Here is a 57,671-nt window from a genome sequence, read left to right as displayed (position 1 = left end):
GTGGTCCAGGACGTAGACGAAGCCGCCGTCCGGCGAGAACGCCTCCGGCTCCAGGTTGCCCGGCAAGTCCAATTTGGTCGGTGCGGAACGGGTGGGGTGGACGACGATCCGGGTGTGTTCCCGGGGGATTTCGCCGGTGGCGAGGCCGACGAGCGAGCCGTCGGTGGAGAGGATGCGGGGTGAGTCCCGCCGGTGAGCCGGCGGGGAAAGCCTGGCCGGTACGGGTGTCGTAGACGGTCAACGCGCCGTCGCGGCTGGTGACGAGGCGCGTCCGGTCGGGGTTGAGGGTGCCGGGTGCGGGCGGCACCACGGTGCGCCCGGCGGCGTCCACGACGGCGAGGCCGCCGGCGACCTCCGCGAGCAGGCGGGCACCGTTCGGGTCGGGTGTGGACGGTGGCGTCGGGGTCGGCCGGGAGCGTGCGCAGCCGGCGGCCGCCGCGCCGAGCACGGCGGCCCCGGTCGCGGCGAGCAGGGCGCGTCGGGTCGTCATGCCGGTACCGAGTCGCGGCATCCCGGGCGGGTTCCCCGACCCGCGGCGGCTCAGGGGCCGGGGGCGGCGGGCAGCGCGAGGCTCACCTGGCCGCCGAGCCGGCGGAAACCGAGCGCGGCGGCGACCCGCTGGGAGGCGGCCGGGCGGGCGCGCCACTGGGGCAGCAGGCCGCGGTCGAGCGCGTGGGCGACGGCGGCGGAGGCGACCACCCGGGTCAGGCCCCGCCCTCGGTGGCGGGCGTCGGTCAGGACGCTCAGGTGGGCCGCCGTACCGAGCCAGCGGCGGTAACCGGAGGCGGCCACGATGCACCCCTCGTGGCGGTGCACGAACGCCGGGGACTGGATGTCGGCCAGGCCGCTCTCGCCGGCGTCCGCTTGGCCGGCGGCCTGCAGCAGGGCCGACAGGTCGGCCACGTCCGCGACCTCGACCGGGCCGGCCGCCGGGCGGAAGTCGCTTCGGTCCAGATAGGACAGGGCGGCTGGGCCGAGCACTTCGGCGGCCGGCAGACCGGCGCGCACCGCGTCGAGGTCGGCCGGCAACGCGGCGAACGGGTCGAGCCACGCCGGCGACGGCACCGTGGCGATGCCGGCGCCGTCGATGACCACCACGCCGGCCCAGCCGGGCGGGCACAGCAGCGATGCCGGCGACGCCACCGCGGCGATGCGCCCGGCGGGTGGGAACGAGACCGGGGCGCCGGCGAGCGCGGTCCACAGGCGGCGGGCGCGCCCGGTCAACGTGGTCACGTGGGCATGGTGCCGTACGGCCGGTCCCGTGTCGCGGGCATTCAGCGAGTGGGGACGCCCGAGCGGCCGCCGAGAATCCAGCCCGAGCGACCGTCGAGAAGCCGGCCGGGAACGACGAACCGCGGGTACGGGAACGGTACGGAGCGCGACGAGGGCCGACCGGGGGACGACGCGCGCTTGCCGCCGCCGGTACCGTGACGCCGGTAGACGGACCTGGGGACGGCGGCGGAGTGAATCGGACCTTCCAGGTCGACCTGCGTGGCGTGGTCGACCTGCTCAGCCATCATCTGTACGGCAGCCCGCGTGTGTACGTGCGGGAACTGCTCCAGAACGCGGTCGACGCGATCACCGCGCGGCGGTCCGCCGACCCGGACGCGCCGGCGGTGGTGCGGATCGAGCCGCCCGAGGCGACCGGGGACGGCACGCTGCGGGTGCGCGACACCGGTATCGGGCTGACCGAGGCGCAGGTGCACGAGTTACTGGCGACGATCGGCCGCAGCGCCAAGCGGGACGAACTCGGCTTCGCCCGGCACGAGTTCCTCGGGCAGTTCGGCATCGGCCTGCTGTCCTGCTTCATGGTGGCGGACGAGATCCGGGTCAGCACGACGGCGCGGGGCCACCCGACCGTCCGGTGGACCGGGTACTCCGACGGCCGCTACACGGTGGAGACACGCAGCGGCGCGGAGGCGGTCGGCACCACGGTCACGCTGACTCCCCGGCGCGGCGAGGAGCACTGGCTGGCCGGCCCGACCGTGGCCGAACTGGCCCGGTTGTACGGGTCGCTGCTGCCGGTGCCGGTGCTGGTCGCCGGGGAGCAGGTCACCGCCGGTCCGCCGGCGTGGTCGGCCGCCGCCGGCGCCACGCCCGCCGCTCGCCGGGCCGGGCTCATCCGGTACGCGCAGGAGGCGCTCGGCCTCGCGCCGTTCGACGTGATCGAACTGGACGTGCCCGAGGCCGGCCTGACCGGGGCGGCGTTCGTGCTGCCCGTGCCGGTCAACCCGGCGGCCCGCCCCGGGCACCGGGTCTACCTGAAGCGGATGCTGCTCGCCGAGGGCGCCGAGGGGCTGCTGCCGGAGTGGGCCTTCTTCGCCCGCTGCGTGGTGGACTCCACCGAGCTGCGCCCCACCGCCAGCCGCGAGGCGCTGTACGAGGACGGGCTGCTGGAGGCGACCCGGGAGGCGCTCGGCGACCAGTTGCGCGGCTGGCTGGTCCGGCTGGCCGGCAGCGACCCGCGCCGGCTGGCCGAGTTCATGAACATCCACCACCTCGGGGTGAAGGCGCTCGCCCTGCACGACGACGAGATGCTGCGCCTGGTCGAGCAGTGGTGGCCGATGGAGACCAACGTCGGGCAGCTGACGCTGGCCGAGTTCCGCGAGCGGCACGGGCTGGTCCGGTACGCCGCGACGATCGACGAGTTCCGGCAGCTCGCCGCGGTCGCCGCCGCGCAGGGGCTGGCCGTGGTGAACGGCGGGTACACGTACGACAGCGAGATCATCGAACGGCTGCCCGGGCTGAACCGGGGCAGCCTCATCGAGCGGCTCGAGCCCACCGACCTGACCACCCGGTTCGATGCCCTGGAGCCGGCCACCGAGTTGGCGCTGCGGCCGTTCCTCGCCGCCGCCCAGCGCGCCCTGGACCGGCTCGGCTGCGAGGTGGTGATCCGGGCGTTCGACCCGGCGGGCCTGCCGGCGCTGTACCTGGTGAGCCGCTCCGCCGCGTTCCATGGCGAGTTGCGGGCCACCCGGGAGCGGGTGGACGACGTGTGGGCCGGCGTGCTGGAGGCGATCGCCGCGTCCGGGCCGCCGGAGCGGCCCCAGTTGGTGCTCAACCACCGCAACCCGCTGGTCCGCCGGGTGACGACGCTGACCGACGAGCGGATGGCCGGGCTGGCGGTGGAGGCCCTGTACGGGCAGGCGCTGCTGCTCGGCTACCACCCGATCCGGCCGGCGGACGCGGCGCTGTTGAACAGCTCGTTTCTCGGCCTGCTGGAGCGGGCCGTCGGGCCGGCGGCCGGGACGATCGGGGAGGAGTGAGGCGTGTCGCACACCGAGGACGAGCTGTGGAACCTGCTCCAACAGGCCAACCGGATGCCGTACGGCGCCGGCAAGACGGCCCTCGTGGAGCAGGTGATCCGGCACGCGGACGCGGGCCGGCACGAGGAGTTGGCGTTCGTGGCCCGGATGCTCGGCACGAACGCGTACGTGTACGGCGGTGAGCCGGCCAAGTCGTTCGCCACGTTCTCGTGGTGCCTGGCCGAGTTCGACCAGCGCCCCCAGCCGTACCACGGCCGGCACGCGCACAACCTGCTGTGGCACTTCAAGACGATGGTCTCGGCGCTGACGAAGTTCCCCGAGGTGCCGCTGGAGCGCACGTACGCGGTGCTCGAGGACATGGAGCGGCGGTACCGGGACGGCGGGCACAGCATGCACGCGGTGTTCGCGAACCGGCACTCGGTCGCGGAGCACATCGGTGACGCGGCCGCCGCGGACGGCTGGTACGAGAAGTGGTGCGCCGCGCCCCGCGATGAGCTGTCGGACTGCGCCGGCTGCGACCCCACTAGCAAGGCGTGGCACCTGGTCAACCGGGCCCGGGACGGGGAGGCGGTGGCGCTGGCCGAGCCGGTGCTGGCCGGCAGGTTCACCTGCACCGAGCAGCCGCAGTCGATCCTGGCCACGCTGCTGCTGCCGTACCTGCGCACCGGCCGGCGGGACGAGGCCCGGGACGCGCACCGCCGCTCGTACCGGCTGATCCGGGGCGACCTGGCGAACCTGGCCGACATCGGCACGCACGTGTGGTTCTGCGCGGTGACCGGCAACGAGGCGCGTGGCCTGGAGATCGTCCAGCGGCACCTGGACTGGCTGGAGCGGGCGCCCTCGCCGTACGCGGCGATGGAGTTCGGGGCGTCGGCCGCGCTGCTGCTGCGCCGGCTGGCGGCGGGCGGGCACGGCGGGCTGACCGTGCACCGGCGCGCGAACGGGGACCGCCCGGCGGCGGATCTGCCGGTGGAGGCGCTGGCCGAGGAGTTGGCCGGTGCGGCGGCGGCGATCGCGGCGCGGTTCGACGCCCGCAACGGGACGGAGTACCAGAGTCGGCGTGTCACCGAGCGGCTCGGCGCCGAGCCGCTGGTGGATTACCTGCCGCTCTCCGCGGTGGCCCGGCGCCGGCCCGGGCCCGCTGCGTCCGGCGCCGGGCAGAACGACGGGCGGCCGGGGGTCGGGCCCGCCGAGTCGGCGGAGAAGCCGGCGGACGAGCCGGAGATCCCCGCCGGGGCGACCGCGCTCGAGCTGCTGGACCTGGCCGAGAAGTACGCCCGGACCAACCGGTCGCGGGCCGGCTGGGCGGTGCTGCGGGCGCTCGACGAGCGGTACCCGGAGTCGGCGCTGACCGGCTACGAGGCGGCCCGCCGGGCGGACGCGCGCGGCCACGAGCGGGCGGAGAGCAACGCCATGGCGGCCGCCGAGGAGCTGTGGCGCGCCGCCGCCGAGGGGTACCGGGCGGCCGGCGACGAGGTGCGGGCGCACGGCGCCCTGGGCAAGGTGGGCCTGGCGATGTGCCTGTCCGAACGGGCTGACGAGGGGCTGCCGATGGTCCGGGCGGCCGCCGCGTACGTGACCGAGCACGGTGACGCCGGCCGGCAGGCCAGCGCGTACGGGCGGCTCGGCATGGCGCTGCTGGCCACCGGCCGGGCCCCCGACGCACTGCCCGAACTGGACCGGGCCGTCGCCGAGGCGGCCCGCGCCGACGACCCGTACCTCTCCGCGGACCTGATGCTGCGCCGGGCGCACTGCCTCGCCGCGCTGGACCGGCCCGAGGAGTTGGCCGCCGCGGTCGCCGTGGCGCGCGAGGCCGCACGCCCGCTCGGCGGCGACGTCCACGTGGCGGCGGCGCTGCTCGCGGCGGCCACCGCGCCCGACGCCGGGCAGGCGGTCGTGATCTACGACGAGGCGGTGACCGCCGCCCGGGGCCGGCTGGAGCTGGACGCCCGCGCCGGCCGGGCCCGCGCGCTGCTTGCCGCCGGCCGGGCGGCCGAGGCGGTGGACGACCTGGTCGAGGTCGTCGCGGCCTGCACCGAGCAGGGGCTGGTCGAGGGCGCGGCGTTCACCCGGTTCGAGCTGGCGCAGGCGTACCGGCGGGCCGGCCGCCCGCTGGAGGCGGCCGAGGCGGGCGAGGAGGCGGTCGCGGCCCTGGACCGGCTCGGCGCGCAGGAGGGCGCCGACCGCTGCCGGTACCTGCTCGCCGGCGTCTACCAGGAGCTGGGTGAGGACGAGGCGGCGCTGGCCGGGTACGACCGGCTGATCGAGAACCTGAACGGCTTCGACAACCTGCCGACCCGCGGCCAGATGCTGGAGGAGTCCGGCGACCTGCTCTACCGCAAGGACCGCGACGCCGAGGCGGCCCGCCGGTTCGCCGGCGCGGCGCAGGCGTACGCCGCGGCCGGGTTGCCGTTGGACGTGCTGCGCGCCCGCCGCCGGGCGGCGATCGCGCTGCGCTGGGCGCAGGACGCGCCGGGCTCGCTGGCCGCGCTGGCCGAGGCCGATGCCGCGGCGGCCGCCCTGCCGGCCGACCAGGCCGCCGAGCCGGGCGCCGTGTGGGAGCTGGCCATGCTCGGGTACGAGGCGGCGCGGGTGCTGATCGGCGCGGAGCGGGTCGAGGACGCGCTGCCCCGGGTCCTGCCGGTGCCGCAGCGGTTCCGTTCGGTGGAGGCGTTCGCCGAGGCGATGCTCGCCGAGTTGCTGCTCGGGGAGGTTCTGCTGCGCCTGGAGCGCCCCGCGCAGGCCGAGCCGGTGCTGCGCGGGGCGCTGACCGGGCTGCCCCGGGACGCCGAGGCCCTGCCCCAGGCGGCGTGGCTGCTCGCCCAGTCGCTGGAGATGCAGGGGCGGGCCGAGGAGGCCCAGTCGGTCCGGGACGAGTACGGGCTCGAGGAACGCTGACGGGCACCCGACGGGGCTGGATAGTTAGGCTGGCGATGTGAGTGTGGATCAGACGCGTACCGAGGTCGCGCCGGGCCGGCGGCGGACCCGCAAGGAGGAGATCCTCGAGATCGCGGTGGGGCTGTTCGCCAGCCGCGGCTATCACGGCGTGTCCATGGACGACATCGGCTCGGCCGCCGGGGTCACCGGTCCCGCGCTCTATCACCATTTCGCCGGCAAGGAGGCGATGCTGGCGGCGGCGCTCATCCCGGTGAGCGAGGGGCTGCTGACCGGCGGCCGGGCCCGGGTCGCCGAGCGGCCGGCGGACGCGCGGGCCACCCTGGAGTCCCTGATCGACTTCCACGTGGACTTCGCGCTGGCGCACCCCGCGGTGATCGCGCTGCACCTGCACGAGCTGGACCGGCTGCCGGAGGAGCCCCGCCGGCAGATCCGCAAGCTCCAGCGCCTGTATGTGGAGGAGTGGGTGAGCGTGCTCACATCGCTGCGCGCGGACCTGGTCGCCGGTGAGGCCCGGGTGCTGGCGCACGCCGCGTTCGGCCTGATGAACTCGACCCCCTTCCTCGGCGGTGAGGTGGACCGCCACCGCCGTGCCGAGCTGCTGCGGGCGGCTACGCTCGCGGCATTGGTCGGCGACTGAACGAAGGTTAAGGGGAGGGCCCGGCGAAATGATCGAGTCGGTACTGGTCGCGAACCGGGGCGAGATCGCCCGGCGGATCATCCGGACGGCGAAGCGGCTGGGCGTGCGGGCCATCGCGGTGCACTCGGCGGCCGATGCCGGCCTGCCGTTCGTGGCCGAGGCGGACGAGGCGGTCTGCATCGGCCCGGCGAACCCGGCGCAGAGCTACCGCAACCCCGAGGCGATCCTGGCCGCCGCCAGGTCCACCGGCGCGCGGGCGATCCACCCGGGGTACGGGTTTCTGTCGGAGAACGCGGACTTCGCCCGCGCGGTGGCCGCCGCCGGGCTGGCCTGGGTGGGCCCCGGCGCCGAGGCGATCACCGCGATGGGCGACAAGATCAACGCGCGGAACCTGATGGCCGCGGCCGGGGTGCCGGTCGCGCCGGGCGCCACCGACCCCGCCAAGGACGCGGCCGGCGCGGTCGCCGCCGCCGGGCAGATCGGGTACCCGGTGATGGTGAAGGCCGCGGCGGGCGGCGGCGGCATGGGCATGGCCGTGGCCGCCGACGAGGCGGCGCTGCGCACCGAGTACGAGAAGGTGCGCGGCTTCGCCGAGCGGATGTTCGGCGACGGGGCGGTGCTGATCGAGCGGTTCTTCCCCCGGGTGCGCCACGTCGAGGTGCAGATCCTCGGCCTGGCCGACGGCCGGGTGGTCGCCCTGGGCGAGCGGGAGTGCTCGGTGCAGCGGCGCAACCAGAAGCTGCTGGAGGAGGCGCCCTCCCCGGCGGTCGGCCCCGAGCTGCGGGCCCGGCTGCTGGCGGCGGCCGTGCGGGCCGGCGAGGCGGTGAACTACCGCAACGCGGGCACGGTCGAGTGCCTGCTGGACCCGACCACCGGCGAGTTCTTCTTCCTGGAGATGAACACCCGGCTCCAGGTGGAGCACCCGGTCACCGAGCTGGTCTACGGCGTGGACCTGGTCGAGGAGCAGCTGCGGGTGGCGGCCGGCCTGCCGCCCACGTTCGACCCGGAGGCGCTGGCCCCGCGCGGCCACGCCATCGAGCTGCGGATCAACGCCGAGGACCCGAAGCGGTTCCTGCCCGGGCCGGGCGCGATCGCCGAGTGGGTGGAGCCGACCGGCCCGGGCGTCCGGGTGGATTCCGGCTACACCGCCGGGAACACGGTCACCCCGTTCTACGACTCGCTGATGGCGAAGCTGATCGTCCACGGCGCCGACCGGGCGGAGGCGATCGAGCGGGCGAGGCGGGCGGTGGCCGGGTTCACGGTGGTCGGTCCGAAGTGCAACCTGCCGTTCTTCGCCGAGCTGTTCGAGCGGGAACCGTTCCTGACCGGCGAGTACGACACCGCCATCGTGGCGCGGATGCGATGAGCGCGAGGAATGCCCGGAGCGTGCCGGGTACCGGTGGAGGCGGAGGAAGCACCGCGGTCGCGAACGAAAGGTTGGCACGGTGATGGCCATGCTGCCGAGCAGGGTCTCGATTCGTGAGGTGGGCCCCCGGGACGGGTTGCAGAACGAGGACCCGGTGCCGACCGAGGCCAAGGTGCGGCTGCTCGACGCGCTCTCCGGTACCGGGGTCGGGCGCATCGAGGCCGTCTCCTTCGTGCACCCCCGGGCGATACCGCAGATGGCGGACGCGGACGAGGTCTGGTCCGCCGCCCGCCGGGCCGAGGGCGTGCGCTACTCGGCGCTGGTGCCGAACTCGCGCGGGGCGCAGCGGGCGCTGGCCGCCGGGTTCACCGAGATCGAGGTGGTGGTCTCGGCCAGCGACACGCACAACCGGCGCAACGTGAACCGGTCCACGGCCGAGTCGCTGGACGACATCGCCGCGCTGATCGACCAGTTGCACGCGGCCGGGGCCACGGCCGAGGTGATCGTGGCCACGAGCTTCGGCTGCCCGTACGAGGGCGACATCGACCCGCTGCGGGTGGCCGGCATCGTGGACCGGGTGCTCGCCGACGGCGCGGACCGGGTCGCGTTCGGGGACACCACGGGCATGGGTACGCCGCCGCGGGTGCGCGCGGTGGTGTCGGCGGTCCGCGAGCGCCACCCGGACGTGCCGCTGCTGCTGCACTTCCACAACACCCGGGGTACGGCGCTGGCGAACCTGTTGACCGCGCTGGAGTTGGGCGTCACCGAGTTCGACGCCAGCGTGGGCGGCCTGGGCGGCTGCCCGTACGCGCCGGGCGCGAGCGGCAACGTGGCCACCGAGGAGGTGGTGCACATGCTGCACGACATGGGCATCGACACCGGTATCGATGTGGCGGCGCTGATCGAGGCTGCCCGGTTGGCGGAGCGGATCGTCGGCCGGGAACTGCCCTCGGGCGTGCTGCGCGCCGGCCCGCGGACCCAATTGACCAGATTCTCCGCCGATTAGCGTGTCTCCCCGGCCGACCCTTCGTTGAGCCATGTGGTGCTGATCTATACGGATTTGCCCGTATTGCACCAACTCGGTTCACCGGACGAAAGGCGGACATGCGGTCCACGCACGGAGCCCCGGCGCTCGAGCGGCCCGCCCACCGGGCGGCCTCCCGCGGTGGCGGTAGCGGCGCACCTGGGCGGTTCGCCCTCCGTGCCGGCGTCCGTGTGCTGGTCGTCACCGGCTTCGCCGCGGTGGCCTGGCTGCTCGGCACGGCGGCGGCGCAGGCCGACCGCGGTACGTCCACTCTGGATGACCTGGTGGTCGGCGCGCAGCCGGCCGTCTCGCTCGGTGCCGTCCTGCCCGAGGCCGACCGGCTGACCGGCGCGGATGCTCCCGTGGCCGGCCCGGTGCTGCGCGCGGTCGGCGCCGCGGTGGTCCCGATCGCGCAGACCGGCGCTGCCGGCTCGGCGGGGACCGCCACCCTCGTCGGGGATGTCGTGCGACCGGTCGGCCGCGCGGTCTCCGGCGCGGGCCGGGCCGTCGCGCCCGTGACCCGGCTGCTCGATCAGGCGGCGGCTCACGTCGCCCACTCTCTGCACGACGCGCCGACCGGGACCGGTACGAGTCCGGCCGGCGCGGTCCGGCGCGGCGCTCCCGCGTCGTTCGTCCCGGCTCCCACCAGTGGTACGACGCCGATGAGCGCGGCGCGGACCGCGCCGGCTGGCCCCCGGGCCGCCAACGCCGTCTACACCGGACGGACAGAGGGGCTCTCCACGCCCCGGTCCGGTGCCAGCCTGGTGGGTCACGTGCCGTGGCTCGACCCGGCGTCGGTGGCGGGCGACCGCACCGCGCCGGCCGGCGGCTCCGGCACGCCGTTCCTGCCCGACCGCCCGCTCGCGCCGATGCAGGCGCACCTCGGCGGCGGCGCCGCGGCACCCGGTACCGGCACGCACCACGACGGCGACCCGAACGCCATCGTGGGCGCCCCGTCCGCCGCCGGTACGGCGGACGCCCGGCGGCTGCGCGCCGGCGCCGAGGACGCCGCGGTGCGCCGGGAACCGGCACGGCCGGCCGTCTCACCCGACTGACCCCAGGGCGGACCTGCGCCACCCGGCTTGAGCGGTGGGCGGGATCCGCGGGTTCACCCGCGCTCCGGTAGCACGACCAGTCCCGGGCGCGACCTTCCACAGCAATCACTGGCCTGGGCGCACGTCGACAGGTCGGCCCCCGTCGCGGGACCGGCCGCGCCCACCGGCGGTTAACCGGGAAGGAAACCACAACTCCATAGGCAGTTCGCACAGATAATGTCCATTACTCGAAGGGTTTCCGCTTCACCATGAAGACGTGGGTTCGCAAGTCCCTCAGCGTCGGTGTGCTCGCCGCGGGCGCCGTGCTGGCCTCCGGCGGCGCGGCGATGGCCGACAGCTCCGCCACCACCAGTGACAACTACGGGATCGGCAACGGCGCGCAGGTCCAGCTTCCGATCCAGGCGCCGGTCAACCTGTGCGGCAACGCGGTCGCCGGCGCGGGTGGCGCGGCGTTCGCCGAGTGCACCGGTGGCGCCACCGCCACCGGCCTGGGTGGCGCCGCGCAGTCCAGCTCGGACAACTACGGGATCGGCAACGGCGCCCAGCTGTACGCGCCGATCCAGGTGCCGCTGAACGTGTGCGGCAACGGCGTGGCCGGCCTCGGTGGGGCCGCGTTCGCCAGCTGCGAGGGCGGCAGCGAGGCCGGCGGTGGCAACGACGGCGGCAACAACGGCGGCGGGTACGGCGAGGCGGCCCGGGCGAAGACCGAGGGTGCCGCGGCCGTCCGGCAGGCCACCTCCGGCAACTTCGGGATCGGCAACGGGGTGCAGGTGTACGCGCCGATCCAGGTGCCGATCGACGCCTGCGGCAACAGCGTGGCCGGCTTCGGCGCGGCCACGTTCGCCGGCTGCGAGGGCGGCGCCACCGCGAAGGGCGCCGGGTCCGGGTCCGTCTCGCAGGTCAGCTCGGACAACTACGGGATCGGCAACGGGGTGCAGGTGTACGCGCCGGTCCAGGTGCCGGTCGACATCAGCGGCAACGCGGTCGGGGGAGCCTTCGGCATCGCGTTCGCCCAGAGCAAGGGCGGCGCTTCGGCGACCCGGTCGGGGGCGGGCAACGCCACCGAGTCCCTGCCGGTCGTGTCCGGGCTGCCGGTCAACGATCTGCTGGGCGGGCTCATCGGCGGCAAGGCCCGGCACGCCACCGAGGGCAGCCGCGTCGCCTCCCAGAGCAGCGGCGGCAACTTCGGGATCGGCAACGGGGTCCAGATCCAGCTGCCGATCCAGGTGCCGATCAACCTCAGTGGCAACGCCGTCGCCGGCCTCGGCGGGTTGGCGAAGGCCGGCAGCACCGGCGGTGCGTCGGCCAGGTGATCTGACGATCACCCGTACTAAGGGCCCCCGCGCACTCCGCGCGGGGGCCCTTTCCGGTTCCCGGCCGGGTGGTAGCCTAACGATCGTTCAGCTTACCGGATCGGTGCTAGGAGGCGGGTGGTGACGGTCGACGGTGCGGCCCTGGAGCACGCGGGCAAGCGGGCCCGGGCCGGTGGAGCGGAGAAGTACCACGCGGCGAACGCGGCGAAGGGCAAGCTGTTCGCCCGCGAGCGGATCGCCCGCCTGGTCGACCCCGGCTCCTTCACCGAGGACGGCCTGTACGCGAACGCGCTCGCCGACGGGCTCCCGGCCGACGGCGTGGTCACCGGCACCGCCACGATCGACGGGCGCCCGGTCTGCCTGATGGCCAACGACTCCACGGTCAAGGCCGGCTCGTGGGGCGCCCGCACGGTCGAAAAGATCATCCGGATCATCGAGCGCGCGTACGAGACCGGCGTGCCGATGGTGTACCTGGTCGACTCGGCCGGCGCCCGGATCACCGACCAGGTGGAGTTGTTCCCGGGCCGGCGGGGCGCCGGGCGCATCTTCTACACCCAGGTGAAGGCGAGCGGCGCCATCCCGCAGGCGTGCGCGCTGTTCGGCCCGTCCGCCGCCGGCGGCGCCTACATCCCCGCGTTCTGCGACGTGGTCGCCATGGTCGACGGCAACGCCTCGATGTACCTCGGCTCCGACCGGATGGTCGAGATGGTGACCGGCGAGAAGACCACGCTGGAGGCGATGGGCGGGGCGAAGGTGCACACCGGCGAGTCCGGGGTGGGCCACTTCCTGTGCGAGGACGAGGACGCCGCGCTGGCCACCATCCGCCGGTACCTGTCGTACCTGCCGGCGAACTGGACGCAGGAGCCGCCGGTCGCCCCCGCCGCCGAGGCGCCGGCCGGCGTCGACCTGGCGGACCTGGTACCGCGGAGCGAGCGCCAGGCGTTCGACATCCGCAAGGTGGTTCGCGGCCTGCTGGACGAGGGCTCGTTCTTCGAGATCCAGGAGCGCTGGGCCAGGGAGTTGACCGTCGGGTTCGGCCGGCTGGCCGGGCGCCCGGTCGGCGTGGTGGCGAACAACTCGCTGTTCAAGGGCGGGGTGCTGTTCGTCGACTCGGCGGACAAGGCCACCCGGTTCGTCCAGCTCTGCGACGCGTTCACCGTGCCGCTGCTGTTCCTCACCGACGTGCCCGGCTTCATGGTCGGCACGGCGGTGGAGAAGCAGGGCATCATCCGGCACGGCGCGAAGATGATCACCGCGATCTCGGAGGCCACCGTCCCGAAGATCTGCGTGGTCGTGCGCAAGGCGTACGGCGCCGGCCTGTACGCCATGGCGGGCCCCGGGTTCGCGCCGGACGCCACGATCGCGCTGCCCACCGCGAAGATCGCGGTGATGGGCGCCGAGGCGGCCGTGAACGCCGTCTACGCCAACAAGATCGCGGCGATCGCCGACCCGGACGAGCGGGCGGCGTTCGTCGCCGAGCGGCGCGCGGAGTACGAGCGCGACATCGACATCATGCGGCTGGCCAGCGAGCTGGTGGTGGACGCGGTGGTCCCGGCCGGCGACCTGCGCGCCGAGCTGATCCGCCGGTACGCCGCCGCGCGGGGCAGGGACCGCCACTTCTCCCGGCGCCGGCACGGCGTGACGCCGGTCTAGGTATTTGGGGGCACACAGTGGACTTCAGGCTGACCGAGGAGCAGCGGGCGCTGCGCGACAGCGTCCGGGAGTTCGCCCTGGAGCAGGTCGCGCCGGTCATCGGCGAGTACTACGAGCGGCACGCCTTCCCGTACGAGATCGTCCGGCAGATGGGCAAGATGGGGCTGTTCGGGCTGCCGCTGCCCGAGGAGTACGGCGGGATGGGCGGCGACTACTTCGCGCTCTGCCTGGCCCTGGAGGAGCTGGCCCGGGTCGACTCGTCCGTGGCGATCACGCTGGAGGCGGCGATCTCGCTGGGCGCCATGCCGATCTACCGGTTCGGCACCCCCGAGCAGCGGGAGACCTGGCTGCCCCGGCTGACCGCCGGCGAGGCGCTGGCCGGCTTCGGCCTCACCGAGCCCGGCTTCGGCTCCGACGCGGGCGGCACGGCCACCCGGGCGGTGCTGGACGGCGACGAGTGGGTCGTCAACGGGTCGAAGGCGTTCATCACCAACTCGGGGACCGACCTCACCGCGCTGGTCACGGTCACCGCGGTCACCGGGGTCAACCCGGACGGCAGCAAGGAGATCTCGGCCATCATCGTGCCGTCGGGCACACCGGGTTTCACCGTCCAGCCGGGGTACTCGAAGGTCGGCTGGTGCGCGTCGGACACGCACGAGTTGACCTTCGACGACTGCCGGGTGCCGGCGGCGAACCTGCTGGGCGAGCGGGGCCGGGGCTTCGCCCAGTTCCTGCGCACGCTGGACGAGGGGCGGGTGGCGATCGCCGCGCTCTCGGTCGGGCTGGCGCAGGGCTGCGTGGACGAGTCGGTCAAGTACGCCGGGCAGCGGCGGGCGTTCGGCCGCCCGATCGGCGACTTCCAGGCGATCCAGTTCAAGATCGCGGATATGGAGACGCGCGCGTACACCGCCCGGCTGGCCTACTACGACGCGGCCGCCCGGCTGGTCGCGGGCGAGCCGTTCAAGCGCCAGGCGGCGATCGCCAAGCTGTATGCCAGCGAGGCCGCCGTGACCAACGCCCGGGAGGCGGCGCAGGTGCACGGCGGCTACGGGTTCATGAACGAGTTCCCGGTCGGCCGCTTCTACCGGGACGCCAAGATCCTGGAGATCGGCGAGGGCACCAGCGAGATCCAACGAATGATCATTTCGCGGGACCTGGGCCTGTAGGCGCCCGGGTCCACCCGGTGCGCGGGTTGCCGCCCGGCCGCCCGGGGTGATGTTCTGCCTCCGGTCCACGGATCGGGGGTTGGCGGGTGTTCGCAGCGCTGGGGCGGTTCGCCGTACGCCGGCGCTGGCCCGTCATCGGCGCCTGGCTGGCGGTGACCCTCGCGGGTGCCGTCCTCGGCGGCGGCGTCTACGACCGCGTCAGCGATGTCGACGGGCTCGACCCGGCCGCCGAGTCCGCCGTCGCGCAGCGGCGCATCGACGCCCTGCTCCCCGAGGGTGACCTGATCCTCGGGGTGGTCCGCGACGTGGACCCGTACGACCCGGCCCTGGTCGCCAGCGTGGGCCGGGCGCATCGGGAGATCGCCGGGATGCCCGGCGTGCGCGAGGTGGCGGATCTCTACTCCGGTCCCGGCGGCGCGATCGGCGCCGGCAACCGCGGCACGCTCGTCACGGTCCGGGTCGACCCGGGCACGGACATCGCACCGGTGGCCGCCGCCCTGCACCGGATCGCCGCCCCGCAGGTGCTGGTGGGCGGCGAGGTACCGGCGAAGGAGGCGTTCGCCCGGCAGGCCCTCGCGGACGCCGCCCTCGGCGAGTCGGTCGCGCTCGCCGCGCTGCTGGCCGCCCTCGTGGTGATCCTCGGCGGGCTGGTCGCGGGCGCGATCCCGCTCGCCGTGGCGCTCGCCGCCGTCGCCACCGCGCTGCTGGCCCTCTCCGGGCTGACCCGGCTGACCCCGGTCAGCGAGTACTCGGTCAACGTGGTCACGTTGCTCGGCATCGGCCTCGCGGTGGACTACTGCCTGCTGCTGATCGCCCGCTTCCGGGAGGAGCGCGAGGCGGGCGGCACCCTCGCGGACCAGGTCGGCCGCACCATGGCCACCGCCGGGCGGACCGTGTTGATCTCTGGGCTGGCGGTGGCGGTGGCGATGGCGGGCCTCGCCGCGTTCGCCACCCCGCTGCTCGCCGCCATGGCCGCCGGTGGGCTGATCGTGGTCGCGCTGGCGACGCTGCTCGGGCTGACCCTCGCCCCGGCCCTGATCGCCGCGGCGCACCGGCGCATCCCCGCCCGGCGCCCGCCCCGGCCGGCGCAGCCCGCCCTCCTCGCCCGGCTCGCGGCGTACGCGCAGCGGCGGCCCTGGCCGGTCACGCTCGGCACCGGCGCCGCCCTGCTGCTGCTCGCCCTGCCGCTGACCGGCATCAACCTGGCCAACTCCGACGCCCGCGCGCTGCCCGCCGATGCCGAGGCACGCCGCGCCGCCGAGGTCGTCCAGCGGGACTTCCGGGCCGGGCGCCCGGAGCCGGTCACCGCGCTGATCGAGGCGGACCCGGGCACCGCGGTCGGGCGCGAGCTGCTCGACGCGCTCAACCAGCTGCCCGGGTTGGCCGGCATGCGGTTGCGCCTCGACGTGCCCGCCGGGTTCACCATTGTCGATCTCACGCCGCGCGAGGCCAGCGGGATACCGCTGGTCCGGGCCGTGCGGGCGATGCACCATCCGGCACCGGTCCTGGTCACCGGTCCGGCGGCCGAGGTGGTGGACGGGCGCGCGTCCGTCGCCGGGCGGCTGCCCCTGGTCGCCGCGGTGCTCCTGGTCGCCACCGGGATCCTGCTGTACGCGCTGACCGGCTCGGTCGTGGTACCGCTGAAGGCGCTGGCGATGAACGGCCTGACGCTGCTCGCGACCCTCGGCGTGCTGGTCGCCGTGTTCCAGTGGGGATGGGGCGGACCGCTGCTGCGGTTCGACCCGTGGGGCGGGCTGGACGTGACCACGCCCGTGCTGCTGTTCGTGTTCGCCTTCGGCCTGACCATGGACTACGAGGTGTTCCTGCTGGCCCGCATCCGGGAGGAGTGGGGCCGGCGCCCGGGCGGGAACACCCGTGCCGTGCTCGCCGGCATCGCCCGCACCGGACCGGTGGTGACCGCCGCGGCGGTCTGCATGGTGATCGTGTTCCTCGGCTTCGCGCTCGGGCGGCTGGTCGCGGTCAAGGAGATCGGCGTCGGGATGGCGGTCGCCGTGATCCTCGACGTGACCGTGGTCCGGGGGCTGCTGCTGCCGGCGCTCATGACCCTTCTCGGCGACCGGAACTGGTGGCCCCTGCGCCCCTGCCGGTGCGCCCCCTGCCGGCCCCGCCGCCCCTGCCGGCACCGCGCCCGCCCGCCGAACCGCTGACGGACGGCGCCGCCGAACCGCCCATCGAGGCCGGCACCACCCCGTAGCTCCCGTCGCGGGGCGTAACGACGAGTAACCGTTAAGGGCGGCCTGGACGGGATGTGTCGGATACCCGAGCGCCTATCGGTCGGCAGCGCGACGCACCGGTCCCCAACCTTTCCAGCCCTGGTTACGCTTCCGGCCATGTCCCCTGATCATGGCGCTGAGCAGGGCAGCGCCGGATTCGCCGCGCGACTGCGCGCGCATCGCCGCGCGGCGGGGCTGACCCAGGCCGACCTCTCCGGCCGGGCGGGAGTCGGCGTGCGCACGGTACGTGATCTCGAGCGCGGTCGGGCGTCACGGCCCCAGCGGACCACCGTCGAGCTGCTCGCGGCCGCGCTCGGCCTGGTCGGTGCCGAGCGGGCCGACTTCGTGGCCGCCTCCCGGGGCCGGGCCACCGCCGAGCCGCCCCCGGACACCGGCGGGCCGCCGGCCGGCGCGATCTCGCTGCCCAACCCCGGCAACCTGGTGGGCCGGGCGCTGGACGTGGCCGACATCTCCCACCTGCTCACCGGCGAAAAGGTCGTCACCCTGGTCGGGCTGGCCGGCGTCGGCAAGACCGCCCTCGCGCTGGCCGTGGCCCACCACGTCGCGCCCCGGTACCCGGGCGGCGTGGCCGGCGTGGTGATCAGCGAGGTCTCCACCACCGCCGATGTGCTGGCCGCGACCGCCGCCGTGTTCGGTGTGGGCCGCGCGGGCGACCTGGCGAACCGGCTCTCCGACGCCCCGGCGCTGCTGCTGCTGGACGCCGCCGAGCGATCCGCCGCCGCCGTCGTCGAGGCGCTGGGCTGGCTGTCGCAGCACACCCCCGCGCTGCGGGTGGTCGCCACCGGGCGGCACCCGCTCGGCATCGCGGGCGAACAGGTCTGGCCGGTGGCGCCGCTGGAGGTGCCGCCGGCCGGCGGCGAGACGGACCTGGCGACCGTCGAGGAGTACCCGGCCGCCGCGCTGTTCCTGGCCCAGCTGCGGCAGGTCCGCCGGGAGCCGGTCGGCCCGCACGAGGTGGGCCCCCTGGTCAGCCTGGTCCGCCGGCTGGGCGGCCTGCCGCTGGCCCTGGAACTGGCCGCCGCCCGCGGCCGGGTGCTGGAGCTCGGCGAGATCCTCGACCGGTACGGCGACCGGCTGCTGGACCTCGCCGGCGCCGCCGAGTCCGAGGCCGGGGCGGTCACCCTGCGGGACGCGGTCGCCGCCAGCTACCGCCTGCTGGGCCCCGCCGAGCAGTACGCGCTGCGCCGGCTCTGCGTGTTCCGCAACCGCTGGTCGGTGGAGCTGGCCGAGGCGTTGCTCACCGAGGAGTCCGCCGAGGATGGTGGAGCCGCGGCCGGCGACCCCGTCCCGCTGCTGGACCGGCTGATGGCGCTCGGGCTGGTCAGCGTCCGGGGCGCCGGCCCGTTCCGGTTCCGCCTGGTGGACGTGGTGCGCGACTTCGCCGTCGAGCGCGCCGCCGCGGCCGGCGAACTGGTCGCGGCCCGGCGCCGGCACGCGGTCATCTTCGCCCGGCTCGCCGCCCGTGCCGCCCCTGACCTGGTCGGCCCGCAACTCACCGCCACCGTCGCCCACCTCGACGACGTGGCCAGCGACCTGTGGGCCGCGCTCGCCCACGCCGCCGACGACGACCCGCCCACCGCCCTGTGCCTGGCGTCCAAGCTGCCCCGGTGGTGGCGGTTCCGCGGCCGGGACGTCCCCGGCCGCCAGTGGCTGCGCCGCCTGCTGGACGACCCGGGTACCGCCGGGGTCGGCCCGAAGGTGATCGCCTGGGCGCGCCTCGGCGTCGCCCAACTCGCCCTGGAGCACGGCGCCGCCGCCGAGGAACTGCCCCTCGCCGAGCGGGCCCTCGCGGACTTCGCCGCGCTCGGCGACGTCACCGGCGAACTCGCCGCCCGCAGCGTGCTCTGCGCCCTCTACATGAGCACCGGCGGCTACGACGAGGCCCGCCAGCATGGCGAGGCGGGTCTCACCCTCGCCACCCGCACCGGGCGCGTCCGGGACATGGCCGTCGCCCAGAACAACCTCACCTGGCACGAGATCCGGGTCGGCGACCTCGCCGCGGCCCGCCGCCGCCTCGCCGCCGTGGACCGCCTCGCCGCGCAGTGCGGCGAGGAGCGGCTGCGCGCCGTCGCCCGCGCCAACCTTGCCGACGTGGCCCGCCTCGAGGGCCGGTACGAGGAGGCCGAGGTCTCCGGGCGCCGCGCGGTGGCGATGCTGGAGGACCTGGGCGACCCCGGGCACCGCCGCCGCGCCCTGGCCGTCGTCGGCCTGGCGCTGGCCCAGTCCGGCCGGGACGACGAGGCGGCCAAGATCCTGGCCGAACTGCGTGCCATGCTCGGTGACCCGGCGCCCGACGACGCGACGTGCGCCGCCATCGAGGCCAACCTGGCCCTCAGCCGCGGCGAGCGGGAGCTTGCCGCGGAGTGGTTCGCCGTCGCGGCGCAGGCGTACGAGGGGATGCACGACCTGCGCGACGTCGTCGAGGCGCTGGTCGGCGCCGTGGCCACCACCGATGACCCGGCGGCGCGGGCGAACCGGCTCGCCTGGCTGGATCGCGTCCGCAAGGAGGGTGGGATCACCCTCCTGCCCCGCGAGCACGCCCTCCTCGGCGTTGACGGCCGGTAAGTTGCGCCCCGGCGGGCCTCCTCGCCAGGGTGGGCGCGGGAGGGCGGTAGGGAAGCGCGCGGGCGGAGCCCCCCGGGCATGCCCCGTCTTCTCCGCCCGCGCTTCCCCCCTAGGCGCCTCCCGCGCGTCGCGAACTTATCGGCTCGGACTGCCCTCTATGCCCCCTTTGGGGGACATATGACCGGCTCATCGCGTCAGTTCTGCCGCTGTTTCTGCCGGTCGATACCGGAATCGCCCGATCACCGTAAGTGATCTTCGTGCGGTTGGGTCGGTGGATCGGTTCACTCGCCCCGACGTGACGCCGCTACCGCTCGGCGCCGGCCGCTGCCGTTCCCCGCGCGCCGGCCGTCGCCTCGGGGCGCACCGCGTCCCGGATCGTGCGCAGCGCCTCCAGCAGGGCGGTGAGCTGCTCGGGACCGAGTAGGCCGGTGAACCAGCGCGCGATCAGGTCCAGGTGTGCGGGGAGGGTCTCGTCCAGCCGGCGCATGCCGGCCGGGGTGACGACCGCGTAGGAGCTGCGCCGGTCGGTGGGGCAGGCGCGGCGGCGGATCAGCCCGTCGCGATCCATCCGGTCCACCACGCGGGTGACGCCGCTGGTGGACAGCGACGTCTGCGCCGCCAGGTCGGACATGCGCAGCTCGTGCCCGGGCGAGCGGGCCAGCCGCATGAGGACCTCGAACTCGACGGACGAGAGGCCGTGCTCGGCCAGTTGCGCGGAGAACCGGTCGACGAGGCCGGTGTGTGCCTCGAAGAACAGGCCCACCGCGGTGATTCGCGGGTCGTCCAGCAGGTGCTCCGTCACGGGGTCAACGATATCAGAGGTTGACATAGGGAATGTTGCCTCGTGTATAGTTGTTTCGTCAGACATCGAGCTGACCAACTAACCGTCCTGGAGGAGAACCCGATGACTTCTGCCGAGGCCGCCGCTGCCACCCGCGAGTGGAACGGCCTGATCATTCCCGCGCCCGGGGTGTACGACCTGGACCAGGCGCACAAGCGCGTGGGCTTCGTCGCCCGGCACATGATGGTCAGCAAGGTCCGCGGCTCGTTCGAGGAGGCCACGGCCACGATCACGGTGGCCGAGGACCCGCTGGCGTCGTCCGTGGTGGCGACCATCCAGGCCGCGAGCATCACCACCGGCCAGAAGGACCGCGACACCCACCTGCGCAGCGCCGACTTCCTGGACGCGGAGACCGTCCCGACGCTGGAGTTCCGCAGCACCGGCGTCAAGTCGCACGAGGGCAACGAGTTCGTGCTCGCCGGCGACCTGACGATCCGCGGCACCACCCGCCCGGTCGAGCTGACCGTCGAGTTCGAGGGCGTGAACCGCAGCCCGTACGGGTTCGACGTGTTCGGCTTCACCGCCACCACCGAGATCGACCGCGAGGAGTTCGGGCTGACCTGGAACGTCGCGCTGGAGACCGGCGGCGTGATGGTCGGCAAGAAAATCAAGATTGAGATCGAGGGCGAGGCCATCCGCCGCGCCTGAGTCACGGCCCCGAGGGCCATCGATCCCCCGGCCGCGCGGCGATGTCGCGGCGAGGGTGGCCCAGAACCGTGGAATCCGTGCCACCCAACGGCTTCCCGCCACCAACAAGGCCGCGCCGGGACACCGGCGCGGCCTTGCCTTTCCCGGTTCCGGGCGACGGTCGCCGCGGGCGGATGATGGACGCTGAGCCGCCGCCCCGTGACGGTCAGCTCAGAAATGTACGTCCTTTCCCTAGCCTGGGCGCGCCTCCCGCTCGTACGGTGAGGCGACCCCCCGAACCGCCACCCAGACCCCTGCCGGGAGGGCTCATGGGCACGGACGTCTCGCAGCATGCCTTCACCCGGGACGATCGCATCCGATATAGGCAGAAGGTCCGGCGATGCCTGGACGTGTTCGCCCTCATGCTGGACGACTTCGGCTTCGACGCCGACCGCCCGACCACCGGCCTGGAAATCGAACTGAACCTGGTGGACGCGGACGCCGATCCCGCGATGCGCAACGCGGAGATTCTCGCCACCCTCTCGGACCCGACCTTCCAGACCGAGCTGGGGCAGTTCAACCTGGAACTCAACGCGCCGCCGCGGCTGATCGGCGGCAGCGGCTTCGCGGAGTACGAGCGGGACCTGCTGGCCAGCCTGGCCCGGGCCGACGACCGGGCGCACCGGTGCGAAGCGATGATCGTGCTGATCGGGGTCCTGCCCACGCTCACCCCGCGGCAGGCGGTGCTGAAGAACATCTCAAGCAACGAGCGGTACCGGGTGCTCAACTCGCAGATGTCGGACGCCCGGGGCGAGGACTTCGCCCTGGACATCCGGGGCGCCGAGCACCTGCGGATGCACAACGACTCGATCCTCGCCGAGGCCGCCGGGACCAGCGTCCAGTTCCACCTCCAGGTCGCGCCCGAGGCGTTCGCCCGGTACTGGAACGCGGCGCAGGCCATCGCCGCCGTGCAACTCGCGGTCGGGGCGAACTCGCCGTTCCTGTTCGGCAAGCAGCTGTGGGCGGAGACCCGGATCGCGCTGTTCGAGCAGTCCACCGACACCCGGCCGGACGAGTTGAAGGCGCAGGGCGTGCGGCCGCGGGTCTGGTTCGGCGAGCGGTGGATCACGTCCATCTTCGACCTGTTCGAGGAGAACGTGCGGTACTTCCCCCCGCTGCTGCCGATCTGTGACCCGGAGGACCCGGCGGAGGTGCTGCGCGCCGGCGGCGTACCGCGCCTGGCGGAGTTGCGGCTGCACAACGGCACCATCTACCGCTGGAACCGCCCGGTGTACGACATCATGAACGGCCGCCCGCACCTGCGCGTGGAGAACCGGGTGATGCCCGCCGGACCGACCGTCGTGGACATGCTCGCCAACGCGGCGTTCTACTTCGGACTGGCCCGGGCCCTGGCCGAGTCCGACCGCCCGGTCTGGAGCCAGTTGACGTTCGGCCAGGCCGAGGCGAACTTCCACACCGCCGCCCGGCGCGGCATCGACGCCACCGTGCACTGGCCGGCGGTCGGCGAGGTGCGCGCCACCGACCTCGTCCTACGCCGACTGCTGCCGCTGGCGTACGCCGGGCTGGACCGCTTCGGCGTCGAGCCGAAGCACCGGGACCGGCTGCTGGGCATCGTGGAGGAGCGCTGCCTGACCCGGCGCAACGGCGCGGTCTGGCAGGCGGAGGCGGTTCGGGCGGCGGAGCGGGAGCGCGGGCTGAGCCGGAAGCGCGCGCTGCACGACATGGTCCAGCGGTACGCGGAACTCCAGCGCGCCAACGAGCCGGTGCACACCTGGCCCCGGCCGTGACCGGTCAGGCGCCGGCCGCCGGGCCGCTCTCCTCCGGTGGCGTACCCGCCGGCGCGGGCGATGCCGGCTTGCGCCCGGCCCGCTTGCGCCCGCCCCGCCCACGCCCGGCGGGCTCCGGTTCGCGGACCGACGGCTCGGGCTCCCGCCCCGGCAGGGCGGCGGCAGCGCGGACCTCGGGCGGCGCCTCGATCGGCCGCTGGGCGGGCACGGCGACGCCCGGCAGGGCCCTCGGCGCCGGCTCGCGGCTGCCCCACGCGGCCACCAGCACCGAACCGGCCAGGCCGGCGATCAGCGCGTACGGCGCGACCAGGTAGGCCGAAAGCTGCTGGTTGCGCACGCCGACGAGGTTCGGCGCGGTCAGGAAGTACGCGGCGGCGACCAGGAGCGGGCCGACCGCGCCGGAGATGGCCACACCCACCCGGCCGTCGCCCCGGCGGGCCGCCGGCCAGGCCGCCAGCGCGCCGAGGACGAGCGCCGAGAGCACGGACAGCGCCATGCCGGGCAGGTACAGGTTGCCGAACCAGTAGCCGTCGCGCTCGCTGGTGAACTGCCAGACGCCGAGGTGGGCGGTGCCCAGGCCGCGACCGGCGACCACCCCGTCGATGACGGTGACCACGGCCAGCAGCCACAGGTACGCCACGGTCACGACGGTGTTCGCGGCGACCGCCCGGGCGGCGAGGGCCGGGATCGCGACCAGCAGGCCGGCGATGACGCCGAGGATCGCGTACCCGGCCGCGATGGTCTGCGGGGAGAACGTGTCGGCGCGGGTGGCCGCGCGTGCCGGTACCGCGATGAGGGCGACCGTCACCAGCGCGCCGACCGCCGCGGCCAGCGCCAGCGCGATCCGCCAGAGGGTGGCGGTGAGCGGGGTGCCGGGACCGTCCGGGGTGGTCGACTCCGCCGAGCTGAACCGGCCGGCCAGCACGGCGCCGACCACGGTGGACGTGGCGGCGATCCAGGTGGCCCAGCCGAGGCTGGCCACCCAGGCGGCCTCGGCGGCCCCGTTCGAGGCCGGCAGCCAGGCGATGATGCCGAGCCCGTAGCCCAGCCCCAGTTGAGCGGCGCCGGCGCCGGCGGCGGCACCCACCGCGACGGCGATCGACCCGCCCCAGCCCTGAACGGCCCACCCTCGTACGGCCATGCGGGGCACTGTAGCGGTCGGCCGCCGGCCGGGCGAGTTGGACGAATCACCACCGCGCCCGCTAGCCTGCCGGCCCCCGCCGTGGCCGGTGCCCGTAGCCCGGCGAGTCCCGCCCGTCGGGTGCCCCGTCGTGATGTCATTAGCCGGACAGTCGGGTTTGGCGACGCGCCGCGGGTGGCGGCCCGCGCCGGCCGGAGGGGCGAGGCGATGGGCGAGGAGCAGGGCGGGCAGCGGCGCGGCGAGGACGCCGAGCCGGCCGGCGGCGAGCAGGGCCCGGCGGCGGACCGCGACGGCACCGGCGAGCGGGCCAGGGACGAGGCCCGGCCGCACGGCCCGTCCGGCGACGAGACCGCCCAGCCCGGGCCGGTGGCACCGGGGCCATCCGACGAGACCCGGCGGCACCGCCCCCTCGATGAGACCCAGCGGCACGGGGCCTTTGACGAGACGCAGCGGCACGGGGCTTTCGACGAGACCCAACGGCACGGGGCTCACGACGGAACCCAGCCGCACGGGGCTTTCGACGAGACGCAGCGCTACGCGGCGTACTCGGGCGCCGACGAGCCGACCGATCCGGAGGCCACCCGGGTGGTGAACGGGCCGCCGGCCCGGGAGACGGCCGCGACGGCGCCGATCGCGGGCGGGTGGGCCGCGCGGGCGCCCATACCGCGGCCGGGCGGCGAGCCCATGGTGGAGCGGCGCGAGTGGATCGAGCAGCAGGAGCCCGCGCCGGGCCGGCGGTGGTGGATACCGGCCGTGGTCGCGCTGGTGGCGCTGCTGCTCCTGGCGGTGCTCGGGTACGGGTTGTGGCTGCTGCTCGGCGAGGGCGGCAACAAGCCGTCCCCACCCGCCGCGCCGACGGCGACGGCGCCACCCCCGCCGACGCTGCCGGAGACCACGCAGCCGCAGCCGCAGGTGCCGACGGCGCCGACCGCGACCACCCCGGCGGGGGTCGTGGTGCCGCGGCTGGTCGGGCTGTCCGAGGCGGACGCCCGGGCCACGCTGGACGACGTCGGGCTCACCTTCCGGCTCGCCTTCGAGGAGAACGGCGGCTTCCCGCCGGGCAGCGTGGTGCGCACCGACCCGCCCGCCGGCACGATGCTGCCCCGGGGTGACGAGGTGACGCTGATCATCGCGACGCCGCCGCGGACCGTCGAGCCGACCGTGACGACCGAGCCGCCGACCACCGCACCGCCGACCCCGACCGCGACGGGCTAGCGCGTCAGCGCGCGTGGACGCGGGCGGCGCCGGGCCCGCGGGTGGCCTGGCGGATCGCCGGCTGGCGGGCGTTGCGCATGCGCGGGTCGGGGGCCGAGCCGACCTGCCGCAACCCGCCGATCTGCACGAAGATGGATCGGCGGTCGACCGCCTCGCCGTCGGCGTTGAGTTCGTACCCGTCCAGCCAGACCCAGCCGTCGTAGGTCGGCCAGTCGTGCACGCGGATGACGCGGAAGAGCATGGGTTGGGCGAACTGGACGCTCGCCGCGCGGGTGATCTGTAAGACGTCTCCGGACCGGGGAAGCACGTCAACTCCTGTCCCACAGAACTGCCCGGGCGCGTCGGGGGGCTACGCCCGGACCCGGCCGAGGGCCGGCCACGTACCAAAGAACGGCGCCGTAACCCGCCGTGCGTGCGCGGCTGACCCACCGTACCGGCGACGTGGCCGCGATGCCCGCCACGGTGCCCGCCGCCGGCCGGCGCCAGAGATCAGCCAAATCGTTATTGAGATAGATCCGGTGACCCCTGCCGGCCGTCGAGACCGGAGTGCCCGCCCGGAGTCCGTGCCCGGTATGGACGGTTACATCAGCATTCGCGGGTGGACTCGGAAACGGTGCGTGATCCATACCGTACGGACAGCCTGCCGGAATCGTAGGATCAATGCAACTTGCATGGGGAAGGTGTCCCTCGACCGCCGTCACCGCGGTCGCGCTCGGGTTGATGCGTCGCGGTCTCGTCGGCACACTGATCGCGCTCCGCGGATCGACGCGTCAGTCCGTGCCAGCCGACCGTGCGCTGGCGACGGTCGATCCGGCCCAAACCGGCGCAGCGGCGAGGGCCCCTTCATCGTGCACCATGCCCTCCGGCATCCGTGGAGGTTTCCGGTGACCGACCGCCGTAGTCCCACGATCAGGCGACGCCGCCTCGGCGCCGAACTGCGCCGCCGCCGCGAGGCGGTCGGCATCACGATCGAGACGGTGGCCGACCGCCTGGAGTGCTCGGCGTCCAAGGTCTCCCGCATCGAGACCGGCCACACGAGCGCGACCCCGAGGGATGTCCGGGACATGCTCGGTATCTACGGCGTCACGGGCGAGGAATGCGAGGAACTGGTTCAGATCGCCCGGGAGGCTCGGCAGAAGGGCTGGTGGCACCCGTACAGCGCGGTGCTCACCGGCGCATATGTGGGCTTGGAGGCGGCGGCGGGCTCCGTCCGGGCGTACGAGCAGCAGGTCGTGCCCGGCCTGCTGCAGACGGAGGCGTATGCCGGTGCGATGATCCGTGCCGCCCGCCCCGACATCTCCGACGATGAGGTGGAGCGCCGGGTGCGCGTCCGATTGGGTCGCCAGTCGTTACTGTCCCAGGACGATCCGATCAACGCCTGGGTCGTGCTCGACGAGGCGGTGCTGAGCCGGCCGGTCGGTGGGGACGAGGTCATGCGTGACCAGATCCGCCGGTTGGCCCGGGCCGCCGGCCTGCCGAACGTGACGCTTCAGGTGCTGCCGTTCGAGGTGGGCGCGCACGCCGGGATGGATGGGACGTTCGCCATCCTCGATTTTCCCGAGGCGGGTGACCCGAGCGTGGTGTTCGCCGAGAACGCCACCGGCGGCCTCTTCCTGGAGAAGGCGGAGGAACTGCGCAAGTACGAGTTCATCTTCGAGAACATCCAGCGGGCGGCTCGGCCACCGCGGGAGTCCGAAGCCATTCTGACAAGACTCGCTGAGGAGCCATTGTGGAAGTTACGAGCAAAGGATACCGGATCGACCTAGATCAGGCCGTGTGGCGCAAGAGTACCCGAAGCGGACCCAACTGCGACAACTGCGTCGAGGTGGCGTTTGTCTCGGGTGCGATCGCCGTCCGGGACTCGAAGAACCCGACCGGACCCGCGCTGATCTTCACGCCCGACGAGTGGGACGCGTTCGTCGACGGCGCCAAGGACGGCGAGTTCGACCTCTGATTGTCTGACTGATCCGGTTGCTCCCGTGGCCGAGCGGCCCGCCGCCTCGTTGTACCGGGCGGTGCGGCCCTCGGCCCGGCCGCGCGGCTTTCGGCGAGCAGAGGCAGGCGAGGACGCATGACGATCGGCCCGGAGAATCTCGGAACCGGCCCGATGGCCCAGGATCGGTTCGCGGCACCGCTGAACGACTACCGCGGAGTGCGCCGGGACGGGCCGGACGGTGCCGATTCGGCCGCCGGTCCGCGCAACGGTGGGGGGCCGGGCATGGAGCCCTCGATGCTGCCGTCGTTGTCGATGGACGGGCTGGCGGAGCCCGGGTACCCGCCGGCGGACTGGCTGGACTCGCCGGCGCCGACCGGGACGATGGCGGACCACCCGCTGCTGCGCGGCCTGCTGCTCGAACTGCCCCCCAAGGGCATCGCCCCCGACCAGGCGTGGCTGGACCGCTGGTTCGAGGCCGCCCGGTCGATCCTGGAGTTGCTGTACGAGCAGGAGGCCCTCCGCCGCTGACGCCCCGGCGTCACCTCCGTCGAGCGGCCCCGCGTCGACTCCGGCCACGCCGCTCCGGGTCGACTCCGGCGTCGCGTTCCGGGCGTCGCGGCGTGAATCCGGCGAGCCGTTACCGGCTGAGCGGCCGGATCGCCACCCGCGCGGGCGCGAGGCGCAGCGCACCCTCGGCGAGGATGCTGTGCCGCACCGAGTGGCCGATCGCGGTGGCCAGCCCGGCCGCCGCGACAAGCGTTCCCGCGACACCCAGTCCGACCAGCGGGTGCGGGCCGAGCGTGCTTGCCGCCACACCGAACGCGGCGAGCGCCGTCACCTGGATGGGCGCCGCGAGCAGCGGGCGGGCGGCGGCCGCGCGCAGCCCCGGGCTGGCCGGTGCCGCCGGGGCGGTGGTGAACGCGTCGGCGTAGGACCGGACCCGGGCCAGCAGCGCGAAGGCGGTCGCGCCGGCCAGGGCGGCGGGGGCGCCGAGCAGCAGCGCTCGGGCGCCGGTCACCCCGGTTGCCGCGCCGGCGGCCAGCACCAGGACCACCCCGGTCCCCCCGGCCGCGACCAGGGCCGAGAGCCAGCGCGTGCGGCGGCGCAGCGCGCAGGCGGTGCGGGTCTGCGGCAGCGCGCCGGCGAGCAGGGCGGCGCCCGTCCACGCGGCACAGACGCTGAGCACGAGCAGGTCGGCGGTCATGGACACAGCCTGCACCCATGCGGGTTCGTCGGCATCCGGGGGGCTCCCTGGCGTACCCCTCGCCGGGCTCCCCTAGGGGCCAACCAAATTGTCCGTAGTGACGTGATCTATGCATTTGCAGCTCTGCCTTGGTCGGTCGTTCGACCCATAACCTGTCCTCTGATCGGCCAAACCCCCGTCCACCGGCCAGTGCCACGAGCGCGGCCGCGGCCAGGGCCGATCAGAGGGGAGAAGGGGAGATGACGCTCCCGACCGCGTCCACCAGACGCACGATCCTATGGGGACTGGCCACCACCGTCACCGCCCTGGTGACGGCCCTGGCCGGCACCCCGGCGTCCGCCGAGCCGCCGCACGGGGAGATCCGCAACGCGGGCGGCGCCGAGGCGGTGCCGAACAGCTACCTGGTGGTGTTCAAGGACGCCGCCGTTGACCGGAGCCGGGTCGCCTCGACCGCGGGCGATCTCACCCGCCGGCACGGCGGCGCGGTCGCCCGCACGTACAGCGCCGCGCTGCGCGGCTTCGAGATCAGCGGGAACGCCACCCAGGCGGCGCGCATCGCCGCCGACCCGGCGGTGGCCTACGTCGAGCAGAACCACGTCCTGCACGCGCTGGGCACCCAGGCGAACCCGCCGTCCTGGGGACTGGACCGGATCGACCAGCGGGACCTGCCGCTGGACAACTCGTACACGTACCCGACCAGCGGGGTGGGCGTGCACGCGTACATCATCGACACCGGCATCCGGTTCAGCCACAGCCAGTTCGCCGGGCGCGCCACGAGCGGCTTCGACGCCGTCTCCGGCGGTACCGCCGACGACTGCAACGGGCACGGCACGCACGTGGCCGGCACCGTCGGCGGCAAGGACTACGGCGTCGCCAAGGACGTCGCGCTCGTCGGCGTGCGGGTCCTCAACTGCTCCGGCAGCGGGACCACCGCCCAGGTCGTCGCCGGCATCGACTGGGTGACCGCCCACGCGATCAAGCCGGCCGTGGCGAACATGAGCCTCGGCGGCGGCACCGACAGCACCCTCGACGCGGCGGTCAGCCGCTCCATCGCCGCCGGGATCACCTACGGGATCGCGGCCGGCAACGGCAACGCCCTCGGCGTGCGGCAGAACGCCTGCACCACCTCGCCGGCCCGGGTGCCCGAGGCGATCACGGTCGGTGCGACGCAGAGCAACGACGCGGCGGCCAGCTTCTCCAACTACGGCACCTGCCTCGACATCCTGGCGCCGGGCGTGAACATCACGTCGTCCTGGTACACCAGCGACACCGCGACCAACACGATCAGCGGGACCTCGATGGCCACGCCGCACGTGGTCGGCGCGGCCGCGCTGCTGCTGGAGGCGAACCCCGGCTGGACGCCGCAGCAGGTCCGGGACGCGATGGTGGCCAACGCGACCAGCGACCACGTGACCAACGCCGGCACCGGCACCCCGAACAAGCTGCTCTACGTGGGCTCCGGCGGCACCACGCCGCCCCCGCCCCCGCCGCCGACCGGCTGCACCGGCACCAACGCCACCGGCGTGGCCATCCCCGACGCCGGTGCCGCCGTGACCAGCGCCATCACGATCTCCGGCTGCGGCCGGGCCGCCTCGGCGACCTCGACGGTGGCGGTGAACATCCGGCACACCTACCGGGGTGACCTGGTCATCAACCTGCTCGCGCCGGACGGCTCCAGCTACCGGCTCAAGAACAGCAACCTGTCGGACAGCGCGAGCAACGTCAACACGACGTACCCGGTGAACCTGTCCAGCGAGGCGGCGGACGGCACCTGGCGGCTCCAGGTGCAGGACGTGTACCGGGTGTACACGGGCACCCTCGACAGTTGGACCCTGACCGCCTAGGCCGGACCGGTACCCGACCTGGGGAGGTCGACGGCGGCCCCGGTGCACCCCCGCGTACCGGGGCCGCTACCCGTCCTCCACCTCGAACCGCGCGGACGCGGGCGGCGGGCCGGCGCTCAGGTGCGCCGCGTCACACGCTGAACGTGGAGGGACGCTCGTCGGACGGCGCGGGCGGCTCGGCGTCCCACAGTTTCGTCTTCTGGGCGCCGAGGCGGGCCAGGTACACCGGGTTGAGCACCACGTACCGGCGCCAGAGCCGGCGCGGTTCCAGGCCGAGGCGCCACAGCCATTCGAGGCCGGCGCGCTGCATCCAGCCGGGCGGGTGGCGCAGTTGGCCCGCGTGATAGTCGAAGGCGGCGCCGACCGCCATGAGCGGCATGTCCAGCAGGGGGCGCATCGCGTACGCGAAGACCTCCTGGCGCGGGCAGCCGAGGCCGACCAGGACCACGCGGGCGCCGGACCCCTTGATCCGCTCGGCGATCTGCTCGTCCTCGCCGGGCTGGACCTGCCGGAACTTCGACGCCTCCACCCCGGCGATCTTGAGGGCGGGGAACATCCGCTGGAGCCTCGGCGTCAGGCGTTCGAGGGTCTCGCCGGTGGAGCCGTACAGGTAGACCGGCAGCCCTTCGGCGGCGCAGCCCTCGAGCACCTTCAGGGTCAGCGTGGGGCCGTAGACCCGGTCCCGGAGCTTGGCGCTGTGCAGCAGGTTCAGCGCCCAGCGGACGGGCTGACCGTCCGGGGTGACCAGGTCGAAGGAGTTGAGCCGGGCGTTGTGGGCGCGGTCCAGGACCCCGGTCATCACGCCGTGCACGGCCAGCGCGGTCAGCGCCAGCGGGCGGTGCTCCCGGGCGGCGGACAGCACCTGGGCGGTCGCGGCCTCGTAGTCCACGGCGTCGACCAGCACGCCGAGGACGTTCCGCTTGCCCAGCCAGATCACGCCGGCACCCACGTCCCGGCGTTCGCCTCGTAGATCTCCTGGAGGATCATCGGGATGTCGTACCGCTGCTTCCACCGCGGATAGTCGCGCTGGAACGCGGCGTTGGAACCGATCCACCACTGGTGGTCGCCGACCCGGTTCGCCTCTTGGTACTCGGTGATCATCTCGTGCCCGGTGATCTTCTCTGCCAGCGCGAACGCCTCCAGGTGGGAGGCGTTCGAGTGCCGCCCGCCGCCGAGGTTGTAGACGGCGGCGACCCGGGGGGCGCGGAAGAACTGCTCGAACGCGGAGACCACATCGGAGCTGTGGATGGCGTCCCGGACCATCTTGCCCTTGTACCCGAAGATCTTGTACGTGCGCCGCTCCATGTTGCAGCGCATCACGTACGCCAGGTATCCGTGCAGTTCGGTGGCGGAATGCGCCGGGCCGGTCAGCGTGCCGCCCCGGAAGCACACGGTGCGGATGCCGAAGTAGCGGCCGTACTCCTGGACCATCACGTCGGCGGCGACCTTGGAGGCGCCGAACACCGAGTGCAGACAGGCGTCGATGGACATGTCCTCGGTGATGCCGCCCTCGTACGGGTGACCCGGCTCGATCTCCCAGCGGGTCTCCCGCTCGACCAGGGGCAGACTGTTCGGCCGATCGCCATAGACCTTGTTGGTGGAGCAGTGGATGACCGGGGCCTCGGGGCAGTGGTCGCGCACGTTCTGCAGGATGTTCAGCGTGCCGCCGGCGTTGACGTCGAAATCCGTGTACGGGTCGCGGAGGGCCCAGTCGTGCGACGGCTGCGCGGCGGTGTGGATCACGACGGCGATGTCCCGGCCGTACCGCTTGAAGATCTCCGCCAGCGCGGGCCGGTCCCGGATGTCGGCGTCCAGGTGGGTGTAGGCGGGGCCCAGGTCGGCGGCGAGGCGGCGGACGTTCCAGGCGGTGGACGCCTCGGCGCCGAAGAATTCGCGACGCATGTCGTTGTCGATGCCGACGACCTCCAGGCCCAGGCCGGCGAAGTGGCGCGCCGCCTCCGAGCCGATCAGTCCCCCGGATCCGGTCACCAGCGCGACACTCACACGACACTCCCGGTTCAGGCTTTGGGCAATCGGCGGAAGCATAGCCGAAACGAAAAAGGCCCCCCGGTGACGACCGAGGGGCCTTGCGGTGGGGAAGGGGGGAGTTGAACCCCCACGCCCTTTCGGGCACACGGACCTGAACCGTGCGCGTCTGCCATTCCGCCACTTCCCCGGGCGGTGAACCGGGACCAGAGTAGTCCCTGTCCCATTGGGGTGCGACACAGACTACTGTAGTACCTGGCTACGGCCGCGAACCGGTGTGGCGCGCGGCGGCCCCGGAAGCGTAGCACGGCCGGGCAGCGCGCCGCCGCACCGGGAAAGGGTGCGGCGCACCGCTGGTCAACCGGGGTCTCATCGGACCCGGCCATCGTGCGCAGACGGCGTGGGCGGTGGCCGGATACCATCATGACCTCGGAACCCGAGGAGGAGCCGGTGAGCGTGCTGCAGCGCTTTGAGAAGCGCCTGGAAGGTCTGGTCGAGGGGGCCTTCGCCAAGGTGTTCAAAGGGGTCGTGCACCCCGTGGAGATCCTCAACGCCATGCAGCGGGAGGCGGAGGCGCACAAGGCGATCCTGGCCGGCGGGCGCACTCTGGTACCGAACCGCTATGTGATCGACCTCTCGCCCTACGACCACAGCCGGCTCGCGCCCTACGCCGCTGCTCTCGCCCAGGAGCTGGCGCAGTCGCAGGCCGAGTTCATCGGCGAGCAGGCCTGGACCGTCTACGGCGACGTGATCGTCGAGATCGAACGCGGCGACGGCCTGGACACCGGCATGTTCCGGGTCACCGCCGAGGTCTACACCGGCGGGGACGTCGCGCCGGTGCAGCAGCCCGGGTACGACGCACCACCCCAGTACGCGCCCTACGACCAGGGCGGGTACCCACCGCAGGCGCCGGTCTCCGGCGGTGGCCGGGGCACCGTGCGGCTGGTCTCCGGCGACGGGCGCACCTACCCGCTGCAGATGGGCTCCACCGTCATCGGCCGCGGCGATCAGGCGAACCTCCGCCTGCCCGACGTCGGCATCTCCCGCCGGCACGCCCGGCTCGACTACGACGGCGCCCAGGTCGTCCTCACCGACCTCGGCTCCACCAACGGCACCATGGTCAACGGCCAGCGCGTCTCGGCCGTGGCGCTCAACCCCGGTGACATGATCCAGCTCGGCACGACCACGCTGACGTTCCGCGTGGACGGCTAGCGTTGCCCGCATTCGTCGTCGCCGTCGCCCGGCTCGGGTTCCTGGTGCTGCTGTGGATCTTCGTGTTCACAGTGGTGGGCGTCATCCGGCGGGACCTGTTCGCCGGTGCGCGCTCGTCCCGCCTGGTGGCGGCGCCCCGGGGGGTTGGCGCGTCCGGCGGCGCGGCGAGTCGGCCCGCGAAGGTCAAGCGCGGCAAGGCGGCACACCAGTTGGTGGTGACCGCCGGCCAACTGGCGGGCACCCGGATCACCCTCGGCGAGAACCAGATCACGATCGGCCGCGCGGAGGACTCGACCCTGGTGATCACTGACGACTACGCCTCGGCCCGGCATGCGCGGCTGGTGCCCCGCAACGGGCAGTGGATGATCGAGGACCTTGGCTCGACCAACGGTACGTACCTCGATCGCGCTAAGGTCACCGGACCTACCCCCGTCCCCCTCGGCGTGCCGATCCGCATCGGCCGCACGGCCCTTGAGTTGCGACCATGACCCTCACTCTGCGTTACGCGGCCCGCAGTGACCGCGGCCTGATCCGAGACGGAAACCAGGATTCCGTCTACGCCGGGCCGCGGCTGCTCGCCGTAGCCGACGGCATGGGCGGCATGGCCGCCGGTGACGTCGCGAGCAACATCGTCATCGCCGCGATGGCGCCGCTGGACGAGGACGTACCCGGCGATGCGCTGGTCGACGCCCTGCGCGGCGCGGTCGACCTGGCCAACCAGCAGCTACGGGACACCGTGGACGCCAATCCCCAGATGGAGGGGATGGGCACCACGCTCACCGCGACGCTGTTCTCCGGCTCCAAGCTCGGCATGGTGCACATCGGGGACTCCCGCGCGTACCTGCTGCGCGACGGGGAGTTCTCGCAGGTCACCAAGGACGACACGTACGTACAGATGCTGGTCGACGAGGGCCGGATCAGCGCCGAGGAGGCCAGCAGCCACCCGCAACGGTCGCTGCTGACCCGGGCGCTGGACGGCCGGGACATCGACCCGGAGTACAGCGTCCGGCAGGTGCTGCCGGGCGACCGGTACCTCATCTGCAGCGACGGGCTGTCCGGCGTGGTCAGCGCCGAGACCATCGCGGAGACAATGCGCGACTACGCCGACCCGCAGCAGTGCGTGGAGCGGCTCGTCTCGCTGGCCCTGCGCGGCGGCGGGCCGGACAACATCACCGTGATCGTGGCCGACGCCACCGACGAGGACATCGTCGAGGAGACGCCGGTGGTCGGCGGGGCCGCCGCCCGGGACCGGGGCATGTCCCCGGCCGCGACGCTCGAGTCCACCCCGGCGGCGCGGGCGTCGGCGGCCCTGGCCACGCCCCGCCCCGCCAGCCCGGATTCGGACGGCGCCGGACGGTCCGACGAGGAGCCCGACCGGCCGCGCCGGCACCCGGTCCGCACCACGATCCTGCTCGCCCTGCTGCTCGGCCTGCTCGGCGGCGGCCTCTGGTACGGCTGGACGTTCACCCAGGCGCAGTACTACGTGGGCGCCACCGACGAGGGCAAGGTCGCGGTGTTCCGGGGCGTCCCGGGCCAGATCGCCGGCCTGCAACTGTCCAGCGTCCACGAGACCAGCGACACCCGGATCGAGGACCTCACGGCGGCCGCGCAGGACACCGTGAAGAAGGGGATACCGGCCGACAGTGAGGCGGACGCCGAGCGGCTGCTCACCGAGTTGACCAACGACATCCCCGGCAACCCGAACCTGAAGCCGACCTGCCCGCCCGAGCCGACCGCCACGCCCACCGCGACGCCGCCACCCCCGGCGAGCCCCACCCACACGCCACCGGCCCCGACCGGCGCGCCGGAGGGCAGCGCCTCGCCCAGCGTCGACGGGAGCCTCGGCTCGCCCTCCGACGTCGAAGCAACCACGACCGCACCGACGCCGCCCGACGGCTGCCGGTGACCCGGCGGATTCCCGCGGGGAACCACCGGCCGACGAGGAACTCGAGGATGTCCCTGTGACCGCCCCCGCCGCCTCGGCGCCGCCGCCCGCCCAGCCGGGCGCCGCGCCGCGCCCCCGCCGCGGCGGGCGCGGCCGGCGCAACGCGGAACTGGGCCTACTCGTCCTGGCGATGGTGCTGGTCGCCGCGTACGGGGCGGCGGTGCAGGCGAGCATGCTGGACACCATCACCGGCACGTTCTGGGTGCCGGCGGCGGTGCTGTTCCTGACCTTCTTCGCGCTGCACCTGGTGGTGCGGTTCCTCGCCCCGCACGCCGACCCGGCGCTGCTGCCCGCGGTCGCCCTGCTCAACGGCTTGGGCGTGGGCTTTCTGCGCCGGCTGGACCTCGGCGGGCAGGAGGCGGCCCGGCGCGTCGACTACCCGGTCTTCGCCGGGGTGGGCGGTCGGCAACTGGCCTGGACGCTGATCTCGGTGGTGCTCGCCGCCGCGCTGCTGGTGGTGGTCCGCGACCACCGCATGGTCTCCCGGTACGCGTACACTCTCGGCCTGGTCGGCATCGTGCTGGTGATCACCCCGGCGGTGCTGCCGTCCAGCATCTCCGAGGTCAACCACGCCAAGCTGTGGATCCGGTTCGGCAGCTTCTTCTCCATCCAGCCCGGCGAGTTCGCCAAGCTGGCGCTGCTGTCCTTCTTCGCCTACTACCTGGTGCGCAAGCGCGAGGTGCTGTCGCTGGCCAGCAAGCGGTTCCTCGGCATCGACTTCCCGCGCGGGCGGGACCTGGGCCCGGTCGTCGCGGTCTGGGCGCTGAGCCTGCTGGTCCTCGTCTTCGAGAAGGATCTCGGCACCTCGCTGCTGTACTTCGGCATGTTCGTGGTGACGCTCTACATCGCCACCGAGCGGGTCAGTTGGCTGATCATCGGTCTGCTGCTGTTCTCCGGCGGTGCCTTCCTGGCGTACCTGCTGGGGCACAGCATCGGCGGCCCGTTCCTGAACTTCGGCCAGCGGGTCGACACCTGGTTGGACCCGTTCGCCGACCCGTACGACAAGGGCTGGCAGCTCACCCAGTCGCTGCTCGGGCTGGGCACCGGCGGGCTGTTCGGCACCGGGCCGGGCGCCGGGCAGCCGAACCTGGTCGAGGAGGTCAAGAACGACTTCATCTTCGCCGGCATGGGTGAGGAGGTCGGGCTGTTCGGCCTCTCCGCGCTGCTCGTGATCTACCTGCTGATCGTGGCGCGCGGGCTGCGGGCCGGCCTCGCGGTGCGGGACTCGTTCGGCAAGCTGCTCGCCGGCGGCCTGTCGTTCACGCTCGGCCTGCAGGTCTTCGTGATCGTGGGTGGGGTGAGCGGGCTGATCCCGCTGACCGGCCAGACCACCCCGTTCCTGTCCGCCGGCGGCTCCTCGCTGATGGCGAACTGGCTGCTCGTCGCGATGCTGCTGCGCATCTCCGACGCGGCGGGGCGGCCGGCGGGCGAGGGCGCCGCGGGACCGGTCCGGTCCAGCGGCACGGGATCGGCGCCGATGCGGCTGCACGGCGCGCCGACGGAGGTGATCAACCGGTGAACGCTCCGCTGCGGCGGGTCGGCGTCGTCGCCATGATCCTGTTCGGGTTGCTGTTCGCGAACCTGAACTGGGTGCAGGCGTACAAGGCCGACGAGTACCGCAACAGCGACTACAACGGCCGGGTGCAGGTCGCCGAGTACGAGCGCGAGCGCGGCAAGATCGTGGCGGGCGGCAAGGTGCTGGCGCAGAGCAAGGCCACCAACGACGACCTGAAGTTCCAGCGCACCTACCCGTTCAAGGAGACGTACGCGCACGTCATCGGGTACAAGCCGGTGAACCTCGGCGACATCGCCGTGGAGAACTACGAGAACGAGTTCCTCGCCGGCACCAGCGACAGCCTGTTCGGGGAGCGGTTCCGGGACATGTGGCGGAACAGCAAGTCCCCGGGGGGCAACGTGCTGCTCACGCTCTCACCGACCGCGCAGGAAACGGCGGTGCGGGAGTTGGCGAACAACAACGTCGGCGCGACCCGCGGCGCGGTGATCGCGCTGAACCCGCGCTCCGGTGCGGTGCTCGCCATGGCCTCGATGCCCAGCTTCGACCCGAACCCCCTGGTCAGCCACAGCACCAAGGCGGCCCAGGCGGCGTACGACAAGCTGCTGGCCGACCCGAAGAAGCCGCTGCTGAACCGGGCGCTGGCCGAGACGTTCCCGCCCGGCTCCACGTTCAAGGTGATCGACTCGGCGGCGGCGCTGGAGGCGGGGCTGACCGCCCAGAGCGAGCTGACCGGCGGCTCGACGTACAAGCCGCCGGACACCAGCCAGGTGATCGGCAACGCCCCAGGCGTGACCTGCCCCAACAAGATCACTCTCAAGCAGGCCCTGACGGTCTCCTGCAACACCGCGTTCACCCGGCTCGCCGTGGAGAAGCTCGGCGCGGACACGCTCAAGCGGAAGGCGCAGGACTTCGGCTTCGGCGACGGTGACCTCCGGGTGGGCCAGCTCGACGACGGCGGGGTGCGCGTCGCGGCCAGCCAGACCGGGGACATCAAGGACCCGGACGGCACCGACGACCTGCCGGCGCTGGCGCAGTCCGCCATCGGGCAGGCGAATGTGCGGATGACGCCCCTGCAGGGTGCGCTCATGGCCGCCACGGTCGCCAACGGGGGCAGCCAGATGCGTCCGTACCTGGTGCAGGTGCTCCAGGGTCCGGACCTGACCACGAACCACTACACGGCGAGCCCGCGCGAGCTACGCCGGCCGGTCGACCCGCAGGTCGCCGCGACCCTGCAGGACATGATGATCTCCGTCGTCGAGAACGGCAGCGGCCGGAAGGCGCAGATCGACGGGTACACGGTCGGCGGGAAGACCGGCACGGCACAGGCCGGGGAGGGCGTCGAGAACCACGGCTGGTTCATCGGCTTCGTGAAGAAGGGCGACGAGCCGATCGCCGCGGTGGCGGTCCTGCTCCAGAACGCCGGCCAGGGCGGCAGCGCGGAGGCGGCGCGGATCGCCGGCCAGGTGATGAAGTCGATCACCCGGGACCGGGGGAACGGTTGATGCTGAGCCCCGGAGTGTCGCTGGGCAACCGGTACCGCCTGGACGAGCGGATCGCCGGCGGCGGCATGGGCGACGTCTGGCGCGGCACCGACGAGGTGCTCGGCCGCACCGTGGCGGTGAAGGTTCTGCTCCCGGCGCTGCTGGAGGAGCCGGGCTTCGCCGAGCGCTTCCGGGGTGAGGCGCGCACGATGGCGACCATCAACCACCCCGGCGTCGTGGACGTCTACGACTTCGGCAGCGACGACTCGGTCGCGTTCCTGGTGATGGAGTACGTGGAGGGCGACGCGCTGTCCCGCACCCTGGGCCGGGTCGGGCGGCTCACGCCGGCCCGCACGATGGCGCTGGTCGCGCAGGCGGCGGACGCGCTGCAGGCCGCGCACGAGAAGGGCATCGTGCACCGGGACGTGAAGCCGGGGAACCTGCTGGTCCGCCCGAACGGGACGCTGGTGCTCACCGACTTCGGCATCGCCCGCTCGGCCATGGTGGCCCAGCTCACCGCCGCCGGGTCGGTGCTCGGCACCGCGTCGTACATCTCGCCGGAGCAGGCCGCGGGCGCCACCGCCACGCCGTCCTCCGACGTGTACGCGCTGGGCGTCGTCGCGTACCAGTGCCTGTCCGGCCACCGGCCGTTCGACGGCGACAACCCGCTCGAGATCGCCATGAAGCACGTCCGGGACGCGCCCCGCCCGCTGCCCGGCGACATCCCGCCCGCCGTGCGGTCCATCGTGGACCGTGCGATGGCGAAGGACCCGGTGGCCCGCTGGCCCAGCGCGGCGACCCTGGCCGCGGTGGCCCGGCAGGCGGCGGCGACCCTGGCCCCGGTGGCCGGCCGGCCGGCGGCGGCACCGCACCCGACCTCGCCGCGACCCACGTCGCCGCAGCCGGGCCCGACCACGCCGTACCCGGGCGCCGCGTCGGTCCGCCCCCACTCCGGGGCGCCCGCCTCCCCGGCGCCGCCGTACCCGCCGCCCGGTCACCCGGTGACGCCCGGTGCGTCGGTCGTGCCGGCCGTACCGGCGCCGGCGAACGCGGGATACGCTCGCGGCGCGGCCGCGGTGCAACCGGGGCCGCAGCGACCGTACCCGCCGCCCGGCGGCCCGGCCGCACCTCGGGCCCCGGGGCGGAACGGGCTGCTGATCGCGGCCCTGATCCTGCTGGTCATCGCGGTACTCGGCTGCGCCGGCCTGCTGGGCTACCTGAGCCGGCGGGGTGGCAGCGGGCTCGGACCGACCGGTGGCGCCATTCCGGCCGCGGCGGGCCGGGATGGCATGTTTGACGGCGGAACCGTGCGATGAGTGAGCGCGCGGGGACCGGGCAGAGTACGCGGAAGCGGACGACCGAAGGACGACGGACGAGATGACTGCGCAGGCCCGCCTGCTGGGTGGCAGGTACCAGGTCGGCGAGCTGCTCGGCTACGGCGGCATGGCCGAGGTGCACCGCGGCCGCGATCTCCGGCTGGGCCGGGATGTCGCGATCAAGATGTTGCGCACCGACCTGGCCCGCGACGCCACGTTCCAGATGCGGTTCCGGCGGGAGGCGCAGAACGCCGCCTCCCTGAACCACCCGGCGATTGTCGCCGTCTACGACACCGGCGAGGAGCGTGCGCCGACCGGCGAGGCGCTGCCGTACATCGTCATGGAGTTCGTCAACGGCCGCACGCTGAAGGAGGTGCTGGCGGCCGAGGGCCGGCTGATGCCGCGCCGGGCGCTGGAACTGATCGCGGACATCTGCGCCGCGCTGGAGTTCAGCCACCGGCACGGGATCATCCACCGGGACATCAAGCCCGGCAACGTCATGCTGACCCAGACCGGCCAGGTCAAGGTCATGGACTTCGGCATCGCCCGCGCCCTGGCCAGCGGCGCCACCACGATGACGCAGACCAGCGCCGTGATCGGCACCGCGCAGTACCTGTCGCCGGAGCAGGCGCGGGGCGAGGCGGTGGACGCCCGCTCCGACGTGTACGCCGCCGGCTGCGTGCTGTTCGAGTTGCTCTGCGGGCACCCGCCGTTCGTCGGGGACAGCCCGGTCAGCGTCGCGTACCAGCACGTCCGGGAGGACCCCCGCGCGCCGAGTGAGATCAACCGGGACGTCACCCCGGACGTCGACGCCGTGGTGCTCAAGGCCCTGGCGAAGAACCCGCTGAACCGGTACCAGAGCGCCGGCGAGATGCGGGCGGACGCGCTGCGGGCCGCGACCGGCCGGCCGGTCCTGGCGACCCCGGTGCTCCGCGAGGACGAGACGGTCGCGGTGGGTGCCCCGGTCCGGCCGATGGGCGGCGCCACCCGGACCATCCCGGCGGCCCGCGGTGGCGGCGGCCAGAAGGGGCGCGGCTCCACCTGGGCCATCGCCATCATCGCGGTGCTCGGCGTGCTCGCCGCGGTCGCCCTGGTCGCCGGCCTCATCGTCGCGAACCGGGACAAGACCGAAAAGGTCGCGGTGCCGAACGTGGTCGACCAGACCGTGGACGCCGCCAAGAGCACCCTCGACCAGCAGGGCCTGACCGCGGTCACGGACGGCACCGACAAGAGCCCGACGTGCAAGAAGAACACCGTCACGGACCAGAGCCCCGTGGGTCAGCAGCAGGTCAACAAGGGCACCGAGGTGCACCTGACGGTCTGCGCCGGCCCGGACGCGGTGAAGATTCCGGACCTGGCGGGCACGACGAAGGACCTGGCCGATAAGCAGCTGTCCGGGCTCGGGCTGAAGCCCAAGTTCATCGCGATCGACAGTGACCAGCCCAAGGACCAGGTCATCAAGGTGCTCCGGGCCGGCGAGACGGTCTCGTACGGGACCGAGGTCGAGGTGCAGATCTCGAAGAACAACCTGGTCGCGGTCAAGAACGTCGTCGGGCGCACCGAGGAGGAGGCCCGGATCATCCTTGAGGAGCAGGGCTTCACGGTGCGGGTCAAGGACGGCAACACCGTGCCACCGGATCAGGCCGGCATGGTGCAGGCGCAGGACCCGAGGTCCGGCCTGTTCGACCCGAGCAAGAAGACGATCACCCTGCTGGTCACCCGGCCCCTGGCCGAGACGCCGCCGCCGACCGACGAACCGACCGATCCGCCCACCGCCTGACCGGGTCTCGGTGAAGCGGGACTGCGGGGCGCCGCCAGGCACCGCGGCCATGGGTGGGCGGGGCGGAGCAGGCCGGTCAGGCGGTGGCGAAGGCGGCGAGGCGGCGGGCCTCGACGTCCGCGGCCAGGGCCGGTGCGGCGGCCAGGGCGCTGGGCAGGCCGCACCCCGCCAGCCAGTTGGCCAGCATCAGGTGCCCGCCCTGGGTGAGTACCGACTCCGGGTGGAACTGCACGCCCTCCACCGGCAGCGTGCGGTGCCGCATCGCCATCACCACCCCGGATCCGGTCCGGCCGGTCACCTCGATCTCCTCCGGGAGCGTCGACTCGACCACGGCGAGCGAGTGGTACCGGGTGGCGGTGAACGGGTCGGGCAGCCCGGTCAGGACGCCCGCGCCCTTGTGTAGAACCTCCGAGGTCTTGCCGTGCAGCAGTTCCGGCGCGCGGGCCACGGTGGCACCGAACGCCGCCCCGATCGCCTGGTGCCCCAGGCACACCCCGAAGATCGGCAGCCGTCCCGCGTACCGCTCAACCACGTCCATGCAGACGCCGGCCCGCTCCGGCGTACCCGGGCCGGGGGAGAGCAGCACGCCGGCCGCGCCGGACCGGCCCACCGCCGCCACATCGATCTCATCGTTGCGGCGGACCTCGCACTCGGCGCCGAGCTGCCCCAGGTACTGGACGATGTTGAACACGAACGAGTCGTAGTTGTCGATGACCAGGACGCGCACGGGGTTCACCTCGGCAGGCCGGTGGCGGTCGGGGAGGCGGTCGCCTCCTCGGTGGAGTAGTACAGCTCGTGGTCCTCCGGGTCGCCGCCGGGCGCGTCGGGGTCGCCGACCTGGTCCCCGCCGGTACCGCCCGTGCCGTCGGTGACCTGCACGTCGTCGAACGGCAGCAGCGGCTCGGCCAGGGGGAACACCACGTACCACAGCAGCGCGCACACGCCGGCGATCAGCGCCAGCGCCAGGCCCAGCTTCAGGTACCAGCGGCGGAACGGCAGGTGCCGCCAGATCCAGGCGTACATCTCCGGCTACCCCTTGCCCACCAGCAGCTTGCCGAGGCCGATCGGGGGGCCGGCGTCGTGTGGCCGGGGTTCGCCGTCGAGCCGGGCGTGCACGATCAGGCGCTGGTAGTTGTCGAACTTCGGGTTGCAGGTGGTCAGGGTGAGCAGCGCCTCTTCGGGCGTGCGGCCGGGATGGTTCGGCACCGGTGCGACCACCTCGATCTGCCGCGGCGTGACGATCTGCTGCCCGTAGACCTTGTAGTGGTACCAGTTCGTCCGCGTCTCGACGATGATGTCGTCGCCCACGTGCAGCTCGTCGATCCGCCAGAAGATGGCCCGGTTCCGGTGCCCGGCGACGGAGAAGTTGCCGAGGTCGCCCGGCATGGCGGTCTTCGGGTAGTGGCCCGGCGCGTACCGGATGTCCTTCGCCGTGACGCCCTCCACGACCACCCAGCGCTTGTCGAGCTTCGGGATGTACAGCCGGGCGACCGCGTCGCCGGGCGGCGGCACGTAGTTCGGCCCCTGCGACGCGCCGGTGGTCGGCTGCGCCCACTGCTGCTCGACCTGCTGTTCCAGGTCGCTCTGGTGGGCGTCCACGATCGTGGTCTTGCCCCACACCTCGTACGCGGCGAACAGCAGCACCACCAGGCCGAAGGTGATCAGCACCTCGCCCGCGCCGCGCAGCACCGTCAGGGTCACGCTACCCGCGGTGCTGCGGGTGAGCTGTGAGTAGACGCTCTTGTACCCGGCGTCCGTCTGGACCGGTCGCAGCGGTACCACCCGCTCGCCCCGCTTGGGCTTCGGCTCGCCGTCGTCCCCGTCCCCCGCCTCCGCCGGCCCCTCGCCAGCGCCGGCCGGAGCGGTTTCGGGCGCCGCGGGGCCGGCCGGAACGGCGGGGATCAGCGCGGTCATCGCCTCGGAGGGCGCACCCGGTCGGACGTTCACCACCGGCAGCACCGTGGTGGCCCCGGCGTCCAGTGGCGGCGCGATCCGCGGCTGGACGGCCGTGACGTCCGCCGCCAGGCCGGCCGGGTGGGAGCCCGGCGGCGCGGCGGGTGGCGCCGGCGGCGATGCGAGCGAGATCGGCGGCGCGAAGCGCGGGCCCGGTGCTGCGTCGCGTGGGGCCGGCGGCGCGGCGGGTGAGGTTGGTGGTGCGGTCCGTGGCCCCGGTGCCGCGGCCGGCGAGACCGACTGCGCGGCCGGTGAGGTTGGTGGTGGTGCGGCGCGCGTGGCCGGTGGCGCGGCGGGTGAGACCGACAGCGCGGCCGGTGGCATCGGTGGCGCGGCGGGGGAGATCGGCGGTGCGGCACGTGGACCTGGTGGCGCGGCGGGTGAGACCGACAGCGCGGCCGGTGGCGCCGGTGGCGCGGCGGGCGCGGTCGGTGGCCCGGCGGGCGGCGTGAGTGGCACCGGGTGGCCATTCACCGGAGCGCGGAAACGCGGCTCCCGCACCTGGGGAACCGCGAACAGCGCGGAGGGTTGGGCTGCGAACGGCAGTGCGCCAGGAGGCCCCGGTGGTGCCGCGGGCGCAGCGCTGGGTGGCCCAGGTGGTGCCGCGGGCGGGGCGCTGGGTGGCCCTGGTGGTGCCGTGGCTGCGGGCGGGGGCCCGCCGAACGCGGCGGGCTGAGCCGGGAACGTTCCCGCTCCGGGGGACTCGCCCCGCGGTGGGAAGGCCGGTGGGGGCGGCGGCGGGCCGGGCGGGGTCGGGTCCGGCCCGGGGGCCGGGACCGGCGGCGGGGGTGGCTCCGGCGGGTCCGGGATCGGGGGCGGCGGCGGAGGGCCGGGTTGGGGATGGATGCCCTCCGGCGAGGGCCCCGATAGCGCGGCCGGCGGCACGGCCGCGGGCACGGCCGGCGGCACGACCGGGGCCGGGGGCGCGGTCGGGGTCGGTTCGAAGTGCAGGTCGATGTAGCGGGGGATGACGGCGGTCTCGTCCGGGTCGGTCCGCCGGTGACGCCCGCTGGAGGGGCGCGGAGGGTCGTCGCCCGGCCGCGTTTCGGTCATCGCACCACCTCTGCGTACCGGAGGGTGCCGGAGTCCTGGTATGCCGGCACCGTCACGTCCGTCTCCACCTTCTCGGTGTAACCCAGACCGTAGTCGCGGGCGGCCTCCCGGAACCACTGCACGTTTTCGGCCGCGTTCAGAGCCTGCCGCATCCGGCCCGCATCGCCGATGGCGGTGATGACGAACGGGGGCGAGTACACCCTGCCGTGGAGCAGGAGGGTGTTGCCGACGCAGCGGACCGCGCTCGTGTTGATCACCCGCACGCCCATGATCGACATGGCCTCGGCGCCGCCGGCCCACAGCGCGTTGACCACGGCACGCACGTCCGCCTCGTGGACCACGAGGTCGTCGTTGGTGGCGCCGGCCGGCTTGCTGCCGTCGGCGCGCTGCGGGGCGTCGTTGAGCTGGACGGTGAGCCCGGGGCCGTGCAGGGCGCTGAAGCCGGCGGCGGTCCGTTCCCGGTCGCTGCGCGCCCGCTGCTCCGCGATCGGCCGGTCGGAGCCGGCGATGGCGTTGGTCGCCGCCTCCACCCGCTGCCGCAGGGCCGCCGCCTGGGCGTCCTCGCTCGCCACCTGCTTGCGCCGCTCCTCGATGAGCTGGGCGAGTTGGGGGCGGCGGTCGTCCCGTAGGGAGGTGCCGCCGGCGGTGGTGGCGGTGGTGGTGAACAACAGGCCGGCGGCCAGGGCGATCAGGGGCACCCCGAGCGACCACCCGGTCCGCCGCTCGCTGGGCCGGGGGAGCAGCCCGCGCCGGGCCCGGCGGAGCACGGTGCGCCACGAGGAGGCGCTGGATGTGTACTGCATCACACCTCCCTGTGGCGGTTCGGCCGCCCGCCCGGCGGTCCGGTATTTGGCCCCGATGGTGCCATGGCCCGCCGATTTGACTACGCTAGTCGTCGAACATTATTCGTCACCACGGGTGCCGGGCTCCGTCGGGCGTCCGGGGCCGACGACGTTCGTGCCAGTTCCCCTCCAGGAGTGCGCCGTGCCGAAGTCCACAGTCCGCAAGAAGAAGGTCTACACGCCCCCGGCGGACGTGCGGCCGGCGACGACCACGGCGGTCCGCAAGAAGCCGAGTCACGTCGCGCTGCCCATCACCGCGGTGGCGCTGATCGTGCTCGGCATCGGCTGGCTGGTGGTGTACTACCTCTCCGAGGGCGCGTACCCGGTGGCGAGCTGGAAGTACTGGAACCTGGCGGTCGGCTTCGGCGGCATGGTCGCCGCGCTGGGCATCCTGTCCCGCTGGCGCTGAGCCACGCGGTGCCGGCCCGCAGCGGCCGGCGGCACCGCCGCCGTTATCCACAGGGCTTATCCACAATGTGGGCAATGCCCGAATAGCGCGAAAGGGCGGGTGCGGTATCGCCGCACCCGCCCTTGTCGTACCTGTCGCGCTACTTCACCGGGGGTACCGGCGGCAGCGGCCGCGGCGGATCGCCCGCCGGTGGGCGGCAGGCGGTCGTGCACCCGATCGGCGGCTCCCCGCTGAGCGGCTCGGCGGAGACCCCCACCCCGGCCACGCCGTCCGTACCCACGGCCCGCACCGAGAGCAGGTACCCGACGGCCGGGTCCAGCCCGGTCAGGGTGAGGCTCGGCGCGGTGGTGGTGTAGGCGCCGTCCGTGCTGCCGGCCGGCGCCGGGGTCACCAGCACCTCGTACCGGGCCACGCCCGGCCCGGCGTACCGGGGCGCGTCCCAGGTGACCGTGGCGCCGGTCTTGTCCGAGGTCAACCGGGCATTCACGGTCCGGGGCTCGCCCACGGCGGTCTGGCACTGGTAGATCGAGAACTCGTCCACGTACCAGTCGAGGTACTGGCCCGACGCCGCCTTCACCTGGAACCGGAACCGGACGTCCTGCCCGGCGTACGCGGTCAGATCGAAGCGGGTCGAGCCGAACCCCTGCGTGGTGATCGGGGTCGCGATCAGCCCGCCGCTCTGCGGGATGCCGGTCGACGGCGCGGTCAGGTTGCTCCATCCACCACCGGTGTTCACCTGCACCTGGATCCCGCCGGCCGGGCCGTTCGAGTCCAGGCTGTGCGCGAACCGCAGGTAGCTGGTTCCGGCGGGCAGGGTGACCGGCTCCCGCATCTCGGCGGTCGTGCCGTTGGCGCCGTTACCCGGGTACGCGTACCCGTTCAGCGAACCCTTCCCGGCTGCCGCGTAGGTGAACGGCACCTGCGCCGACGGCGAGTACGCCCAGACGCCGGTGTTGCTGCGCAGCCACCCGGTGCCGGCCCGCTCCATGCCGTCGTAGTACAGACTCCGGGTGGGCTGGCCCGGGCTGGCGCACTCGGGCGCCTCGGCGGCGCCGTGCCCGCCGGTCTCGGGCGCCATGTCCATCTCGGTCGCCGTGACCGCCTTGTCGACCTGGGTGCAGTTGGTGGCGGTGAAGCCGGCGTAGCCCACCAGGGCCCGGCAGGCGGAGCTGAGCGTGGCGCCCAGGTCCCGGTAGTCCGCCCCGGACGGCAGCAGGTTCTGCACCCGGTACCAGAGCAGCGCGGACTTGTCGATCGCGTTCAGTTCGTTGGTGCCGATCGAGGCGATCGTCTGCCCGTTGAAGGTGCCGCCGCTGACGATCAGGTACGCCGCCTTGTTCGCCACCCCGGAGTTGGTGTGCACGCCGCCGTTGTCCCGGTAGCCGTCCGGGTCCAGATCCCAGTAGTCGCTGGAGTACCGGTCGGGCTGGCGGAACAGGGTCGGGTTCGCCATGTCCCGGATCGGGCCGACAACCGAGTCCTCGCCGATCTGCCAGTGGGCCGCGCCGGCGTCGTCGGCGGGGGTCTGGAGGTCGACGAACTGGCCGAAGATGTCCGAGAGCGCCTCGTTGATCGCGCCGGACTGGCGCCAGTAGATCAGGTTCGAGGTGTGCTCGGTGACGCCGTGGGTGAACTCGTGCGCGGTGATGTCGTCGACGGTCAGCCCGGTGCCGAAGACGAACTGGGTGCCCTCCCAGAACGCGTTCCGGTACGGGCACGCGCTGCCGTCCGCCGCCCGGTAGCAGGCCCGCACGGTGGCCCGGATCTGCCCGCCCCGGCCGTCGAACGAGTCCCGGCCGACCTTGTTCTTGAAGAAGTCGTACGCCTTGCCGAGGTTGTCGTAGACGGTGTTCACGTCGGCGATCGAACTGGCGGCCCCGCCCTCGCGGCGGGCGACGGCGACGCTGCCGGTGAACCCGTCGCACCGGTACCGCTCCCGGACGTTCAGGTCGACGGCGGCGTTCTTCAGGTCGCAGACGAGCCGGTCGCGGACCTCCCGGTGGCCGTCGATGACCATCGTGACCTGGCCGGTCAGCCCGTCCACGTAGACATCACCGCGGCCGTGTCCCGCGCTGCCCGGGGTGTCGTGCACCGTGACCTGCCACGTCGGCCGCAGTTCGGCCGGGCCGGGCCCGTCCACCAGGCGCGGGTCGTACAGCCAGAGTTTCGGGCGGTCGGTGTGCAGGGTGCCGGCGGCCAGCTGGTAGCGGGCGGCGGCCGTGGCGATGGCGGTCTGAGCGGCGGCGGGGGCCGGGACGGACGCCGCGATGGCGACCGGCGCCGCCGGGGTGGCCTCGGCGGTGGCGCCGACGACGCCCCGGCGGTTCACGGTCACCACGACCTGGCCGCCGAGTACCGGCAGGCTGGCGGCGTACTGGTTGTACCGGATGACGGTGTCGCCGCCGGGCAGGGTGATGGTGCCCACCTTGGTCATCGTCGTGGCGGAGGAGACCCCGAAGGCCGGCGCGTATCGCCGCACGAAGGTGTCCGCGACCACGGCGGACTCGGCGCCGGCGGGCGTGCCGGGGGGCTTCAGTTCGTGGCCCGCCGGCGCGGTGACCGTCCGGATCCGCCCGGCGGAGTCCAGCCGGACCGCGGGCGGCTTGGGCGCGGACCGCAGCTCGCGCAGCGCCGAGGACGGCGTGGGGGCGGGGCCCCGCTTGGCGACGACCGGCACCGTGCCGATCTTCTCGGCCGGGTCGGCCGGCAGGGGGTTCTGCGCGCCCCGGTCGGTCTGCGGCTCGCCGATGCCGATGTTGGAATCCGCCGCCAGCGGCCCACCGGGCCGGCCGGGCTCGCCGGGACTCCCGGCCGCCGCGGTGACGCCTAATGCGGCTATCGCGGCGCAGGCGATGACGCCGGCCGCGCGCGTGCGTGGTCGCAAAGTTCCTCCCCGTTTTCCCTGTGACCGCGCGAGTCTAGGGACCGCACGACGGACGACGCATCCGACTGTTGGCTTAAGGTCATCCTGGGCCGCCGGCGCAAGCTTGCGGGAAGCCGCACGTTACTGGTGGGTAACTAACGTGGGTAGGCTGGCCCGTACGGAGCAGTCCGGGAGGCTTGCAGATGGGACCTGTCCAGATCGTCGCCACGGTGGTCGCGGCGCTGGTGACCGCGGTCGCGGTGGTGCTGGCGGTGCGGGCCGTGCTGAAGATGACCGAGGTGATCCGGCTCGGCCGCCCCGACCCGGAGCGGTTCGGCGACCAGGGCGCCCGCACGGTCACCATGCTGCGGGAGACGTTCGGGCACACCCGGATGCTCAAGTGGAGCGTGGCCGGCGCCGCCCACTGGTTCGTCATGATCGCCTTCATCGTGCTCTCGCTGCTGGTGCTGGAGGCGTACTTCGAGGTCGGCTCCGCCGCCGGCCACCTGCCGCTGATCGGCGGCTGGGCGGCGTACGGGTTCGTCACCGAGTGGCTCGGCGTGTTCGGCCTGCTCGGCATCCTCGTCCTGATCGGCATCCGGCTGGCCAACCGGCCCGCCCGCTCCGGCCGGTCCCGGTTCACCGGGTCCACCATGTGGCAGGGGTACTTCGTCGAGTACGTGGTGCTCGCGGTGCTGATCTGCGGGTTCCTGATCCGCGGGTTCCAGGTCGCGACCGGCGGCTTCGCGCACCCGGCCTGGGCCACGCCGGTCAGCCACGCGGTCGGCGCCGCGCTGCCGGCCTGGTCGGGCGGGGTCAGCGCGGCCGCCGCCATCAAAATCGTTATCTCGATGACCTGGCTGATCACCATCGCCCTCAACGTCACGATGGGCGTGGCCTGGCACCGCTTCCTGGCCTTCCCGAACATCTTCTTCAAGCGCAACCCGTCCGGGGCGCCCTCGCTCGGCGCGCTGCGGCCGATGATGAGCGACGGCAAGCCGCTGGACTTCGAGGAGGCGGACCCGGAGAAGGACCAGTTCGGCGTGGCCCAGGTCGAGCAGTTCACCTGGAAGGGCCTGCTGGACTTCAGCACCTGCACCGAGTGTGGGCGGTGCCAGTCCCAGTGCCCGGCCTGGAACACCGGCAAGCCGCTGTCGCCGAAGCTGCTCGTGCTCTCGCTGCGCGACCACGCCTACGCCAAGGCCCCGTACCTGCTGGCCGGCGGCGGCAAGGACCTGACCGGTGAGGAGCAGGCCACCCGGGAGCAGTTGGCCGGGGTGAACGTGCTGGCCCTGGCCGAGGCGGAGCGCCCGCTGGTCGGCGGCGCGGACGTCGGCGGCATCATCGACCCGGACGTGCTGTGGTCCTGCACCACCTGCGGCGCCTGCGTGGAGCAGTGCCCGGTGGACATCGAGCACGTCGATCACATCGTCGACATGCGCCGGTACCAGGTGATGATCGAGTCCAGCTTCCCCAGCGAGGCCGGCGTGATGCTGCGCAACCTGGAGAACAAGGGCAACCCGTGGGGCGCGCCGCCGAACACCCGCGAGGACTGGACCAGGGGGCTGGACTTCGAGGTCAAGCGCGCCGACTCGGGAGAGGACTTCGAGTACCTGTTCTGGGTCGGCTGCGCCGGCGCGTTCGAGGACCGGGCGAAGAAGACCACCCGGGCGGTGGCCACGCTGCTGCACGAAGCCGGCGTGGACTTCGCCATCCTCGGCAACGGCGAGACCTGCACCGGCGACCCGGCGCGCCGGATCGGCAACGAGTTCGTCTTCCAGCTGCTCGCGCAGCAGAACGTCGAGACGCTGAACGAGGCGGGCGTCAAGAAGATCGTGGCCAGTTGCCCGCACTGCTTCAACACGCTGGGCAACGAGTACGGGCAGCTCGGCGGCCAGTACGAGGTGATACACCACACCCAGTTGCTGTCCCACCTGGTCGCGACCGGCCGGCTGACGCCGGTCCAGCCGATCGACGGCGGGGTGACCTACCACGACCCGTGCTACCTGGGCCGGCACAACCAGGTGTACACGCCGCCGCGCGAGGTGCTCGGCTCCGCCGTCCGAGCCGGCTCGGGGGCGCCGTCCTCGGCGGACCGCGCCGGCGGCCTTGTCGAGATGCCGCGCAACAGCGAGCGCTCCTTCTGCTGCGGCGCGGGTGGCGCCCGAATGTGGATGGAGGAGCGGATCGGTAAGCGGATCAACGTGGAGCGCGTCGAGGAGGCGCTCGCCACCGGCGCGAAGACCATCGCGGTCGGCTGCCCGTTCTGCTTCACGATGCTCGGCGACGGGGTGACCGGCAAGAAGGCGTCCGGCGCGGCGGACCAGGACGTCGAGGTGGTGGACGTGGCCTCGGTGCTGCTGCGGGCGGTCCGCCCGGAGGATGGGCCGGCCGCCGCCGCGCCGGTGTCGGGCTCCTGACTGACCGCACCGGCACCGGCCCGTAGCCTCGACCGGTCGCGTCGCGCGGGGCGGGCTGACGCTGGGTGAGTGGGGTGATCGGGTGCTCGGCTGGGCGCGGATGTTCCTGGCCGACCCGCGGACCCCGGTCCTGGCCACCGTCTTCGTGGCGGTCGCGCTCGCCGCGGCCCGGCCGCTCGCCCGCCGGCTGCGCTGGCCGCTCCTGCCCACCGTGCTGACCCTGCTCAGCGGCGCCGCCGTGGCCGCGATGACGCTGCCCCCGGCGCCGGGCGCCGCGGTGCGCGGCCCGGACGCCGCCGCCCTCGGCGCCTGTGCCCGCAGCCTCGTGGACCCGCGCGGCCTGGCCTTCGCGTTCGACTTCGCCGCCGGACGGGGGGAGCGGGTGGGCAACATTGCCATGTTCGTCCCCCTGGCGTTCTTCGCCGTGCTCGCCAGCCGCCGGCCGGTCCTGGCCGGCGCGGTGACCGCCACGGCGCCGGTGCTGATCGAGGTGACCCAGGTGCTGACCGGCGCCGGGCGCACCTGCGACGGCTACGACTGGGTGAACAACGCGACCGGTGCGGTGCTCGGCGCGCTCGGCGGCGCCGCGGTGCTGGCCCTGGCGCGTCTGCTCCGGCCGCCGGTCAGGACGTCGGATACTTGACGAGGTAGACGACGACGGCGGCGAGCACGATGCCGACGACGGCCCACACCCGGACGGCCTTCTCCAGGTGGCCCCACGCGGCCTTCCGCAACCCCGGCACCGCGCCCCGGCCGGCGCGGTAGTCGGCGCGGGCGCGCCTCGTGCGCTCGGTGAGGCGCCCGCCGATGAAGCCCGCCAGCAGGCCGACCAGCCCGCCCGCCAGGAAACCCACGCGTCCCTCCCGGATCGTCCATCCGCCGGGGACCTAGCATTCCCACCATCCACCCGGGACACAAGTCCCCGAAGGGTGGGCGTGGGAGAATCGTGCCGAGGTGATGGTCCCATCGACGGCCTGTTCTTGACCGCGATCCTGCCGCTGGCCGCTTTCGCGCTGCTGACGGCGGGCAACGCGTTCTTCGTCGTGGCCGAGTTCGGGCTGGTGACCGTCGACCGGGCCGACATCGACCGGCGCGCGGACGGTGGCGACCGCCGGGCCCGCACGGTCCGGCGGGCGCTGCGCGAGCTGTCCTTCCAGCTCTCCGGCGCCCAGTTGGGGATCACGATCACCGCGCTGCTCACCGGTTACCTGGCCGAGCCGGCGCTGTCCCGGCTGGTCGCGCCCCTCGCCCGGCTGGTGTCCGACAACCCGCGCAACCTGTCGCACCTGCTCGCGCTGGGCCTGGCGACCCTGCTGTCGATGCTGTTCGGCGAGCTGGTGCCGAAGAACGCCGCGCTGGCCCGGCCGATGCCGGCGGCGCTGGTCGCGGCGGGTCCGATGCGCGCGTTCACCCGGGTGTTCAGCTGGCTCATCCGGGCCCTCAACAACTCCGCGAACTGGCTGGTGCGGCGGCTGGGCATCGAGCCGCAGGAGGAGCTGGCCAGCGCCCGCTCCCCGGAGGAGTTGGGGCTGCTCGCGGTGATTTCGGCCCGGGCCGGGAAGCTGCCGCCCGAGACGGCGACGCTGCTGCAGCGCACCATCCGGTTCGCGGACAAGCGGGCCGCCGAGGCGATGACCCCCCGGGTGGACGTCATCGGGCTGCGCGCCGACGCCACCGTCGCCGAGCTGCTGGCCATCGCGGAGCGGACCGGGCGCAGCCGGTTCCCGATCTACGAGGAGACGCTGGACCAGGTCACCGGCGTGGCCGGCGTGATCGAGGCGTTGGGGGTACCGCCGCCGGCCCGCACCCGCACCCGGGTCGCGGCCGTCGCCCTGGAGCCGGTCTCGGTACCCGAGAGCCTGGACCTGGACAACGTGCTGGCGGCCCTCCGGGCGGCCGGCGCCGACCTGGCGATCGTGGTGGACGAGTACGGCGGCACAGACGGCGTGGTCACGATCGAGGATCTGGTGGAGGAGTTGGTCGGTGAGATCGCCGACGAGTTCGACCCGGAGGCGGTGATCGCTCAGGCGGTGGACCTGACCGCGCCGGGCGGCGAGCGCACCTTCCTGGTCGACGGGGTGCTGCGCGAGGACGAGTTGGCCGAGCAGACCGGCTTCCGGCTGCCCGAGGGGCCGTACGAGACCCTCGCCGGCTTCCTGATGGCCCGCCTCGGGCGGATCCCCCTGGTCGGCGAGTCGGTGGACTGCGACGGCTGGGAGTTCACGGTCGTCGAGGTGGACCGGCACCGGATCGAGCAGGTCCGGGCCGTTGGGCCGGCGGAGGACGATGATTAACCTCCTGATCGCGGTCGTTCTGCTGCTGGGCAACGCGTTCTTCGTGGGCAGCGAGTTCGCGCTGATCGCGTCCCGACGCACGGTGCTCGAGCCGATGTCCGCCACATCCCGGCGGGCCCGCTGGGCGCTGTCGGCGATGAGCCAGATCCCGCTGATGATCGCCGGGGCGCAGCTCGGCATCACGGTCTGCACGCTGGGCCTCGGCGCGATCGCCGAGCCGGCGTTCGCGCATCTGCTGGAGCCGCCGTTCGCCGCCGCGGGCATGCCGGCCAACGCGGTCCACCCGGTGGCGCTCGTGCTGGCCCTCGGCGTCATCACGTTCACGCACACGGTCGTCGGCGAGATGGTGCCCAAAAACATCACCCTGGCCGGGCCGGAGGCCTCGGCGCTGGTCCTGGGCCCGCTCATGCTGGCGTTCTGCCTGGCCACGAAGCCGCTGCTGGTGGCGATGAAGTGGGCGGCCCGGATGGTGCTGAAGATCTGGCGGATCGAGGCGGCGGACGCGGTGAAGACGGTGTTCACCGCCGAGGAACTGGCCGGCCTGGTGTCCCAGGCGCGCACCGAGGGGCTGCTCGGCTCGGAGGAGCACGCGCGGATCACCGGGGCGCTCGCGCTGAACCAGCGCACCGCCGCCGACGCGCTGCTGCCCTGGTCCCGGGTCACCACCGTGCCGGAGGACGTCTCGCCGGCCACGCTGGAGGTGCTCGCCACCCGCACCGGCCGGTCCCGCTTCCCGGTGGTGCAGCGGGCCACCCGCCGGGTGCTCGGCTTCGTACACGTGAAGGACGTGCTGGGCTACTCGGGGGCGCGCCGCCGCCAACCCATCCCGTCGGAGCTGCTGCGCCCGCTCGCCGTCGTGCCGCCCGAGAGCACCCTCGCCGATCTGCTGCTGGCGATGCGCCGGGACCGCCGGCACATGGTCCTGGTCAGCGACGGCCGCTCGCCGCTCGGCGTCATCACGCTGGACGACGTGCTCTCCGCGGTGGTGGGGCACGCCCGGGCCGCCGGAGCCGGTGGGTCCGGCGGCCCGGTGGTCCGGGCGGACCAGGTCAGCGTGGGGCGCCCGGCGACGGGAATCGGCCCGCGCCGGCCGGGTTCACGTACCTGACCCGGCCGCGTCCGTGGCCGACGCGAAACCATTGCGGTCCCGGAATCGTTGTCCATTGTGAAGAAACCACCCGCCGCGGATCGCCGGGAAGCGCGCGCTGCCGGACAACGACCAGTTCACCGGCCAGATCGGCGATGTCTACGGAGGAATCAACTAAACACATATCGAAACACGTGGTGCGATCGAGGAATCACGCACCGAAATGGTCACGGCGAGCGGCTTGCGGCACATAACACATCTCTTTACTCTTGGCTGTCGTCGAGCGGACGTCGGTCACCCAGCCGGGAGGCCCCGCTGCGGCACCGCCGAATCACCACACGTGAACCGGGGAACCATCGGGCCGCGTCCCCCGACGCGGCCGGGGGTGAATCCGAGGGCGCGCAACCGGCCCCCGGTAGGGCGATCTTCCCGCCCGAACCCGTCAGCTAACCCGGTAGGCGGTACAGGGAAGAAGGAGTCCGGAACTCGGTGGCAAGCCATGCCCAGCGGCCGTACCCCCTCCGGCCGCACCGAACCCGAGCCGTGCACCGTGGCGTTCTCGCCGGCCTGCTGGCCGCGCTGGCGTTGTTGATCGTCGCGCCCGGCGTCGCGCAGGCGGAGCCCTCTGTCGCCGAACTGGAGCGACAGATCGACGCCGCGTGGAACAAGCTCGAGCCGGTGATCGAACAGCACAACGCGACCAAGACCCAGCTCGCCACGAAGCGCAAGACCGTGCAGGAGTTGACCCGCAAGCTCCAGCCGCTGGAGCTCCAGGTCAACTTGACGATGGGGCGGGTCGGTGACTACGCCGCCGTGATGTACAAGGGCGGCGGCACCACCTCGGCGGTCAACGCCCTGCTCTCCAACCGCAACCCCGGCGACCTGCCCGAGCAGCTGACCATGCTGAACCTGTTCGCCAAGGACCAGCAGAAGCGCATCCAGTCGGTGGTCGCCGCGCAGCAGAAGCTGAAGGCGCAGAAGGCCCCCCTGGACGCCCTGATCACCCAGCTCGCGGCCACCGAGAAGGAGCAGGCGGCCCGCGAGAAGCAGATCAACGCGGAGATCAAGAATCTCCAGGCGCTGCGGCTCAAGGCGTACGGTACGTCCGGCGGTATCGGCGAACTGCGCCCGGCACCGTGCCCGCTCACCTACCCGGGTGGCGCATCCGGCAAGGCCGTCAAGTTCGCCTGCGCCCAGATCGGCAAGACCTACGTGTTCGGCACCTCGGGTCCGGACCACTACGACTGCTCCGGCCTCACCATGGCGGCCTGGGCGGCCGCGGGCGTGAGCCTGCCGCACAACGCCGCCGCCCAGAAGCGCTCGGTCACCCCGGTCAGCCGGGCCAACCTGCGCCCCGGTGACCTGGTCTTCTACTACGGCGACGTGCACCATGTCGGCATGTACGTCGGCGGCGACTGGATCGTGCACGCCTCCCGCGCCGGCGAACCGGTCCGGATGCGGAAGATCGACGCAGCCCCGACGAACGGCTTCGGCCGGCCGAGTTAGCTTCCCCCCAAGCCTCGGCCGCCCGCCGCGCCGCGCGATACCCCCCATTGCGCGAAGCGGCACCGTAAAGAAAGGGCCCCCTCTCATCGCCTCCCGCGTGAGTCGGGGCCCTTTCGCTGCCCTCGTTCGGGTGTTCCGGCTCTCGGTCGACTCGGGTGTGTCGAGGTCGCTCCGGGCGCTTGTGTCGCGGTCTCTCGCGTGGGCCTAGCGGGTGGGCCAGGTCCGCCAGCCCTGGTACGACCGGCTGGGTGTGGGGCCGCGCTGGCCCTGGTACCGCGAGCCGTAGACCTCCGCCCCGTACGGGTGCTCCGCCGGGGACGACAGCCGGAAGATGCACAGCTGCCCGATCTTCATGCCCGGCCACAGCCGGATCGGCAACGTGGCCACGTTGGACAGTTCCAGCGTGACGTGGCCGGAGAATCCGGGGTCGATGAAGCCCGCCGTGGAGTGCGTCAGCAGCCCCAGCCGCCCCAGGCTGGACTTGCCCTCCAGTCGCCCGGCCAGTTGCCGCCCCAGCGTGATCACCTCGACCGTGGAGGCGAGCACGAACTCGCCCGGGTGCAGCACGAACGGCTCCCCGTCCGGCACCTCCACCTCGGTCGTCAGGTCGTCCTGGCGCCGCGCCGGGTCGATGTGTGTGTAGAGGTGATTGTTGAAGACCCGGAACAGCCCGTCCAGCCGCACGTCGATGCTGGACGGCTGCACCAGGGCCGGCTCGAACGGGTCCAGCGCGAGGTTGCCAGCCTTGAGCTCGGCGGTCAGGTCGCGATCCGAGAGCAGCATGGGGGAACACTAACGTTCCCCCCTTTCCCGCCCGCCCACACCCCGCATTTGCTGCGGATTAGAACGCGTGTTCGATATACTGGGACCATGGCTTCCTGGTCGGATTTCACCGCCGCCTCGCCCCGATTGGCCGAGGCGGTCAGTGCCCTCATGGCCCAGTACGGGCCGGGGCTCGGCTACCTGGCCACCGTCCGCGCGGACGGTGGCCCCCGGGTGCACCCGGTCTCCCCGGTCATCACCGACGAGGGGCTGTTCTGCTTCGTCCTCGACACGCCGAAGCGCCGCGACCTGGAACGCGACGGCCGCTACGCGCTGCACTCCTTCCCGCCGGAGAACAGCGACGACGAGGCGTACCTCGCCGGCCGCGCCCACCCGGTCACGGACCCGGGGCGCCTGCGCCGCCTCGCCACCCACGCCCACGCGGCTCCAGACGTGGACTGGCGGCTGTTCGAGTTCACCGTGGAGGTCGCCATGGTCGCCCGGCACGGCTGCGCCGGCCCCGGGCTGCGCACCCACGAACCGGGCGGCCGCCCCAACGTTCAGATCTGGCGGGACCCGGCACGCCGCCCGCAGGCGCGAGCTTCCTAGCAGCCCCGACCCGGCCCGCGCGCCGGCGGTTGGTCCTCTTCGTGCGGGTCGTGTCGGGGGTCGCCGGGAGGGCGCGTGCGCGGCGCGCGGTGAACCAGGTAGAGTAGTGCCCGCTTGCGGGTGTAGTTCAATGGCAGAACATCAGCTTCCCAAGCTGACAGTGAGGGTTCGATTCCCTTCACCCGCTCCAGCACAAGGCCCCAGCTCAGGACAGGTTTCCTGGCTGGGGCCTTGATCGTTACTACCGCTTCTTGCGCTGGCCGTGCCCGCTACGTGCCCGATCCTTGGTCTGTTTGATCTGCGTGTACGTCTTCAAGGCGGCCCTTGACGGGCCGCACGCGCCGCCGCCTGGGCACGCGCCGGCCGCTTCCGCTGTCGCTCTGCGGTCGTCACGCCCGATGCCCGACGGCTGGCGCGGAGAGCGGGGAAGCCCGGAGGGCCGCCGCAGAACGACAGCGGCGTTGACCGGTGAGGGGTTGGGTCGGCAGCCGGCGGGGCCGCGCGGCCACGAGCCCGCGCGACGTGGGGGAGCGCACGCCGGCCGCGTCGGCGAGCTGGCGGCGGTCGCGGTTGCGGCTACTGCGCCTCCGGCGGGGGCGCAACGACTCCGTCCGTCAAGGCCGTCTTGACGTGGCGGGCCGGGCGGTGGCCCGCTCCCCGGTGGGCGGGTCGATGGCAGTACGGGATGGCGGGGCTCGCCGTGGTCGAGATGTCGGCACCAGCGGAGGCCGTTCGGGCTGTCAAGTGATTGCACCCTTGTCATCCAGCCCTCGCGCGGCCGGCGTCGGGTGCTCCCAGAGGTCCTCCGTCCGGAAGTACCTGG

47 protein-coding genes, 2 tRNA genes and 1 riboswitch (1 of these 50 running past the window's edge) are annotated in these 57,671 nt (G+C 73.5%); of the genes, 33 read left to right on the top strand and 16 right to left on the bottom strand.

From position 1 onward, the window contains the following. Both KJS59_RS26125 and KJS59_RS26120 read right to left on the bottom strand, forming a co-directional pair. On the bottom strand, window positions 1-66 hold the beginning of the coding sequence (locus KJS59_RS26125) for an NHL repeat-containing protein (RefSeq protein WP_213455747.1). 741 nt of this gene lie to the left of the window's left edge; 66 of the gene's 807 nt are visible here — the first part of the coding sequence; its start codon is at window positions 64-66; its stop codon lies beyond the left edge, outside the window. A gap of 474 nt (window positions 67-540) precedes the next feature. Continuing rightward, window positions 541-1,233 carry a GNAT family N-acetyltransferase gene (locus KJS59_RS26120; protein ID WP_213455745.1) on the bottom strand — a complete coding sequence of 231 codons (693 nt, stop codon included), beginning with the start codon at window positions 1,231-1,233 and terminating at the stop codon, window positions 541-543. Between the two features lie 230 nt (window positions 1,234-1,463). Between KJS59_RS26120 and KJS59_RS26115 the strand changes: the two genes are divergently transcribed. The 11 genes from KJS59_RS26115 to KJS59_RS26065 all read left to right on the top strand — a co-directional run bounded on the left by KJS59_RS26115 (window position 1,464) and on the right by KJS59_RS26065 (window position 19,198). Next, entirely contained in the window at window positions 1,464-3,266 is a 1,803-nt protein-coding gene (locus KJS59_RS26115; protein WP_213455743.1) for an HSP90 family protein, read from the top strand. Window positions 3,267-3,269: 3 nt separating this feature from the next. Continuing rightward, complete coding sequence (locus KJS59_RS26110) at window positions 3,270-6,164, top strand: hypothetical protein (RefSeq protein WP_213455741.1); 2,895 nt, start codon at window positions 3,270-3,272, stop codon at window positions 6,162-6,164. A gap of 37 nt (window positions 6,165-6,201) precedes the next feature. Next, entirely contained in the window at window positions 6,202-6,801 is a 600-nt protein-coding gene (locus KJS59_RS26105) for a TetR/AcrR family transcriptional regulator (protein ID WP_249714906.1), read from the top strand. 28 nt (window positions 6,802-6,829) lie between these two features. Next, a complete protein-coding gene (locus tag KJS59_RS26100) occupies window positions 6,830-8,167 on the top strand; it encodes an acetyl-CoA carboxylase biotin carboxylase subunit (protein ID WP_213455739.1) in 1,338 nt (445 codons plus the stop codon). 82 nt (window positions 8,168-8,249) lie between these two features. Then, window positions 8,250-9,173, top strand: coding sequence for a hydroxymethylglutaryl-CoA lyase (locus tag KJS59_RS26095; RefSeq protein WP_213455785.1), 924 nt, complete (start codon window positions 8,250-8,252; stop codon window positions 9,171-9,173). Window positions 9,174-9,382: 209 nt separating this feature from the next. Next, complete coding sequence (locus KJS59_RS26090; protein WP_213455737.1) at window positions 9,383-10,246, top strand: hypothetical protein; 864 nt, start codon at window positions 9,383-9,385, stop codon at window positions 10,244-10,246. Window positions 10,247-10,494: 248 nt separating this feature from the next. After that, window positions 10,495-11,559, top strand: coding sequence for a chaplin family protein (locus tag KJS59_RS26085; protein WP_213455735.1), 1,065 nt, complete (start codon window positions 10,495-10,497; stop codon window positions 11,557-11,559). Window positions 11,560-11,679: 120 nt separating this feature from the next. Further along, on the top strand, window positions 11,680-13,212 hold the full coding sequence (locus KJS59_RS26080) for an acyl-CoA carboxylase subunit beta (protein ID WP_213455733.1): 1,533 nt from the start codon (window positions 11,680-11,682) through the stop codon (window positions 13,210-13,212). Between the two features lie 17 nt (window positions 13,213-13,229). Then, window positions 13,230-14,378, top strand: a complete 1,149-nt coding sequence (locus tag KJS59_RS26075; RefSeq protein ID WP_213455731.1) for an acyl-CoA dehydrogenase family protein — start codon at window positions 13,230-13,232, stop codon at window positions 14,376-14,378. An 86-nt stretch (window positions 14,379-14,464) separates the two neighbouring features. Beyond that, window positions 14,465-16,546 (top strand): MMPL family transporter, encoded by a 2,082-nt coding sequence (locus KJS59_RS26070; protein WP_249714904.1) that lies wholly within the window; start codon window positions 14,465-14,467, stop codon window positions 16,544-16,546. Window positions 16,547-16,729: 183 nt separating this feature from the next. Further along, complete coding sequence (locus tag KJS59_RS26065) at window positions 16,730-19,198, top strand: ATP-binding protein (protein ID WP_213455729.1); 2,469 nt, start codon at window positions 16,730-16,732, stop codon at window positions 19,196-19,198. 304 nt (window positions 19,199-19,502) lie between these two features. On the opposite strand, the gene KJS59_RS26060 is transcribed toward KJS59_RS26065, so the two are convergent. Then, a complete protein-coding gene (locus KJS59_RS26060; RefSeq protein WP_213455726.1) occupies window positions 19,503-20,000 on the bottom strand; it encodes a MarR family winged helix-turn-helix transcriptional regulator in 498 nt (165 codons plus the stop codon). A gap of 102 nt (window positions 20,001-20,102) precedes the next feature. On the opposite strand from KJS59_RS26060, the gene KJS59_RS26055 reads away from it, so the two are divergent. Further along, the gene (locus KJS59_RS26055; protein WP_213455724.1) at window positions 20,103-20,687 is read left to right on the top strand and encodes a YceI family protein; all 585 of its coding nucleotides are present in this window, start codon (window positions 20,103-20,105) and stop codon (window positions 20,685-20,687) included. A 308-nt stretch (window positions 20,688-20,995) separates the two neighbouring features. Beyond that, window positions 20,996-22,474, top strand: a complete 1,479-nt coding sequence (locus tag KJS59_RS26050; protein WP_213455722.1) for a glutamate-cysteine ligase family protein — start codon at window positions 20,996-20,998, stop codon at window positions 22,472-22,474. Window positions 22,475-22,478: 4 nt separating this feature from the next. On the opposite strand, the gene KJS59_RS26045 is transcribed toward KJS59_RS26050, so the two are convergent. Continuing rightward, window positions 22,479-23,615: a hypothetical protein gene (locus KJS59_RS26045; protein WP_213455720.1), complete on the bottom strand. Its 1,137-nt coding sequence runs from the start codon at window positions 23,613-23,615 to the stop codon at window positions 22,479-22,481. 207 nt (window positions 23,616-23,822) lie between these two features. Between KJS59_RS26045 and KJS59_RS26040 the strand changes: the two genes are divergently transcribed. Next, window positions 23,823-24,830, top strand: a complete 1,008-nt coding sequence (locus KJS59_RS26040; protein ID WP_213455717.1) for a PASTA domain-containing protein — start codon at window positions 23,823-23,825, stop codon at window positions 24,828-24,830. A gap of 4 nt (window positions 24,831-24,834) precedes the next feature. On the opposite strand, the gene KJS59_RS26035 is transcribed toward KJS59_RS26040, so the two are convergent. After that, window positions 24,835-25,137, bottom strand: a complete 303-nt coding sequence (locus KJS59_RS26035; RefSeq protein WP_213455715.1) for a hypothetical protein — start codon at window positions 25,135-25,137, stop codon at window positions 24,835-24,837. Window positions 25,138-25,714: 577 nt separating this feature from the next. On the opposite strand from KJS59_RS26035, the gene KJS59_RS26030 reads away from it, so the two are divergent. From KJS59_RS26030 to KJS59_RS26020, 3 genes are all read left to right on the top strand, one after another. Next, window positions 25,715-26,596, top strand: coding sequence for a helix-turn-helix domain-containing protein (locus tag KJS59_RS26030; RefSeq protein ID WP_213455713.1), 882 nt, complete (start codon window positions 25,715-25,717; stop codon window positions 26,594-26,596). Then, window positions 26,560-26,784, top strand: a complete 225-nt coding sequence (locus tag KJS59_RS26025; protein WP_213455711.1) for a DUF397 domain-containing protein — start codon at window positions 26,560-26,562, stop codon at window positions 26,782-26,784. The genes KJS59_RS26030 and KJS59_RS26025 overlap by 37 nt, the downstream gene beginning before the upstream one ends. A 117-nt stretch (window positions 26,785-26,901) precedes the next feature. After that, window positions 26,902-27,294: a hypothetical protein gene (locus KJS59_RS26020; protein WP_213455709.1), complete on the top strand. Its 393-nt coding sequence runs from the start codon at window positions 26,902-26,904 to the stop codon at window positions 27,292-27,294. A gap of 109 nt (window positions 27,295-27,403) precedes the next feature. Here the strand turns inward: KJS59_RS26020 and KJS59_RS26015 are convergent, their stop codons facing one another. Continuing rightward, window positions 27,404-27,970, bottom strand: coding sequence for a hypothetical protein (locus tag KJS59_RS26015; protein ID WP_213455707.1), 567 nt, complete (start codon window positions 27,968-27,970; stop codon window positions 27,404-27,406). 239 nt (window positions 27,971-28,209) lie between these two features. On the opposite strand from KJS59_RS26015, the gene KJS59_RS26010 reads away from it, so the two are divergent. After that, a complete protein-coding gene (locus KJS59_RS26010) occupies window positions 28,210-29,814 on the top strand; it encodes a S8 family peptidase (protein ID WP_213455705.1) in 1,605 nt (534 codons plus the stop codon). 130 nt (window positions 29,815-29,944) lie between these two features. On the opposite strand, the gene KJS59_RS26005 is transcribed toward KJS59_RS26010, so the two are convergent. From KJS59_RS26005 to KJS59_RS25995, 3 genes are all read right to left on the bottom strand, one after another. Further along, window positions 29,945-30,748, bottom strand: a complete 804-nt coding sequence (locus tag KJS59_RS26005; RefSeq protein ID WP_376771275.1) for a WecB/TagA/CpsF family glycosyltransferase — start codon at window positions 30,746-30,748, stop codon at window positions 29,945-29,947. Then, entirely contained in the window at window positions 30,748-31,818 is a 1,071-nt protein-coding gene (locus tag KJS59_RS26000; RefSeq protein WP_213455701.1) for an NAD-dependent epimerase/dehydratase family protein, read from the bottom strand. Before KJS59_RS26000 ends, KJS59_RS26005 begins: the two co-directional genes overlap by 1 nt. Window positions 31,819-31,907: 89 nt before the next feature. Next, a tRNA-Leu gene (locus KJS59_RS25995) sits at window positions 31,908-31,990 on the bottom strand. A 233-nt stretch (window positions 31,991-32,223) separates the two neighbouring features. Here KJS59_RS25995 and KJS59_RS25990 point away from each other — a divergent pair. From KJS59_RS25990 to pknB, 7 genes are all read left to right on the top strand, one after another. After that, complete coding sequence (locus tag KJS59_RS25990; protein WP_213455699.1) at window positions 32,224-33,012, top strand: FhaA domain-containing protein; 789 nt, start codon at window positions 32,224-32,226, stop codon at window positions 33,010-33,012. A gap of 2 nt (window positions 33,013-33,014) precedes the next feature. After that, a complete protein-coding gene (locus KJS59_RS25985) occupies window positions 33,015-33,500 on the top strand; it encodes an FHA domain-containing protein FhaB/FipA (RefSeq protein WP_213455697.1) in 486 nt (161 codons plus the stop codon). Beyond that, window positions 33,497-34,918, top strand: coding sequence for a PP2C family protein-serine/threonine phosphatase (locus tag KJS59_RS25980; RefSeq protein WP_213455694.1), 1,422 nt, complete (start codon window positions 33,497-33,499; stop codon window positions 34,916-34,918). The genes KJS59_RS25985 and KJS59_RS25980 overlap by 4 nt, the downstream gene beginning before the upstream one ends. 55 nt (window positions 34,919-34,973) lie before the next feature. Then, window positions 34,974-36,476, top strand: coding sequence for an FtsW/RodA/SpoVE family cell cycle protein (locus tag KJS59_RS25975; protein WP_376771272.1), 1,503 nt, complete (start codon window positions 34,974-34,976; stop codon window positions 36,474-36,476). After that, window positions 36,473-37,975, top strand: a complete 1,503-nt coding sequence (locus tag KJS59_RS25970; protein ID WP_213455692.1) for a peptidoglycan D,D-transpeptidase FtsI family protein — start codon at window positions 36,473-36,475, stop codon at window positions 37,973-37,975. The genes KJS59_RS25975 and KJS59_RS25970 overlap by 4 nt, the downstream gene beginning before the upstream one ends. Continuing rightward, complete coding sequence (locus tag KJS59_RS25965) at window positions 37,975-39,270, top strand: serine/threonine-protein kinase (RefSeq protein ID WP_213455690.1); 1,296 nt, start codon at window positions 37,975-37,977, stop codon at window positions 39,268-39,270. Before KJS59_RS25970 ends, KJS59_RS25965 begins: the two co-directional genes overlap by 1 nt. Before the next feature lie 61 nt (window positions 39,271-39,331). Then, a complete protein-coding gene (gene pknB / locus KJS59_RS25960; RefSeq protein WP_213455688.1) occupies window positions 39,332-41,050 on the top strand; it encodes a Stk1 family PASTA domain-containing Ser/Thr kinase in 1,719 nt (572 codons plus the stop codon). A gap of 76 nt (window positions 41,051-41,126) precedes the next feature. Here pknB and KJS59_RS25955 read toward each other — a convergent pair whose 3' ends face one another. From KJS59_RS25955 to KJS59_RS25940, 4 genes are all read right to left on the bottom strand, one after another. Further along, window positions 41,127-41,777, bottom strand: a complete 651-nt coding sequence (locus tag KJS59_RS25955; RefSeq protein WP_213455686.1) for an aminodeoxychorismate/anthranilate synthase component II — start codon at window positions 41,775-41,777, stop codon at window positions 41,127-41,129. A 5-nt stretch (window positions 41,778-41,782) separates the two neighbouring features. Beyond that, window positions 41,783-42,073 carry a hypothetical protein gene (locus tag KJS59_RS25950; RefSeq protein ID WP_213455684.1) on the bottom strand — a complete coding sequence of 97 codons (291 nt, stop codon included), beginning with the start codon at window positions 42,071-42,073 and terminating at the stop codon, window positions 41,783-41,785. A gap of 6 nt (window positions 42,074-42,079) precedes the next feature. Then, window positions 42,080-43,000 (bottom strand): class E sortase, encoded by a 921-nt coding sequence (locus tag KJS59_RS25945; protein WP_213455682.1) that lies wholly within the window; start codon window positions 42,998-43,000, stop codon window positions 42,080-42,082. Between the two features lie 1,052 nt (window positions 43,001-44,052). Then, window positions 44,053-44,859, bottom strand: coding sequence for a DUF881 domain-containing protein (locus KJS59_RS25940; protein WP_213455680.1), 807 nt, complete (start codon window positions 44,857-44,859; stop codon window positions 44,053-44,055). A 181-nt stretch (window positions 44,860-45,040) separates the two neighbouring features. Here KJS59_RS25940 and KJS59_RS25935 point away from each other — a divergent pair, with 181 nt between their 5' ends. Then, window positions 45,041-45,307 carry a cell division protein CrgA gene (locus KJS59_RS25935; protein WP_213455678.1) on the top strand — a complete coding sequence of 89 codons (267 nt, stop codon included), beginning with the start codon at window positions 45,041-45,043 and terminating at the stop codon, window positions 45,305-45,307. A gap of 139 nt (window positions 45,308-45,446) precedes the next feature. On the opposite strand, the gene KJS59_RS25930 is transcribed toward KJS59_RS25935, so the two are convergent. After that, window positions 45,447-48,191, bottom strand: coding sequence for a M4 family metallopeptidase (locus KJS59_RS25930; protein WP_213455676.1), 2,745 nt, complete (start codon window positions 48,189-48,191; stop codon window positions 45,447-45,449). Window positions 48,192-48,373: 182 nt separating this feature from the next. Here KJS59_RS25930 and KJS59_RS25925 point away from each other — a divergent pair, with 182 nt between their 5' ends. Both KJS59_RS25925 and KJS59_RS25920 read left to right on the top strand, forming a co-directional pair. Further along, window positions 48,374-50,590: a heterodisulfide reductase-related iron-sulfur binding cluster gene (locus KJS59_RS25925; RefSeq protein ID WP_213455674.1), complete on the top strand. Its 2,217-nt coding sequence runs from the start codon at window positions 48,374-48,376 to the stop codon at window positions 50,588-50,590. Window positions 50,591-50,672: 82 nt separating this feature from the next. Next, window positions 50,673-51,233 (top strand): VanZ family protein, encoded by a 561-nt coding sequence (locus KJS59_RS25920; RefSeq protein WP_213455672.1) that lies wholly within the window; start codon window positions 50,673-50,675, stop codon window positions 51,231-51,233. Here the strand turns inward: KJS59_RS25920 and KJS59_RS25915 are convergent. Then, window positions 51,214-51,444: a hypothetical protein gene (locus KJS59_RS25915; protein ID WP_213455670.1), complete on the bottom strand. Its 231-nt coding sequence runs from the start codon at window positions 51,442-51,444 to the stop codon at window positions 51,214-51,216. The two genes, KJS59_RS25920 and KJS59_RS25915, sit on opposite strands and share 20 nt — an antisense overlap. A gap of 126 nt (window positions 51,445-51,570) precedes the next feature. Here KJS59_RS25915 and KJS59_RS25910 point away from each other — a divergent pair, with 126 nt between their 5' ends. From KJS59_RS25910 to KJS59_RS25900, 3 genes are all read left to right on the top strand, one after another. Next, complete coding sequence (locus KJS59_RS25910; protein ID WP_249714902.1) at window positions 51,571-52,884, top strand: hemolysin family protein; 1,314 nt, start codon at window positions 51,571-51,573, stop codon at window positions 52,882-52,884. Continuing rightward, window positions 52,877-53,992 carry a hemolysin family protein gene (locus KJS59_RS25905; RefSeq protein ID WP_213455668.1) on the top strand — a complete coding sequence of 372 codons (1,116 nt, stop codon included), beginning with the start codon at window positions 52,877-52,879 and terminating at the stop codon, window positions 53,990-53,992. The genes KJS59_RS25910 and KJS59_RS25905 overlap by 8 nt, the downstream gene beginning before the upstream one ends. A 293-nt stretch (window positions 53,993-54,285) precedes the next feature. Beyond that, a riboswitch (cyclic di-AMP (ydaO/yuaA leader) is annotated at window positions 54,286-54,447 on the top strand. 67 nt (window positions 54,448-54,514) lie between these two features. Beyond that, window positions 54,515-55,477 carry a C40 family peptidase gene (locus tag KJS59_RS25900; protein ID WP_249714900.1) on the top strand — a complete coding sequence of 321 codons (963 nt, stop codon included), beginning with the start codon at window positions 54,515-54,517 and terminating at the stop codon, window positions 55,475-55,477. 204 nt (window positions 55,478-55,681) lie between these two features. On the opposite strand, the gene dcd is transcribed toward KJS59_RS25900, so the two are convergent. After that, entirely contained in the window at window positions 55,682-56,260 is a 579-nt protein-coding gene (dcd, locus tag KJS59_RS25895) for a dCTP deaminase (protein WP_213455664.1), read from the bottom strand. A gap of 87 nt (window positions 56,261-56,347) precedes the next feature. Here dcd and KJS59_RS25890 point away from each other — a divergent pair, with 87 nt between their 5' ends. Together KJS59_RS25890 and KJS59_RS25885 are read left to right on the top strand one after the other, a co-directional pair. Then, window positions 56,348-56,848 carry a pyridoxamine 5'-phosphate oxidase family protein gene (locus KJS59_RS25890; protein ID WP_213455662.1) on the top strand — a complete coding sequence of 167 codons (501 nt, stop codon included), beginning with the start codon at window positions 56,348-56,350 and terminating at the stop codon, window positions 56,846-56,848. Window positions 56,849-56,964: 116 nt separating this feature from the next. Beyond that, window positions 56,965-57,038 (top strand) — tRNA-Gly (locus KJS59_RS25885). The last annotated feature ends 633 nt before the right edge of the window (window positions 57,039-57,671 follow it).

It is taken from the genome of Rhizomonospora bruguierae, from assembly GCF_018397995.1.
Taxonomy (GTDB): domain Bacteria; phylum Actinomycetota; class Actinomycetes; order Mycobacteriales; family Micromonosporaceae; genus Rhizomonospora; species Rhizomonospora bruguierae.
The sequence above is the reverse complement of the archived record's forward strand: the minus strand, read 5'-3'. Positions and strand labels throughout refer to the sequence as shown.

Bases quoted from the DNA above. Each gene is read 5' to 3' on its own strand.
- KJS59_RS25965 (WP_213455690.1), top strand. From the start codon at position 37,975: ATGCTGAGCCCCGGAGTGTCGCTGGGCAACCGGTACCGCCTGGACGAG.
- KJS59_RS26020 (WP_213455709.1), top strand. From the start codon at position 26,902: ATGACGATCGGCCCGGAGAATCTCGGAACCGGCCCGATGGCCCAGGAT.
- KJS59_RS26085 (WP_213455735.1), top strand. From the start codon at position 10,495: ATGAAGACGTGGGTTCGCAAGTCCCTCAGCGTCGGTGTGCTCGCCGCG.
- pknB (WP_213455688.1), top strand. From the start codon at position 39,332: ATGACTGCGCAGGCCCGCCTGCTGGGTGGCAGGTACCAGGTCGGCGAG.
- KJS59_RS26040 (WP_213455717.1), top strand. From the start codon at position 23,823: ATGGGCGAGGAGCAGGGCGGGCAGCGGCGCGGCGAGGACGCCGAGCCG.
- KJS59_RS26065 (WP_213455729.1), top strand. From the start codon at position 16,730: ATGTCCCCTGATCATGGCGCTGAGCAGGGCAGCGCCGGATTCGCCGCG.
- KJS59_RS26045 (WP_213455720.1), bottom strand. From the start codon at position 23,615: ATGGCCGTACGAGGGTGGGCCGTTCAGGGCTGGGGCGGGTCGATCGCC.
- KJS59_RS25905 (WP_213455668.1), top strand. From the start codon at position 52,877: ATGATTAACCTCCTGATCGCGGTCGTTCTGCTGCTGGGCAACGCGTTC.
- KJS59_RS26015 (WP_213455707.1), bottom strand. From the start codon at position 27,970: ATGACCGCCGACCTGCTCGTGCTCAGCGTCTGTGCCGCGTGGACGGGC.
- KJS59_RS25890 (WP_213455662.1), top strand. From the start codon at position 56,348: ATGGCTTCCTGGTCGGATTTCACCGCCGCCTCGCCCCGATTGGCCGAG.
- KJS59_RS25990 (WP_213455699.1), top strand. From the start codon at position 32,224: ATGACCTCGGAACCCGAGGAGGAGCCGGTGAGCGTGCTGCAGCGCTTT.
- KJS59_RS26050 (WP_213455722.1), top strand. From the start codon at position 20,996: ATGGGCACGGACGTCTCGCAGCATGCCTTCACCCGGGACGATCGCATC.
- KJS59_RS25940 (WP_213455680.1), bottom strand. From the start codon at position 44,859: ATGCAGTACACATCCAGCGCCTCCTCGTGGCGCACCGTGCTCCGCCGG.
- KJS59_RS26100 (WP_213455739.1), top strand. From the start codon at position 6,830: ATGATCGAGTCGGTACTGGTCGCGAACCGGGGCGAGATCGCCCGGCGG.
- KJS59_RS26010 (WP_213455705.1), top strand. From the start codon at position 28,210: ATGACGCTCCCGACCGCGTCCACCAGACGCACGATCCTATGGGGACTG.
- KJS59_RS25950 (WP_213455684.1), bottom strand. From the start codon at position 42,073: ATGTACGCCTGGATCTGGCGGCACCTGCCGTTCCGCCGCTGGTACCTG.
- KJS59_RS25925 (WP_213455674.1), top strand. From the start codon at position 48,374: ATGGGACCTGTCCAGATCGTCGCCACGGTGGTCGCGGCGCTGGTGACC.
- dcd (WP_213455664.1), bottom strand. From the start codon at position 56,260: ATGCTGCTCTCGGATCGCGACCTGACCGCCGAGCTCAAGGCTGGCAAC.
- KJS59_RS25980 (WP_213455694.1), top strand. From the start codon at position 33,497: ATGACCCTCACTCTGCGTTACGCGGCCCGCAGTGACCGCGGCCTGATC.
- KJS59_RS26055 (WP_213455724.1), top strand. From the start codon at position 20,103: ATGACTTCTGCCGAGGCCGCCGCTGCCACCCGCGAGTGGAACGGCCTG.
- KJS59_RS26095 (WP_213455785.1), top strand. From the start codon at position 8,250: ATGGCCATGCTGCCGAGCAGGGTCTCGATTCGTGAGGTGGGCCCCCGG.